At 40.3% G+C, this 43,832-nt stretch carries 33 protein-coding genes and 1 pseudogene (1 of these 34 only partly in view); 17 read left to right on the forward strand and 17 right to left on the reverse strand.

All coding sequences use genetic code 11. The features are described 5' to 3' along the window. Together G3T18_RS02500 and G3T18_RS02505 are read left to right on the forward strand one after the other, a co-directional pair. Positions 1-1,189, forward strand: the end of a protein-coding gene (locus tag G3T18_RS02500) for a glycogen/starch/alpha-glucan phosphorylase (protein ID WP_224408976.1). Its footprint begins 1,295 nt before the window's first position; the window shows 1,189 of its 2,484 coding nt (coding positions 1,296-2,484); the start codon falls outside the window, past its left edge; the stop codon is at positions 1,187-1,189. Between the two features lie 474 nt (positions 1,190-1,663). Then, positions 1,664-2,029, forward strand: coding sequence for a DUF1815 family protein (locus G3T18_RS02505; protein ID WP_224408943.1), 366 nt, complete (start codon positions 1,664-1,666; stop codon positions 2,027-2,029). 492 nt (positions 2,030-2,521) lie between these two features. Here the strand turns inward: G3T18_RS02505 and pdhA are convergent, their stop codons facing one another. Together pdhA and G3T18_RS02515 are read right to left on the reverse strand one after the other, a co-directional pair. Then, positions 2,522-3,556, reverse strand: coding sequence for a pyruvate dehydrogenase (acetyl-transferring) E1 component subunit alpha (gene pdhA, locus G3T18_RS02510; RefSeq protein ID WP_224408944.1), 1,035 nt, complete (start codon positions 3,554-3,556; stop codon positions 2,522-2,524). Between the two features lie 20 nt (positions 3,557-3,576). Next, positions 3,577-3,957 carry a zinc ribbon domain-containing protein gene (locus G3T18_RS02515; RefSeq protein ID WP_224408945.1) on the reverse strand — a complete coding sequence of 127 codons (381 nt, stop codon included), beginning with the start codon at positions 3,955-3,957 and terminating at the stop codon, positions 3,577-3,579. 601 nt (positions 3,958-4,558) lie between these two features. Between G3T18_RS02515 and G3T18_RS02520 the strand changes: the two genes are divergently transcribed. The 7 genes from G3T18_RS02520 (at position 4,559) to G3T18_RS02545 (ending at position 12,668) form a co-directional block, all read left to right on the forward strand. Further along, positions 4,559-6,964, forward strand: a complete 2,406-nt coding sequence (locus G3T18_RS02520) for an IMS domain-containing protein (RefSeq protein WP_224408946.1) — start codon at positions 4,559-4,561, stop codon at positions 6,962-6,964. Between the two features lie 38 nt (positions 6,965-7,002). Further along, positions 7,003-7,128, forward strand: coding sequence for a hypothetical protein (locus G3T18_RS25415; protein ID WP_263480245.1), 126 nt, complete (start codon positions 7,003-7,005; stop codon positions 7,126-7,128). A gap of 663 nt (positions 7,129-7,791) precedes the next feature. Then, positions 7,792-9,597: a DUF4912 domain-containing protein gene (locus G3T18_RS25840; protein WP_224408947.1), complete on the forward strand. Its 1,806-nt coding sequence runs from the start codon at positions 7,792-7,794 to the stop codon at positions 9,595-9,597. 72 nt (positions 9,598-9,669) lie between these two features. Continuing rightward, on the forward strand, positions 9,670-10,233 hold the full coding sequence (locus G3T18_RS02530) for a YbjN domain-containing protein (protein WP_224408948.1): 564 nt from the start codon (positions 9,670-9,672) through the stop codon (positions 10,231-10,233). Between the two features lie 14 nt (positions 10,234-10,247). Then, positions 10,248-10,649 (forward strand): DUF2358 domain-containing protein, encoded by a 402-nt coding sequence (locus tag G3T18_RS02535; protein ID WP_224408949.1) that lies wholly within the window; start codon positions 10,248-10,250, stop codon positions 10,647-10,649. Between the two features lie 30 nt (positions 10,650-10,679). Further along, positions 10,680-11,867: a TRC40/GET3/ArsA family transport-energizing ATPase gene (locus G3T18_RS02540; RefSeq protein ID WP_224408950.1), complete on the forward strand. Its 1,188-nt coding sequence runs from the start codon at positions 10,680-10,682 to the stop codon at positions 11,865-11,867. A gap of 81 nt (positions 11,868-11,948) precedes the next feature. Then, positions 11,949-12,668 (forward strand): Uma2 family endonuclease, encoded by a 720-nt coding sequence (locus tag G3T18_RS02545; protein WP_224408951.1) that lies wholly within the window; start codon positions 11,949-11,951, stop codon positions 12,666-12,668. Between the two features lie 41 nt (positions 12,669-12,709). Here G3T18_RS02545 and G3T18_RS02550 read toward each other — a convergent pair whose 3' ends face one another. From G3T18_RS02550 to dnaA, 4 genes are all read right to left on the reverse strand, one after another. Continuing rightward, on the reverse strand, positions 12,710-16,411 hold the full coding sequence (locus G3T18_RS02550; protein ID WP_224408952.1) for a helicase-related protein: 3,702 nt from the start codon (positions 16,409-16,411) through the stop codon (positions 12,710-12,712). Between the two features lie 81 nt (positions 16,412-16,492). After that, complete coding sequence (locus G3T18_RS02555; RefSeq protein ID WP_224408953.1) at positions 16,493-19,495, reverse strand: hypothetical protein; 3,003 nt, start codon at positions 19,493-19,495, stop codon at positions 16,493-16,495. Positions 19,496-19,671: 176 nt separating this feature from the next. Further along, positions 19,672-20,841, reverse strand: coding sequence for a DNA polymerase III subunit beta (dnaN, locus tag G3T18_RS02560; protein WP_224408954.1), 1,170 nt, complete (start codon positions 20,839-20,841; stop codon positions 19,672-19,674). A gap of 280 nt (positions 20,842-21,121) precedes the next feature. Beyond that, on the reverse strand, positions 21,122-22,489 hold the full coding sequence (gene dnaA, locus G3T18_RS02565) for a chromosomal replication initiator protein DnaA (protein WP_224408955.1): 1,368 nt from the start codon (positions 22,487-22,489) through the stop codon (positions 21,122-21,124). 88 nt (positions 22,490-22,577) lie between these two features. Here dnaA and def point away from each other — a divergent pair, with 88 nt between their 5' ends. After that, a complete protein-coding gene (def, locus tag G3T18_RS02570) occupies positions 22,578-23,099 on the forward strand; it encodes a peptide deformylase (RefSeq protein ID WP_224408956.1) in 522 nt (173 codons plus the stop codon). A 53-nt stretch (positions 23,100-23,152) separates the two neighbouring features. Here def and G3T18_RS02575 read toward each other — a convergent pair whose 3' ends face one another. Genes G3T18_RS02575 through G3T18_RS02585 form a run of 3 tightly spaced genes read right to left on the reverse strand, consistent with a single transcriptional unit; the run spans position 23,153 to position 24,720 of the window. Beyond that, the gene (locus tag G3T18_RS02575; RefSeq protein ID WP_224408957.1) at positions 23,153-23,443 is read right to left on the reverse strand and encodes an RpnC/YadD family protein; all 291 of its coding nucleotides are present in this window, start codon (positions 23,441-23,443) and stop codon (positions 23,153-23,155) included. 40 nt (positions 23,444-23,483) lie between these two features. Further along, positions 23,484-23,753 carry an RpnC/YadD family protein gene (locus G3T18_RS02580; protein WP_224408958.1) on the reverse strand — a complete coding sequence of 90 codons (270 nt, stop codon included), beginning with the start codon at positions 23,751-23,753 and terminating at the stop codon, positions 23,484-23,486. A gap of 40 nt (positions 23,754-23,793) precedes the next feature. After that, the gene (locus G3T18_RS02585; protein WP_224408959.1) at positions 23,794-24,720 is read right to left on the reverse strand and encodes an Rpn family recombination-promoting nuclease/putative transposase; all 927 of its coding nucleotides are present in this window, start codon (positions 24,718-24,720) and stop codon (positions 23,794-23,796) included. A gap of 143 nt (positions 24,721-24,863) precedes the next feature. Here G3T18_RS02585 and G3T18_RS02590 point away from each other — a divergent pair, with 143 nt between their 5' ends. Next, a complete protein-coding gene (locus tag G3T18_RS02590; RefSeq protein ID WP_224408960.1) occupies positions 24,864-25,391 on the forward strand; it encodes a hypothetical protein in 528 nt (175 codons plus the stop codon). Between the two features lie 15 nt (positions 25,392-25,406). On the opposite strand, the gene mutL is transcribed toward G3T18_RS02590, so the two are convergent. The 5 genes from mutL to G3T18_RS02615 all read right to left on the reverse strand — a co-directional run bounded on the left by mutL (position 25,407) and on the right by G3T18_RS02615 (position 34,776). Next, positions 25,407-27,116, reverse strand: coding sequence for a DNA mismatch repair endonuclease MutL (gene mutL / locus G3T18_RS02595; RefSeq protein WP_224408961.1), 1,710 nt, complete (start codon positions 27,114-27,116; stop codon positions 25,407-25,409). A gap of 177 nt (positions 27,117-27,293) precedes the next feature. After that, entirely contained in the window at positions 27,294-28,022 is a 729-nt protein-coding gene (locus G3T18_RS02600; protein ID WP_224408962.1) for an AIM24 family protein, read from the reverse strand. A 162-nt stretch (positions 28,023-28,184) separates the two neighbouring features. After that, positions 28,185-29,888: a diguanylate cyclase gene (locus tag G3T18_RS02605; RefSeq protein ID WP_224408963.1), complete on the reverse strand. Its 1,704-nt coding sequence runs from the start codon at positions 29,886-29,888 to the stop codon at positions 28,185-28,187. Continuing rightward, on the reverse strand, positions 29,881-30,288 hold the full coding sequence (locus G3T18_RS02610) for a response regulator (protein ID WP_224408964.1): 408 nt from the start codon (positions 30,286-30,288) through the stop codon (positions 29,881-29,883). The genes G3T18_RS02605 and G3T18_RS02610 overlap by 8 nt, the downstream gene beginning before the upstream one ends. Before the next feature lie 78 nt (positions 30,289-30,366). Beyond that, positions 30,367-34,776: a PAS domain S-box protein gene (locus G3T18_RS02615; RefSeq protein ID WP_224408965.1), complete on the reverse strand. Its 4,410-nt coding sequence runs from the start codon at positions 34,774-34,776 to the stop codon at positions 30,367-30,369. Between the two features lie 888 nt (positions 34,777-35,664). On the opposite strand from G3T18_RS02615, the gene G3T18_RS02620 reads away from it, so the two are divergent. Then, entirely contained in the window at positions 35,665-36,207 is a 543-nt protein-coding gene (locus tag G3T18_RS02620) for a sporulation/spore germination protein (RefSeq protein ID WP_224408966.1), read from the forward strand. A gap of 32 nt (positions 36,208-36,239) precedes the next feature. Here the strand turns inward: G3T18_RS02620 and G3T18_RS25690 are convergent, their stop codons facing one another. The 3 genes from G3T18_RS25690 to G3T18_RS02645 all read right to left on the reverse strand — a co-directional run bounded on the left by G3T18_RS25690 (position 36,240) and on the right by G3T18_RS02645 (position 41,602). Further along, positions 36,240-39,296: an EAL domain-containing protein gene (locus G3T18_RS25690; RefSeq protein WP_318013919.1), complete on the reverse strand. Its 3,057-nt coding sequence runs from the start codon at positions 39,294-39,296 to the stop codon at positions 36,240-36,242. Between the two features lie 949 nt (positions 39,297-40,245). Beyond that, positions 40,246-41,037 carry an exodeoxyribonuclease III gene (gene xth / locus G3T18_RS02640; protein WP_224408967.1) on the reverse strand — a complete coding sequence of 264 codons (792 nt, stop codon included), beginning with the start codon at positions 41,035-41,037 and terminating at the stop codon, positions 40,246-40,248. Positions 41,038-41,311: 274 nt separating this feature from the next. After that, on the reverse strand, positions 41,312-41,602 hold the full coding sequence (locus G3T18_RS02645) for a Mo-dependent nitrogenase C-terminal domain-containing protein (protein ID WP_224408968.1): 291 nt from the start codon (positions 41,600-41,602) through the stop codon (positions 41,312-41,314). 355 nt (positions 41,603-41,957) lie between these two features. Between G3T18_RS02645 and G3T18_RS02650 the strand changes: the two genes are divergently transcribed. The 5 genes and pseudogenes from G3T18_RS02650 to G3T18_RS02670 form a co-directional block, all read left to right on the forward strand. Continuing rightward, complete coding sequence (locus G3T18_RS02650; protein WP_224408969.1) at positions 41,958-42,416, forward strand: hypothetical protein; 459 nt, start codon at positions 41,958-41,960, stop codon at positions 42,414-42,416. 72 nt (positions 42,417-42,488) lie between these two features. Continuing rightward, the gene (locus G3T18_RS02655; protein ID WP_224408970.1) at positions 42,489-42,698 is read left to right on the forward strand and encodes a 2-oxoisovalerate dehydrogenase; all 210 of its coding nucleotides are present in this window, start codon (positions 42,489-42,491) and stop codon (positions 42,696-42,698) included. Beyond that, positions 42,695-42,937, forward strand: coding sequence for a type II toxin-antitoxin system HicA family toxin (locus tag G3T18_RS02660; RefSeq protein ID WP_224408971.1), 243 nt, complete (start codon positions 42,695-42,697; stop codon positions 42,935-42,937). Before G3T18_RS02655 ends, G3T18_RS02660 begins: the two co-directional genes overlap by 4 nt. Before the next feature lie 235 nt (positions 42,938-43,172). Then, positions 43,173-43,484 carry a hypothetical protein gene (locus G3T18_RS02665; protein WP_224408972.1) on the forward strand — a complete coding sequence of 104 codons (312 nt, stop codon included), beginning with the start codon at positions 43,173-43,175 and terminating at the stop codon, positions 43,482-43,484. 166 nt (positions 43,485-43,650) lie between these two features. Beyond that, positions 43,651-43,832 (forward strand): annotated as a pseudogene (locus tag G3T18_RS02670) (HNH endonuclease); the annotation flags it as partial.

Raw genomic sequence — 43,832 nt, forward strand, 5'->3', positions numbered from 1 at the left:
CGTAGCAGCTTTACATACTGAACTGCTCAAAAAAGATACGCTCCGCGATTTTGCCCAATTGTGGCCCGAAAAGTTCTACAACAAAACTAATGGAGTCACTCCCCGACGCTGGATTTTACAAAGTAACCCCAAGCTAGCTCAACTGGTGACAGAAAAAATTGGCTCTAATTGGGTGAAGCACTTGGATGAATTTAAGCGTCTAGAAGCTTTTGCTGACGATGTTGAATTTCGCTCTCGCTGGCAGGAAATTAAGCTACAAAATAAGCAAACTTTGGCAGACTACATTCTCCATACGATGGGTATTGAAGTAGATGTCAATTCGATCTTTGATGTCCAAGTCAAGCGGATACACGAGTACAAGCGCCAGTTGTTAAACGTCCTGCATATCATCACGCTTTACAATCAGATTAAGCAAAATCCAGCGTTGGAAGTGGTTCCCCGAACGTTTATTTTTGGCGGTAAAGCAGCTCCAGGCTACTTCATGGCAAAATTAAATATCAAACTGATTAATGCTGTTGCTGATGTAGTTAATGACGATCCGGACGTGCATGGTCGTTTGAAAGTCATTTTCTTACCCAACTTTAACGTTTCTCTTGGTCAGAAAATTTACCCCGCCGCCGAACTTTCCGAGCAAATTTCCACTGCTGGTAAAGAAGCTTCGGGTACGGGTAACATGAAGTTTGCTATGAATGGCTCGTTGACGATTGGGACTCTTGACGGAGCGAATATCGAAATCCGCGAACAAGTAGGAGCAGAAAACTTCTTTCTCTTTGGTTTGACTGCCGAAGAAGTTGGGGAGTTGAAACGTCAGGGATATAACCCGATGGACTACTACCAAAATAACTCTGAACTCAAACAGGTTATCGATCGCATTGCTACAGGTTATTTCTCCCACAGTGATTCGGAATTGTTCAAACCATTGCTTGACTCGTTGCTATACGGCGATCGCTTTATGCTTTTGGCTGATTATCAAGCTTACGTTGACTGTCAACAACAAGTTAGTGAAGCTTATAAAGATCGGGAAAATTGGTTGCGAATGTCAATTCTCAATGCTGCACGCATGGGTATTTTCTCTTCCGATCGCCCAATTAAAGAGTATGCTGATGAAATCTGGCAGATTGAGCCTCTCAAAGTTGAACTTGGAGAATACGATCAAGAAACCGCAGGTTTGAAGGTGCAAAAACAATAAGTAATTTTTTCAACTACCCCACCCTGCATTCCGCAGAGGGTGGGGATTGAGAAAACTAATTTCTCCAGACAACTGTCGAATAGATTGTTAATTTCCTTATACAATCTCCTTATATGTCTGTCTATTTTTATTTATCTATTTCGTCTCGATACTGACAAAAGTGCCTTCAGTAATAAAATTTTTTTTTCTTAATTTCGGTGTTAAAATTTTCGCTGTTAGTCTTGTAACCAAAAGGTTCTGAACCCTTTTCGTGCTAGTGTATCTGGCTATTGTGGAGATGGAAAGTTGTTTAAATGTAGTTACTGATACTGGTCAAACTCTAACAGTCAAGCTAAAAAAGTTCATAGTGGTAACACACTGCTTTCTTTCGTTTTCACCGGCACTGGCTATTTACTTAGTCCCAATTTTGCCCAAGAGAATTCTTAAGAAAGTATTAAAAGGTCTAGAATTAGGTGTGGTGTTTGGAGGAAAAAAGTGTTTCTAAGACTCGCACAGCAGCACCGTCAATTTGTCAAGGATTTGGTAATGAATCTTCAAGCTCTAGCAACTGTCTTGGAGAATAGGGGCTATCTGGCTTCTTGCTATACCTGTGGCAGCCAAATGAATAGTGCATCGTTCATGGTTAGTTTAGGCGATAATCATTTAATTCGCTTTTTAGTGTCAGATTATGGTATTACCTGGACTGAAATGCGCGATGACCGAGAATTGATGAAATTGGAAGGGGCTGAAGCAATTAGTCAACTTCAGGATTTAGCGAACCTAGTTAAGTATCATATAGAACCTTCGCCATCAGGTCGAGAACAATCCAAAGCAAGTGTCAGGCAAATGCACGTCTCTTAAGTAGTTTTCTAGAGGAGCGAAACAGAGATTACCAATGCCCAAACTCGCAATCTTACTATCTGCCCTAGACAAGGAAATTATTCTGAGTCTAGGGTTTGCTCTTGGGTAAGACTGTTGCTGTGGCTGTGAGGGAGATTTAGAGAGGGCGATCGCCTTTCTCTTGCCAAATTACTTAACTTATGTATATGAGTATTTACAAAAGTTCTTAAAAAGAAAATAAAGAAAATATTATGAAATCAAACTTTGCTCTCATTTCAAGAGATGATAATTAAAGTTCAAAGGGAGTCAGCCCAGATAAAGACCCTCAATAGATAAAACCAAATCAAATTTAAATAGGGTCAGCCCCAATAAAGACCCTAACCACAATAAACCAAACTTATAACTAACAGAGTGCCAGCCTCTAACCAAAAGAGAACTGGCACTCTCATTTTTCGCATTTGCTTTCAAATCAGAATCCAGGCGAACTTATTCACCAGAAAAATAAATTCTCAACTATTCATCCTCAGCAAAAATAAAGCGACGCAGTTCGCTAGGATCGGGTTCGGGGCTATTTTCAGCAAATTCCACCGCCTCATTAACCAGTTGTTGAACTTTACGCTCAATTTCCTTAAGTTCCGCCGAATCTGCCAAATTTTGTTCAGTTAAGTAAGCAGCAAACTTTTGAATGGGATCGCGAGCTTTCCAAGTTTGTTTTTCTTCTGGAGAGCGTAACTCATCAGGATCGGCGAGAGAGTGACCCCGGAAACGATAAGTAAGAGCTTCAATCAAAGTCGGACCTTCACCAGCACGAGCGCGGGCGATCGCCTCTTGAGCCGCAGCCCGAACCGCGAGGACATCCATCCCATCAACCTCAACCCCAGCCATACCAAAGACGCTAGCCTTTTTATAAATCTCAGGTTGAGAAGTAGCACGTTCGTGAGCCATCCCAATTGCCCACTTATTATTTTCCACCACATACAGAATCGGCAACTTCCACAGCGCCGCCATATTCAAGCATTCAAAAAACTGACCATTATTACTGGCGCCATCGCCAAAAAAGCAAGCAGTCACCTGGTCAGCACTTTCATCTCCCATCACCTCTCTGCGATACTTACTTTGGAAAGCAGCACCAGTAGCCACGGGAATACCTTCTGCCACAAAAGCATAACCTCCGAGTAAACGATGTTCGGCAGAAAACATATGCATCGAACCACCGCGACCTTTGCTGCATCCAGTCGCCTTACCAAACAACTCCGCCATTACCTCTCTCGCTGGAACCCCACAACTAAGAGCATGAACGTGGTCGCGATAGGTACTAGACACAAAATCTTCATCAGGGCGCATCGCCTTAATCACCCCAGTAGAAACAGCCTCCTGACCGTTATAAAGATGGACAAAACCGAACATTTTGCCTCGGTAGTACATTTCAGCACATTTGTCCTCAAAAAACCGCCCCAGAATCATATCCTCATAGAGAACTAAGCCTTCTTCAGAAGATATTTGGGCTGAAGTAGCGTGAAACTCAGGTAAAGTGCGTTCGGAAACCATAGCTTCTGTAGAATCCTTAATCAAATATATTCGTAAACAACCTCGCCAATTAGGGTCGAGGCTTTCAGTAGCCCTGGAGTCATCGTACAAGACAACAACTGCGAACCTCCAGGCTGGTTGAAAGAACAGCCCCAAAGCGCAATTACTAATGAAGCATTAACATCCGCATCCCCTTGATCTTGACATCGAGGATTTGTACACCGGAAAGATTTTCCAGCTCTAATGCCTGAATGCAAGCATTTATGGCACGTTTGACTAGTATAAGCGGGAGGGATAGCAATTACTTCCACTCCTTCTTTGATTCCCTTGTACTCTAAGAACGTCCGCAATTGAGAAAAAGCCCAGGAATTAGACCGTTTGAGATCGCAACTGTTGTTTCTCGTCGGCTTGTAGCTTGACAACTAAGGTTAATACTTGTTTCATGTCATCTAAAACTTCAAAATTATGATTATAGTCTATTTTTGAAAATAAGGGGTTCGATGCCCCTTATTTTCAACTCCTATCCCTCCCCGCCCTTGAAGGGCAAGGCTTCTCGGAGCTTTTTCGGTGTCAGTTTATGCAGCGTAGCAAGGTTCAGCCAAGGAAAGCAAGACTATACGAATAAACGCTTTTGTGGTCTTCAAAGACGAGCTACTCGCGAAAAGCTTGCTAGGGATGGGTAAAATAAAGAGGAAAAGATATAATATCTGATGGTAAAATACAGGCGTTAATTAGCACAGCACAAGGTCAGATAAGAAAATCGGCTTGAGGCAGTAGTGAAAAAATTTTTTCTAACTGATTAAATTAAATGTTAATAGATATAAAAGATAATAACTGGTGTTTGAAGAATCAGCGAGAGTGGGGAAGCTTAAGCTTCTACTACTAAAACTGTAGCTAAGGATTACAGAAGATATCGAGGATTTTCAACCTCTTGCTTCTGTTTAGTCCCGAAAGTTAGCTCTGGGATAGCTAACGAAGAGAAGATAAGTTAATTAAGCTTGCGATGCTCTGGGGAAGCGAACCGTGCGAATTCCGCTCGATTATTACAGAATTATAGGCGTACCAATTCAGGCAAGCGACGAGCAGATCGCTCAGGCGTATCAAGATCGGACTCGCCAACTGCCTCGTCGAGAGTACAGCGATGCGGCGATCGCTGCTCGTAAAGAACTGCTGGAAAAAGCTTTCTCGGTTTTGTCTGACCCAGAAAGTCGCTCGAGATACGATGCTAAGTTTTTTGCGAAAAATTACGAACAGGGGCAAGGGGTTGCTCGCCGAGTTCCTGAAGCGCAGCCACAAGTAGAATTGCCTCTGGTCAAATCTGATGAGGAAGATGATGTTGAGGTCGATCCTCGCACGCCTTGGATCGAAATTAAGTCAGAACAATTTGTCGGCGCTCTCTTGATTCTCCAAGAGTTAGGCGAGTACGAATTAGTCCTGAAGCTGGGACATCGCTATCTCGATGAGCGTAATGCTGCAATTAGTGTTGATAAAGGTTTGTTGGGAGATCCCCAATTAGTACGGGCGGATATTGTTTTAACTCTGGCTCTGGCTTGTTTGGAGTTGGGTAGGGAACAATGGCAGCAAGGTCATTATGAAGATGCTGCTGTTTCGGGACAAACGGGTCAAGAGTTGCTCCTTCATGAGGGTTTGTTTCCTACTGTTCGCGGAGAAATTCAAACGGATCTCTATAAGCTACGACCTTACAGGATTTTGGAGTTACTAGCGCTGGGTGTGAAAAAAACTAGGGCTAGACGTAAGGGTTTGCAGCTTTTGCGAGAAATGTTGGCGGAACGGGGCGGTATCGATGGTACTGGTGAAGATCGCTCGGGTTTGAGTATTGATGATTTTCTCCGTTTTATTCAGCAGCTACGCAGCTATTTAACGGCGGCGGAACAGCAGGAGTTGTTTGAAGCGGAAGCGCGACGACCTTCGGCTGTGGCAACTTATTTGGCTGTTTACTCTTTGTTGGGACGGGGCTTCGCTGAGCGAGATCCAAGGCTGATTTTAAGGGCGAAGGAAATGCTGATGCGTCTGGGAAAACGCCAGGATGTGCATTTGGAACAGGCGGTCTGTGCTTTGCTGTTGGGTCAGACGGAAGAGGCTACTCGCGCTCTGGAATTGAGTCAGGAATACGAACCTTTGGCTTTTATTCGGGAACATTCTCAAGGTGCGCCAGATTTGTTGCCTGGGTTGTGTTTGTATGGGGAACGTTGGCTGCAAACTGAGGTGTTTCCTCATTTTCGAGATTTGGCAAATAAGCAGGTTTCTTTGAAGGATTATTTTGCTGACGAACGGGTGCAGGGTTTCTTGGAGCAATTACCTGTAGAAACGGGTAATGAGAATCAGTGGTCGGTGGATGAGCAAACGAGTGTGGGTGTTGCTGGTACGAGTACAGCAACGAATGGACAAAGTTCTCGTTCGTCAGTAGCAATGGAGGGGCGGCGAGGAATGGAGGTGCGATCGCGTTTTGGCTCGCCGACTGCGGGAACTCAGGGGACAGCAACAACTACAGGTACGGGTTCAACTTTAACGACGCTGACTAACCGAGAACGTGGCGGTGCGCCGACGACAACTCGTGGTTATAGTGCTGGGGTTTCAACTTTGGCGGGTGGTGGAGGAAGTACACAAAGGTCGTCAGAGTTGGTTTCGGAAACTACGGGTGTAGCAGGTACGGCGCGCGGTCGTCGGGCAATTCCGCCCGGTAGTTCTCGCTCTGGAAGTTTGGGAATCGATTCTTCCAACGCGCCAGGATTTACAGAGTCTGCTCCTAATGGTAATGGCTCTGGTTCGCTAGATGCGATCGCTAATAGAGATCGCCGTTCTGGTACTAAATCTTCTTCTCCTCAATTGGCTCGTTTATGGCTAGTTGGTGCAGGGCTGCTTTTGGGGTTGGTGTTGCTGTTGTGGGGTTCTTTTAAGTTAGTACAAAGCCTTTTTAGTCAAAATTCTCCTACTTTGGAAGAACCTCAGCCTGTGGTAACTTTGAGCGAGCCTCCTGTAGAAATTCCGGAATCTGAACTTCCGTTAGTAGCTCCTGAAGGACCTTTAACCGAGGCAACTGCGGAACAAGCGATTCGCACTTGGTTTGCGGCGAAAGCGGCGGCGCTCGGTCCGGAACATCAAGTCGATCGCTTAAACCAAATTTTAGCCGAGCCTTTGCTATCTCAATGGCGCAGAAATGCCCAAAACTTGCAGCGTAGTGATGCTTATCGCTTCTACGGACACGAGCTTCAGATAGAATCGGTTGCAGAAAATCCCGCAAATCCCGACCAAGGAACGGTGGAAGCAGTAGTCAGAGAAGTTGCTAAGTCTTATACCGGAGGTCAACTCAATCCGGGCGATTCTTATGACGAAAATTTGCGAGTTCGTTATGATTTGGTACGTCAAGAAGGTCAGTGGCAAATTAAAGGTACTGAACTGCTGAGATAGAAAAGATTCTGACGATCGCCCGATCGCTAAACTTTATCTTGACAAATAGCCGTTGGTTTGCTTTAAAAAGCAAACCAACGGCTTCAGCGATCGCGTACGGTGCATTTACCAGTTATCAGTTACCAGTTATCAGTTATCAGTTATCAGTTATCAGTTACCAATAGATATTGGAGACAAAAAGCAATTAGGGAATAAACTGTTCACTGGTCACTGTTCCCTGTTCACTGAACCCAGTCCCCAATGTCATCAAATTTTGACATTACGATCCCCACGATCCCAATAAAATCGTTAACTCCCCAGTAATAGTAAGGAAAACCCCTTGACTGAGAAGGGGAAGATTTTGTTACATAAAGTTAAGAAAACGATCCCCGCGATCCCCAGACAAAGGCGAAATTAAGCTTTTGTCGAAGCAACTTAGGGAAAAGTGATGAATACGGATGTCAAGAGCAGCCTATTCACTGACAAATTTCCCAACGCTAGTCTGAGGGAATACAGGGCTTGGTAATACATCCAGTAAGGGTAACACCTTACAAAAAGGCGATCGTAGACAAGTGAAATATTTGTCTAGAAAACCGGCAAAGATCGAAACCTCTAACAAAAATTGAGAGGTAAGGGATTAGGGATGTGCAAGAAACTTCCAAGGCTGGTTGTGAAAGCTAAAAGTAACAGCATTAAGAAGTCAAAACTCAAATTAAATTGAGATGCACGTCTGTTATTGCAAGTCCTGAATAGGGGCAAAAAAAAACCAGTTCCTTGATAGCATTCCCTTGCCTCATCCAAGGCGCAATCAGCCCTTATTCGGAACAAAAATATAGGAGAAATACCCTATGGCAAAAGAACGCCCACCTCTTGAAGAAATGACTTTACGGCAACTGCGTAAAGTTGCCAGCAAATATAACGTTAGTCGTTACAGTCGGATGCGTAAAGCACGCTTGCTGGCTGAACTGAAAAAAATCATTGAAGCAGAGCAAATTTCTGCGGTTCCATCTCGCACCGAGGAGGTAAAGGAAACAGTGGAAGCAACAAAATTTATAGTCGGACAAGAAGATCCCACAGGTGGGACCCTGGCGGATGTGGACAAAGGATTGTCAGATTTACCAGCAGGTTACGGCGAGAGTCGAATTGTGTTAATGCCTCGCGATCCGCAGTGGTGCTACATTTACTGGGATATTCCTAACGAGCAAAAAGAAGAATTGCGTCGTCAGGGAGGACAGCAGTTAGCGTTGCGGCTTTATGACGTTACAGATATTAATTTAGATGCTCAACGCGCTCACAGCGTGCAGGAATATCTCTGTGATGAACTAGCCAGAGAGTGGTATATACCAATTCCCGTCAGCGATCGCGATTATCTTGTCGAAATTGGCTATCGTGCTGTTGACGGTCGTTGGTTAGTTTTGGCTCGTTCTGCGGCTGTACGCGTACCTCCGATTTATCCTTCTGACTGGATTGACGATCGCTTCATCACTGTCGGCTGGGAAGAAGATTTGCGCGGCAAGACTTTCATGGAGTTAGTTCCTCCTACCAAGCGGATACCCGCAGGTTTCGAGGCTGGTACTGGCAAGCAAATTTACGATGACATCTTTGACATGGCGCAAGCTGGGGAAGCCCAGCGTGTTGCGGGTTCTTTATTTGGCTCAATGCAGCAAGTTCCCGGTTCAATCCAGCAAGTTCCCGGTTCAATCCAGCAAGTTCCCGGTTCAATCCAGCACGTTTCCGGTTCAATCCAGCACGTTTCCGGTTCAATCCAGCACGTTTCCGGTTCAATCCAGCATATTCCTGGCTCAGTAGTATCACAACAAGCTGTTAGTTCCTATGTCTTCCCCTCTGGTATGGGAATGTGGGCAGGAGCAGGAGCAGTTCCCACAATGTCCGGAGTGGGCTACTCGATGTCGGGCGCTGGTATGGGCTACTCGATGTCGGGCGCTGGTATGGGCTACTCAATGTCGGGCGCAGAGATGGGCTACACCATGTCTGGAGCAGGTATGGGCTACACCATGTCTGGAGCAGGTATGGGCTACACCATGTCTGGAGCAGGTATGGGCTACACCATGTCGGGCGCTGGTATGGGCTACACCATGTCGGGAGCAGGTATGGGCTACTCGATGTCGGGCGCAGAGATGGGCTACACCATGTCGGGAGCAGGTATGGGCTACACCATGTCGGGAGCAGGTATGGGTTACTCGATGTCTGGCGTAGGTATGGGTTACTCGATGTCTGGCGTAGGTATGGGTTACTCGATGTCTGGCGTAGGTATGGGTTACTCGATGTCTGGCGTAGGTATGGGTTACACCATGTCTGGAGCAGGTTTAACCATGTCTGGAGCAGGCTTTTCTGGTTCTTTACCCCAAGTTCGTCCCCGTAAGTTCTGGTTAGTTGCTGATGCTGAATTAATCGTTTATGGTGCAACTGAGCCAGATGCTACCGTTACCATTGGCGGACGACCGATTAAACTTAATCCAGACGGTACTTTCCGCTTCCAGATGTCTTTCCAAGATGGTTTAATCGATTATCCAATTATGGCTGTTGCGGTTGATGGCGAGCAAATGCGATCGATTCACATGAAGTTTAACCGCGAGACACCATCTCGTCATACCAATACGAAAGAAGAAGCTGTTGAAGAATGGCTTGCTTAAAATAACTGAAAGATAAGATTGCTTCCCCCCGATAGATGAGTCGGGGGTTTGTTGTTTGTATCGTAGGAGATTATGAAAATAGAAGAGATTACCACTACTTTTAACCAGATTTTCCCTGCGAAAGCAGTGAAAACTCCCACAGATGACTCTTGGCAAGTAGAGTTAGACCAAGTAAGGTTATTAGCGATTCTGTCGGAAGATAAGAGTTGGCTGCGACTGTTGTTGCCAATTGTACCCGTACGGGAAGCAAAACCATTTTTGGAACAGTTACTAGAAGCCAATTTTGATTTAACCCAAGAAGTTCGCTATGCCTTTCATCAAGAAGTTTTGTGGGGAGTATATCAGCACAATGTTGCTAGTTTAACACCAGAGGATTTAGAAGCGGCGATCGCGCGTCTCGTCTCTCTCAAAGAAAAAGGACTTGATGAGGTCTTTAATTTACTCGTTGAAAAGCAAATTCTGCAAATTATTAGCGCCGCCAAACTCCAAGGACAAACCCTCCAAGACACAATCCAAAATTTAGAGCGATTTTATCATGAAGGAATGCTAGGCGGCATGGAACAAAATCCCCAAGAAAGAGAACGGTTTCTCCAAGCATGGCGCTATCAATTAGAAAGACTTTGGTCAGAAGTATAATTTCAGCCTCAACAATGGATATTCTGCAAATACTTAAAGAAGATTATCAGCGTTTTCCTGACAACCAAACTTACAGCATTTACGCGGAAAATGTCTATTTTCAAGACCCTCTTAATAAATTTCGTGGCGTAAAGCGCTATCAAAAGATGATTCAGTTCCTCGGTACTTTTTTTCAAGACGTAAAAATGGATCTCCACAACATTTATCGTGAAGGAGATACTATTCACACTGAATGGACATTAAATATGACCTCTCCTCTACCTTGGAAACCTCGTCTAGCAATCCCTGGTAGAAGCGAATTAAAAGTCAAAAACGAGTCTACAGTTATTTCTCACCTCGATTTTTGGCATATCTCCCGCTTCGATGTTCTCAAACAAAATTTCTTTGCCTCTAAAATGAGAAAAGATACTAAGTAATGTAAACCGCTCTCAGATAGGACTTTCCCCATGCGTTTAATTCTCATGACTGGTAAAGGAGGAGTTGGCAAAACCTCTGTTGCTGCTGCTACCGGACTTCGCTGTGCCGAACTCGGTTATAAAACACTTGTACTAAGTACCGATCCCGCTCACTCCCTCGCCGACAGTTTTGACCTAGAATTGGCGCACGAACCGCGCCTGGTGCGTCCCAATCTCTGGGGTGCGGAACTCGATGCACTCATCGAACTAGAAAGCAACTGGGGCGCTGTCAAACGCTATATTACCCAGGTTTTGCAAGCGCGGGGACTGGAAGGCGTACAAGCGGAAGAATTGGCAATCTTACCAGGGATGGATGAAATTTTCGGCTTGGTACGCATGAAACGTCATTACGACGAAGAAGATTTTGAGGTGCTAATTATTGATTCTGCACCAACAGGGACGGCTTTGCGGCTACTAAGTATTCCCGAAGTTGGCGGTTGGTATATGAGAAGATTTTACAAACCTTTACAAGGAATGTCAGTCGCTCTCAGACCACTTGTAGAACCAATTTTTCGCCCGATCGCTGGTTTTTCTCTTCCCGATAAGGAAGTAATGGACGCTCCTTATGAATTTTACCAACAAATTGAGGAGTTAGAAAAGGTTTTAACTGATAATCAGCAAACTTCAGTGCGTTTGGTAACTAATCCCGAAAAAATGGTGATTAAAGAATCTTTACGCGCTCATGCTTATTTGAGTCTCTATAATGTAGCTACAGATTTAGTAGTTGCAAATCGGATTATTCCTGATGAAGTTAACGATCCATTTTTCCAACGTTGGAAGGAGAATCAACAAATTTATCGTCAAGAAATTCACGAAAATTTCCTTCCTTTACCTGTAAAAGAAGTACCGCTTTACTCGGAAGAAATGTGTGGTTTACCTGCATTAGAAAGATTGAAGGAAACTTTGTTTGCTGATGAAGATCCAACTCAGGTTTATTACCAGGAAAATACCATTAGAGTCATTCAGGAACAAAATCAATATAGTTTGGAATTGTATTTACCTGGAATAGCAAAAGACCAAATTCAACTGAATAAAACTGGCGATGAATTGAATATTAGAATTGGCAATCATCGGCGCAATTTAGTTTTACCCCAAGCTTTAGCCGCATTGCAGCCAACAGGTGCAAAAATGGAAGACGATTATTTAAAAATTCGCTTCTCCGATGTGGCAAAAGTTTAAGTAAATAATCAGCAAAAGACTACAAAATTCTCTTAGGAGTTTTGTAGTCACCAGCTAAATGCTAGACTTAAAATAAAAGTTATGACAGCAGTTACTTCAACGCCCCAGTCAAAAATATTTTATCCTAGTGCTGACGGTGAACCAGTGGCGGAAACTTACGATCATCTTTATGCTATTTTGACGACTTTAGAAGTTTTAAGACAATATCTCCAAGGTCGTCGCGCAACGGTATTAGCGAATCAGTTTTTATATTATTCCCAAGGCTTTCCGAGGGCGAAAACTGCGCCTGATGTGATGGTTATTTTCGATGTGGAACCGGGAGGACGAGATAACTATAAAATTTGGGAAGAAGGTCAAGTTCCGGTAGTTATTTTTGAAATGACTTCCAAAGCTACGCAACAGCAAGATCGTGATTTTAAGTTAACTCTTTACGAACAGTTTGGAGTAGCTGAATATTGGTTATTTGACCCGAAAGGAGAGTGGATAACCGAAAAATTGCGCGGTTATCGTTTGCAAGGTGAAAGTTACGAATTAATTACGGATGGCAAAAGTGAACCGTTGCAGTTGCGTTTGACAATTGAAGGTAAATTGATTGGTTTTTATCGTCTTGATACGGGGGAAAAGTTGTTAATTCCGGATGAATTAGTGGCGCGTTTGCAACAGGAAACTGAAGCAAGATCGGCGGCAGAAATTGAGGCGGAACAACAACGAGAACTTGCAGAAGCTGAACGGCAACGTGCAGAAGCTTTAGAAGAAATGTTAACTCGTTATCGGGAACGTTTTGGAGAGTTACCTGATTAAATAATTGCTCGGACGACAAAAGTTGGTTGTGATTTTTGTCGTCAATTTTTTGCTAAAATGAGGTTAATTACGTTTAATTCGCTAGAGCTTAATAAGTAGCGATCGCTAAATATTTTTGACCTCATTTGGGCTAAACTATAGCTACGGAAAATGAGAAAAGGAAATTCTTCGTAGCTGCGTCCGATGGGTAGGGTATTATAGGCAGGATAAAGCGAGTGAACGTAGCGAGAAAGTAAGCTGCGAAATTCGGTTGATTCTTCTTCTTCGGGTTTGCTAGCAAAATAAGCTTTCAGAGTTTCACCACTAATAAATGTAAACAAAGGTAAAGCATAGTATTGGTCTAAATTTTGGCTGTCAATCTCGAACCACTGCGATCGCTCTAGTTCACTCTTGAGCAATTTTACCAATTCTAGCGCACTTCCCTGCATTGCAGTACGCAAATTATCCGGATATTCAGAACTTTTACTAACTGCAAACATTTTCTTGATTAATTCATCTGTAGCATACTTTCTAATTTGCTCTTCTAAACTAATTGCATAAGTTTCTTCTAAGATTTTCTCGGCAATTGGAACCACAAGCAATTCACCCGTCAGATGACCTATTGCGATGTTACCTAAATCTAATAATCGGTCGAGACTACTAGACAACTCAGCAAAATTTTGATTGAATTTTTCTTGTAATTGCAAATAGGAAATCTTCTTATTATTATCCGAATTACCTGCATCACGCAAAACAAACTCAGCCTTACTAAGTAGAGCTTGTAAACTGGTATAAATATGCTGAAGCACAACATTATCTGGTTTACGATGATGCTCGTTTTTCAACTCTCTAATCAAATTAGTCATTTGACCAGAAAATGTATTTCCCGCCGCCGAAACAGACTTACCACCAATTGGGATAATTGTATAATTTTTTCTCCCCAAACGCCCGGCACCGCTTATTCTCGTCATAATTGAAGCTTTCAAAACCAGCAAAATATTCAATAAATTTAAAGTGCTTTCTTGAATTAACAATTGGCGTTCTTGACAGTTGTTTTCAAGATTATTTTCACTATCTTCTGGACAATAAACTGCTCTATCTGATAAATAAAAAATTATTTCTTTGGCTTCTGTGTCTAAAGTTTTCTTGGTAGTTAATTCAGGTTCAACCCAAAATTCTCCTCGCGCACGATATATTACTTGAATTACCTCCATTAGATTTCTTTCAATCTGAAAACGAGGTATTTCAACCAAGATATGTTTAGCTTTAGGAAAGGATAATCCCCGACTAGCTGAAGAAGTCATGAAAACTACTTTTACTTGATTTTTATACTGCTGAATTTGTTGTTTCGCTGCTTCGGAAAGGTTAGCGTGTATTTCTAAATAATCTTCATTTTTTACAAATTGTTCATGCTGTTGGCGAAGCTTTTTAATTAACTCTTCTAATCTTCTTTTATCTTGAATGTAAACTAAAACTTGACTCGAGTCAGCTTGAGATAAAAATTTATTTATATCTTGATTAATATTTCCTTGAACAGTTTTAACTAAATTGTTGTTTTCTTTCCAGTTATTTTCGTTATATTGACAACATTCAACAAAGATTTTATAAGTCAAAGATAAGCTAGTTGCTGGATAAGAATTAGCATTAATAACTCGCGCACCAAGACGGTTAAATTGAAAATGTTGTACTGCAAGAGTAACCGCAGTAGTTTTTGCTAGTCGAAAATAGATTTTATCTGCTTCTGGTGATGCTTCCGCGAGGTGCTGGTTAATTACTTCCGGGTCAACAATAGAAGCATCAGCGACAATTATTTTGGGATTAAAGCCGTAATTAGCTAATTCAAATCGGCTAAAAAATGAGCTAATACCTTTTAAAAAATTTGCCCCGCTATCGTCGCCTGTAATTTCGTCAATCATGAAAAAAACGTGCTTGATTCTTTGAAAAATTTTGCACATTCGCTGGGGAATTACTCGTTTATCGCGATCGTTATAAACTCCGGAAAAAATGCGATCTAAATGTTCGATCGTATTTTTACCATGAGGAGTTATTCTTAGTGATTGGATAGAAACTGTAGCGACAATTTGGTTAGATATTTGCTTATCGATAAGTGTATAAATTCCTTGCGAAAGACTTGACAAAACTCCAGCAGTTCGTTCGCCAGCGTCGCTAAATTTATCGGCGGTTATTCGTTTTAAACGCTTGCTTGTAATATATGCTTTTTGGTGTTGATTAGCATTAATGAAACGGATTGTTTTCGCAGTAAAATTATCTTGGTGCAGATTAGAATGATATTGTACTGTAGGCTGGTTATTGTTTTCTTTGAGAATAATTGAATTAGTGTTAAGACAAAATAAGCGATCGTCGCACAATTTGTTAGTATTGGAAGATTGAAATTTGGCAAGTAAATCGAAGTTAACTTGGTTGCGGGGACTGATATAAACAAAGAGAAAACCTTCGTCTAAATGTAAGCGGAGAAAATTAGCGATCGCAGTAGTTTTGCCAATTCCTGGATTACCTGTTAAAAAAAGATAAGTGTCGTCAGAAACAAGCGCTTTGTCAATTAATTTTGCGTGAGCATCCCTAAGATTTAAACCCGAATCTAAATTTAGTTTAGTTGCTAATTCAGAAGGAAGAATACTGACAGAATTAACAAAATTTTCGATCTTTTCCGTGTGATTAATTTTAGTTATTTCCTCATCTCTACTGTTAAGAGGTTTAGTCGATAATTCCTCAACAAATTTCTTTCCATTTTGAAAACTTTTAGCCGCATTACGCTCAATTAACTTGATAACTTGAGTACGAGCATTTTTTATATCTTGTGCTTTATCTTCATTGCGGTAAATGTGCGAACAAGTCGCCAAAAAGTCGAGATTTTCCGGACGTAGAGAGAGGGAATTCAAAGCGCGATCGCTATAACCAACCACGTTAAATACTACATCATTTTCCTGACTTAAAATGTTAGTTCTGAGCAGAAAATTATAAAAACTATAAGCATAACTTCCAGCTTGAATTAATTTGGCAGTTTCTTTATCTTTACGCTTAAATGCAGTCAGATATCGTTGCAAATCTTGAGAAAATTCTAAGCCAATATCTGTTGTTGTACCAGTGTCAATTCGGAGTTCAGAAAAAACACTTTTTGAGCGTAAATAACTGATTTTTTTCATTAGCATCCGCCGCAAAACTTCAAGATTATCCAAAGGTTCTATATCTTCTGCCGATCGAATTGAAAAAACTGATAAATCTACGCACAAAATACGATATTTTTTCCGGCAACGAATTAATATTAAAGTATCTGCTTTAAGAAATCCCCCTTTTTTTGTGTAGGGAGAAATATACTTATCAATGTTTTTCAAATCGCCAAACTGAGACAAACATTTTCTTAATTCTTGTTTAGTATCTGCGGAACCAGTCCCGAAACTATTATCTCCCGCAAAGCTACATTGATAATAAACAATTTCTAGCTTTTTAAGTTGGCGATCGCTCCATCCAGTTGAGTTAATATACTCACCAAAAAAGTTCCATCCAGAGAGATAACCTTTCTGGATAAAATATTGACTCCATTTTTCCACAATTTGAATATTTTCGGTACTAATCAAAAAATGATCTGCAACAATACGTTTGGCAATTTCTGGTAATTTTAGTTGCTCTAATTCTCGGCGATATAAATTCTTATAATTGTGCGGATACTCATTTTGTTCGATATTAGCTAAAATCCCAATATTAAAACCAACTTCAAATAAACGCCCCAATGATTCAGCAAGCATAATTCTTTTTTTTTCAGAAAATTTGGATTTTTGGTTACTTAATAAACAAACCCAGTTATGAGTTAATCTAAAATCAACTTGTTAATCGAGCATTAAAGCTTTACTAACCTCGGTTAAAAATGCCAGCGAGTTAAACTCAACTGTTTCTGTCATTTGGGGAAATACAGATAAAGCACCAAATGATTCATCACCAATAATATTTTCATAAGGATCGAGTTTCAAGCTAATTTGTGAAGTTTTCTCAAAGCGAGAAAAATGGAACAAAGTAAGATATTTTAGAATGTCATTTTTGAGAGAATTATCATCGATTAATCCTCTCATAATGTCATTATCGTCAATTACATCTGAATGGATTTTCAACAAAGTCGAATAAGAAATTACACCATTATAAAAACGGTCAGTTTTAGGTCCCACTTCAATTCCGTTAAACAAATTAAAAAAGACAATTGCTTGTTGTTTGGTATCTCTTGCTACTTTCATTAACTGTCTAGTATCTTGGAGATAAAGCGATTTGGATTTAAAATTTTTCAGCTTGTGAACATAATATTTATCAAAAAATACTGGGTAAATTTTGATATCGTCTCGCTCTCCTTTTAACTCTTTTATAAGACTGGGAGACATAAAATATAGCCCTTCATCTACATCAGTTTGGGTAATATGTAAACTACTTGTATAGGGGGCTTTAGCTATATACAAAAAGTGGCGATATCCTTGGCGATAAAGATTGCTTATTGTGTCGATTAAAATTGGTGGATTGCGATACAAACGCCGCACGTGATAGTTATCGGAAAAAGTCTTTACTGTTTCGATCCGAATTGTACCATTGTCTAAACTACTGATACTAACTACTTCTCCTGTCATGTTAGAGCAGCGATCGCGTCTTCTGCGACTATCATACCAAGCATCAGTTTCTCGACTCGCAACGACAATTATTGCTAGTTTATCTAATTGAGGTGGTTCGATATTCTCGAAACTAAAATGCTTTGGTAATCGTGAATAAAGAGAATTTAAACCATTACTAATTTTATAAGACTTAATATTATTAATTCGGAAACCTTGGGAACTAGATAAATATTTTTCGCTTAACAGATAAGATATTATTTTGGATAAATTAGCTAAAAACTTTTCTACTGGAAAAGGCTTTTTGTGAGTTCCTTCATGTAGCCGCACCATCGGAAGAAACAGATTCTTTGGAGCTTTTTCTAGTAAAATACTTATGCAAATATAAGCTAGCAATGACCAACTAAAATGATAAATAAAGGCTTCTTCAGACGTTATATTATCAGAAATTAAGTGGGTATTATTGTAAGAAAAGATAATATGTTTATGTTGTTGAAAATGGCGCTCGTAGAGATTCCAACAAGGATTGTTTTTAGTACGAGGAACCCACAAGATCGGCAAAGTTGGAATTTCTTTGATATTATATTGCCAACTAAATTGTTGTGATTCTTGATTTAAGTAATAACGAATGTCTTCTATTTCAATATTTACAGGTAGTTGACAAAGAGCGTCTGTTTCAACACCTGCGTTTTGGATTAAAATGTATTTGAGACATTGTTTGGGGTTACTTACAACAACATCCTCGAAGAAATTACCGTCTAAGTTACTATTGATATTTTCCTTAAGAACGCTTTTTCTAACAACAATTTGCCGCGAGTAGTTACCTGTTGGTAAAATTCTGTCTCTGTGGATAAAGTTCTGTAAAGCTTTTCTCAAAATAGCGATTTTACCTCGAACATTATAGTTTTCTAATTCTTGAATAATTCTTCGCAAAAGTGCTTCTTTTTCTTCTTGATTATCACCTCGCAGAGTCGGTAATATTTTCCTTTCAAAATTATGAATTGGATCGTAGTTTAAATCGTTGCTAGGATGATAACCTTCTTGTTGAGGATTGTCGCAAGCAAAGACGAAGTAATATAGAAATACTCGCTGTAAAACTTTTCTGGCAAATTTTTCTCTGTTGTAGCGATCGCGTAATTCTCTTTGATGTTCCTCACTGTCAGGATTAAGAATATCGAGATTGTAGTCGAATACGCTTTTACCACCCTGGTTTTGTACGGGGTTATTAAATTTAAATTTAAGTCCGAAAATGAATTGAGTTTCGCCTCGTTCTCGATCGGTATTTTCTCCTAAAATACCTGCTATAATTGGTACAATCGGAAGAGAATCTACAGCTTCCGCACGAGCAAAAACGTCTCGATAGTTAACTGTTGCTCCTGCATAATAAACGTCATAATCAGCATAGGCTTTATCTTGATGAGTAATGTAATATTCAATTAAGCGCAAACGTCGTCTCAAAGTTTGCAAGTAAATTAAAGCAGTTGCATCTACAGACCCAATATTGTCTATAATATAGGTTAAATAAGTTATTTTTGCTTCTTTTTTCAGTTTACCTAAAGTTTCTTGGTCTACTATTCGCTGTAGTTTATGAAACTCAGATTCATTATTTTCTACTTCTTCTTCGAGGATTTCGTGAAGTTCTTCTCGTTCTGTTTCGCTACTACAAGTCACTTCATTGTCAATATAGTTTTCAACTCCTGCTTGAAGTTCAGATTGAAAACTATTGATATGTTGAACAGAAATTGTGACTTTATGAAATTTGAGCAAAGATTCCCCACCGAAACGATTTTTATCGATACTTAGTTTTTGTTTTTGTAAGTTAGTAAATTGGCGGTTAAAATTGTATATTAAACCTAATTGTTGAGAATTACCTTGAAATTGTTCTAAATTTGTTATGAGATTTGCGCCAATAAATTCAGCTATATTATCAGTGTTGAGTGTGGTACAAAGGGATTCTCGAAGAATATCTCGAATTTGCTGGATTAATTGAGGAAAACTATTGGCAAAATTTTGGTTAAAGTTAACAGTTGCACTACGCACACCTCTAGTAGAATTTAGAGGATTTTGAATGCTTTGCCTTGACAAATTTGCAGCGATAGTATCAAGTTTGATGAGAAGGCGTTGGCGATCTCCTGAGATTTTAAAGAGGTTTTGCTGCCTTAAATAAGTAATAATTTTCTGTAAAATGTCAGTGTAATCTACAACAGGTAAGTTGTCGTCACTTTCTCTAATTACGTTTGCCATATTTACACCCTAAATAAAATACGCTGGGTATTGCTCAGTGTTTGATTAGATTGTTTTTCAAATAATACCATTTTTGGGTGTAGCTAGTCTCAAAAAGGTAAATCAGCGCTGAAGCGCTGACTACAAAGTTTAGGGGAGTGACGAATTTATAATCAAGCAAGTACAACTGATTATGATTAATCGCGCAACTGAACTGGCATTACTAAATAAGTCATTTTTAAACCACCAAGGGGTGTAAAAATAACTGGTGTGGTAGGTGAGTTAAGTTGCATTGTGATTTCGTTACTAGGAAGAGATTTTAAGCCGTCCAGCAAATACTTAGTGTTGAAACCAATTTCGATATTGTCGCCGGACATTTCCACAGACATTACTTCTTTAGCACTGCCAACATCTTTGGCATCTACACTTAAAGCAAGTTGCTGTTTGTCGCTGTCTAAGCTAAATTTGACGATGTTATTTTTTTGGTCTGCTAAGACAGAAACTAACTCTAAACTACTGACTAACCGGCGACGATCTAAGGTCAGTTGGATGCTAAATTGATTGGGGATTAGTTGTTGGTAATTGGGATACTGTCCTTCTAATTTTCTACTTGTTAAACGTCGATCGCCGAGTTCAAAAACCACTTGACTTTCGTCGATGTTAAGAGCAATCAGATCGGTTTTGTCTTGCAGGGCAAATATTCGCTCTAACTCACGCAATGCTCGTGCGGGAATGGTAATTTCAAAGTCTTCTATTTCACTTAAAGATGATTCGTTTTCTTCTTCTGATTCAGGCTCATTGGTGGTTTGGACAACTGCTAATCTATGCCCGTTTGTTGCGGCAAATTCAAAGTTATCTCCGTCAAAAGTTAGGTGAATACCTGTTAATATCTGCTTGGTTTCATCGCTACTAGCTGCGAATAAAGTTAATTTTAAACCTTCACTTAAAGCTTCGATGGGTAAAGTTAAGGCTTCGCCATCTTCAACTATGGGTAATTCGGGGTACTCGGTTGCATCCATTCCGCGCACTTGGAAGCGCCCAGAAGCGGAAATTATGGTTGCTAAAATTCCCCCTCCTAGGGTTTCTTCTTCGTCAACGATTGTGATTTCTCCTTCTCGCAAGCGGGAAACGATGTCGTTGAGGAGTTTTGCGGGTAGGCTACTTGTCCCTGGTGAGATGACTTGGGCTGGGAATGAAGTGCGAATACCGAGGCTGAGATCGAAGCCTGTTAAACTGACTTGCTGTTTTTCGGCGTCGGCGACAAAGAGGACGTTTGCCAAGATGGGATGGGTGGGGCGAGAGGGGACTGCGCGACTGACGAGGGATAGGTTGGTATTGAGGTCACTTTGGCTGCAAATAAATTTCATGGTTTTTGCTTTCGTTGATTTGGGGGTGCTATTGTACTATTTTTTGGCTGTGGAAAGCTTGTGGAAAAATCGAAGAGTTTTTCCACAGGGTATTTTTGCTTATGGGGGATTGGGAATTGGTGATTGGTGATTGGGGACTGGGAGACAAGGAGGACAAGGGAGACAAGGAGGACAAGGGAGACAAGGAGGACAAGGAAGATAAACTGCTAACTGGTAACTGTTCACTGGTAACTGTTCACTGATAACTGTTCACTGTTCACTGAAAACCCCCTCTTCAAGGCTAAGGGCGATCGCGGCTGGCGAAGTTGATGCGATCGCTTAACTGACGCAAGGTTTGGGATAGGCTGGGATCTTTTTGCTGTAATTGGGCAATTTTATCGCAACTATACATCACGGTGGTGTGATCTTTGCCACCGAATTCTTCGCCAATTCTGGGTAAACTTAAGTCGGTATGTTGGCGCATTAAATACATCCCAATTTGTCGGGCGCTGCTAATTTCTCGTCGCCGAGAATTACTTTTTAAATCTTCTAGTGAAACGTTAAAAGTATCTGCTACTGCTTGCATAATTGCTTCGGGAGAAGCGGCGACTTTTTCTACTGGTGGATTTAAGACGGGGGCGATATTTTCTACGGACATGGCTAAACCAGAAATGGAAATATAGGCTACTGCCCGAATTAAGGCTCCTTCTAGTTCGCGAATGTTAGAAGTATAGTTACTAGCAATATATTCGATTACTTCGTGGGGTAAACGCACGCGATCGGACTCGGCTTTTTTTTGCAAAATTGCCATGCGTGTTTCTAAATCTGGGGTTTGAATATCGGCAATTAAGCCCATTGAAAAGCGAGAACAAAGTCTTTCTTGTAAGCTAGGAATGAGATTTGGTGGGCGATCGGAAGCGATTACGACTTGTTTGCCTGATTCATGTAAAGTGTTAAAAGTGTGAAAAAATTCTTCTTGGGTATATTCTTTGCCTTCGATAAACTGAATGTCATCTACTAAAAGTACGTCAGCCGCGCGATAATGCTCGCGAAAACTTTGCATACTGTCTTTACGAATTGAGGCTATTAAGTCATTAGTAAATTGTTCTGTAGAGACGTAAAAAACGTTAGAATCTGAAGAAATTTCTAAACGATAATGACCGATTGCTTGCATTAAGTGAGTTTTTCCTAAACCAACTCCACCGCAAAGAAATAAAGGATTAAATTCTCGTCCGGGAGACTCAGCTACGGCTAAGGAAGCAGCATGAGCCATGCGGTTATTCGGTCCAACAACAAAGCTAGAAAAATTGTATTTAGGGTTTAATTTTGTGGGCTTAGGTTGATTACTAGATGATTGGGCGTCATGAGTTGGTAACATGGATCGGGAAACCTCAGCCTCGCCAACCGAGACATTTTCTCCTTTAGCTGATTTTAGTTGGATTTCGACTGGATGACCAACGAGCTCTGCAACTACATCGGCGATCGCGTTAAGATAATGTTTCTGTATGTGATTGAGAACAAAGGGATTCGGAGTGCAGACGACGAGACAGTTATCTTGGAATTCTTGGGCGATCGCACTCTTAATCCAAGTTTCAAAGGTAGGTCGGCTTAGTTGTTGCTGTAGGCGCTCTAGGACGTGATTCCAGAGTTGTTTGGGGGATGTTTCCACGGGGTTTGTCTCTACTTTGATTTTTAAGCGACTGAGAGCAGAATAGTATTATCTAGCTAGCCAAAATTTTGTTTCCCAGTATTTAATCATGACTGAAATCAAAGAAATTGCTCAATTAGGTAATCCAATTTTGCGCGATCGCGCGAACTTGGTAAAAAATGTTACAGATAAATCCATCCAAAGTTTAATTGATTCTCTCATGGCTACGGCTGCCTCGGCTAATGGCGTTGGCATTGCTGCACCTCAAATATCTCAATCTTATCGCTTATTTATTGTTGCTTCTCGCCCTAATCCTCGCTATCCCCACGCGCCGGAAATGGAACCTACGCCGACGATCAATCCGATAATTATATCTCACTCTGATGAAATTGTCAAGGATTGGGAAGGATGTTTAAGTATTCCGGGTTTGCGGGGTTTAGTTCCGAGGTATCGAGCGATCGCCGTAGAATATACAGACAGGTATGGTAAAGTCCAGCAAAGGGAATTAACTGATTTTGTGGCTCGGATTTTTCAGCATGAGTTGGATCATTTGGATGGTATCTTGTTTTGCGATCGCCTGGAAAGTACCCGCGATTTATTTACCGAACAAGAGTACCTAAAAAGATTATAAAGGTTTGGATGTTTGAAGTGCGGGCATCCTGCCCGCATTTTGCTGACAAAATCTCAATTTCTTTGGTAAATTTGGCGCAATTCATCAGGAGAATTCACAGTTTTAACTGCTGCTAAAATCTCTTCTAATAATTCTACATTTTCAATTCCAAGAATTTCCGGCATTAAAGCTAACCCATCATTCCCAAATTTCAACTCTAAACCTAGAGAAATTCCTGATATGAGTCCTTCTCTGCGTAACTGTCTTTCTTCGACTCGTCCTTCCTGTCTTCCTTCGACTCGTCCTTCAAGCCTTCCTTCTTGTAAAATTTGTTGATACCAAGGAGATTCTCTTAATACTGCCATATCCCACCTCATGATTTACTCAAAAGTTGCTGACAAAATCTCAATTTTTTTGGTAAACTTGGCGCAATTCATCAGGAGAATTTGCCGTTTTAACTCCTGCTAAAATCTCTTCTAATAATTCTACATTTTCAATTCCAAGAATTTCCGGCATTAAAGCTAAACCATCATTCCAAAATTTCAACTCTAAACCTAGAGAAATTCCTGATATGAGTCCTTCAAGTCGTCCTTCTTCTCTTCCTTCGAGTCGTCCTTCGAGCCTTCCTTCTTGTAAAATTTGTTGATACCAAGGAGATTCTCTTAATACTGCCATATCCCACCTCATGATTTACTCAAAAGTTGCTGACAAAATCTCAATTTCTTTGGTAAATTTGGCGCAATTCATCAGGAGAATTCACAGTTTTAACTGCTGCTAAAATCTCTTCTAATAATTCTACATTTTCAATTCCAAGAATTTCCGGCATTAAAGCTAACCCATCATTCCCAAATTTCAACTCTAAACCTAGAGAAATTCCTGATATGAGTCCTTCCCTGCGTAACTGTCTTTCTTCGACTCGTCCTTCCTGTCTTCCTTCAAGCCGTCCTTCCTGTCTTCCTTCGAGTCGTCCTTCAAGTCGTCCTTCTTGTAAAATTTGTTGATACCAAGGAGATTCTCTTAATACCGCCATATCCCACCTCATGATTTGTTGCACTAACTGAGTATCTAATACAAAGGTAGCAAAAAATGCGAGCAGATTTTCTAACTCGCTGAGTTGTTCGTCAGCACGCAAAACTTGTAAAGCTTCGCGGACAATTGTCTCTTCTCCTCCTCCTCTTAAAACGGGGACAAAGGGAATTAAAGACGTTAATGATTCCTGGAAAACTATTTCTGCGTCAACTTCCCAAAGATTAATCACGCGATAGTCTTGACGAGTTTGCAAACCTCGAAACTGAGATTCGTAGCGGTTGACAATTTCTAAATTACCACGAGGCGGTATGATATTAATTAGTACCGGATAGACGGGCAAATTGTACTTTTCGATGGCTAAAGCAGCATAAGCTAGCATTCGCTTCGGCATTTGAACTTTATAATGCAATTGTAGTTCGTTGAGGAGGATAAATTCGCCATCGCTAGGGCTATAAGCTCGTACTAAAACATCACTTTCGCGGCTAATCCATTGAAATTCGGAACTAAGAATTTCTCTAGCTTGAACGTCGGGAATTTGTGTTACCCATTTTACCCAGGTGTCGGGACTTAAGCTAATTAAACGTTTGCTTCCGATATCGGCTGGTTTAGTCATGAATGAAAGTTATTCAAGTAGATGTAATTTTGGCTTTTGGTGGGTAGAGAGTAGATTGAATTTGCTAGCAATATTTTGACGGTGATTATTGGCGGAAAAATTTACTCTGCTAATATTCAGTATATATCTATCTGGTAAATTTTATGCAAGAAAATTCTGTTATCAAAATTAATTTTGCTGATTTAGCTGTGATTAAAAATGGCAATAGTCAACGTTTACCTTTGTCGGATTTAGATAAGAATAGTCATATTCATGGGGAATTAATAATTAAGATAAAAGATCGCGGTGTGCCGCGTTTGGGTTATTGGGGAAAGAATGATGTTTGTTTCTCGCAATGGATTCAGGAGTTAACGAATATACGTCGAGAGTTTAGAGGCAAAATTGATTCTGTGTATGTTTTTGATGAGGGTGAACAAGGTCAACCTGCTTTTTTGTTTGAAAGAAAAGGAGAGATGATGTATTTGTCAATCGTAGATTCTATACTTTCTGATGGTAAGGGCGAGAAAAATTGGCAGAAGGTAGAGTTTAGTTATCGAGATTTTGTGCGCGAATACGAAGGTTTTTGTCAGCAGTTTTTCGCGGAGATTGAAAAGGCTGCACCACAAGCAGCGCATTTGTGGGTAAATACATTTTTACCGAAGTTGGGATCGCTACTAGCTTCTCTTAATTAAACCCTAATTAGTGAATTAAATTCCGTGACTTTTACCGATTACCCAATGGCGGCGGAAGAAACGGGCGAGGGAGGTTTCTTCTAATGGTAAATAAATTGGTCTTCCGTGGGGACAAGTGCGAGGGTTACGGGTATTTTTCCATTCGTCGAGGAGGGTTTGCATTTCTGGTAAACTGAGGGGTGTACCGTTACGAATTGCGCTGCGACAAGCGGTGGCTACTTGGGCTGTTTGTAAGTCTCCACCTAAGCTTAGTTCGAGGATTGCTTCGCTACAATCTTCGCGCATTTGTAACATGGCTGGGATGCTACGAATTGCCCACAAGCGATCGCCAAATGGTTCGATTTCAATGTTGATTCTCTCTAGTTGTTCGACTTGGGCTGTGGTTAAGTCGTTGAGTACGATTGGGGTTTTTAAGGGTACAATTTGCCAACCGTCTTGCAGTTGTTCGTATAATACTCTTTCGTGGGCAATATGTTGCTCGATTAACCATGCGCCGCTAGAATGTTCGGCGATGATGTAGGTTTTGTTAACCTGACCGACTGCTCGCAATTCGATTAAACTAATATCGTTGGTTTTGTCGATCGCAGATGGTTTTGGCTTGGTTTGTAAGTCGCGGCTAACTTGATATTGTCCTTTGTTTTCTGATGCTTTGATTAAGTTGGTAACTCGTTGGTTGTGGAGAGTTTCGGGAAGGGTTTCTGCATTGATGCGTAAAGCGGAGGCGATCGCGTTACCAATTTCCGATCGCCAAAAGTCAAGGTTTTGTAGGTAAATTTCGGCTTTGGCTGGATGACGGTTCCAGTCAATATTACTCGGATCGGTGGTTAAATGCAAAAAGCAAACTGGATAGCGATCGCGCGGTAAGGTTCTCGCAAATCCTGCTAATATTGTTTGTTCGAGGGGCTGCGATCGCACTAATCTCCCATTAACTGCTACTTTCACCCAGTCGGGTTTGCGTCGATGACAGCGATCGGGTAATCCTATTACTAATTCAAGCTGCGATTCGATCTTGCTAGTCTCTTCAATTACTTCTTGTTGCCACAGTTGTAAATCAGTTTCGCGCACTCGTCGCAAAATTTGCGGTACAATTTGCTGGGCAGTTGTACCGGGACTAAGATTAAACCACGGTCGTCCATTTTGCAGGACTTGCCAAATAATGCGAGGATGACAAAGGGCGATTTGGTGAATTGTTGCCTGTACTGCTTTTAACTGCTGTGTCATCGCTGGTAAACTCTTGCGACGCAACAGCCAATCGCCAAAAATATCCCCAACTGTAACGATTGTACCTGGCGCGATCGCTGCCGTCTCTCTGCTAACAACTTCTCCTTCGCGATCGTAAACTATTCGCCAACCTGCGCTATCTTCCCCTTGGGGACGGCTTAAAATCTCTAAATTTGCTAACTGGGCTAAACCGTGTAAAGCTTCCCCACGGAAACCTAAACTGGTAATCTTCCACAAATCGTCGCTACTGCGGATTTTACTCGTACTGTGTGCCTTTGCACATAATTGTAAATTTGTCAAGTCCATGCCACAGCCATTATCCGCAACTTGCACTCGCCACAAATCCGGTAACAGCGAAACCACAATCCGAGTTGCGCCAGCATCAAGGGAATTCTCCACTAATTCTCGCACCACTGCCGCCAGCGAGTCAATGACTTCGCCCGCCGCAATGCGATTGACAACATCAGCAGGAAGAGATTGAATATCAGTTGAAGATAAAGACAAGCAGCCCACAATTTTAATTTCTACAATTACACTTATAAAATAATTTGGTCAACAAATCTCGTTGCGCTTACTAAAGTTTACCATTCAATCAACACAAATCGAGTTTAAGGATTAGAAATTAGGATTTTTTGCTAATCTCTAATCCCGGAATTAGAACTGAAAGAAAATAACCAAATTTTACCCTAAACGCAATCCTTCATTTTCACATACTAATAATCTTCCTTGTCCTTCATAAATCCAAACATAACCTTCGCCACCGCCTTTACCAAAATGACCTAATTTGCGATAATCTTCAGTAATTCCTTCAGTAAAACCTTTAACTAAATCGTAATCAGCAATTAACGTTTGATCTTTATTCAAATTAATTACTTTAGCTGGAGAATTTGTTCCTAAAACAACTTTACATTCTTGATTTGGTAAGGCTTTGAGCGCTAACCGCCAGATCCCATCATTATCGCCGAGCATTTGCCGAAGTTTCAATCTTTTTGTCCCTAAAACTACACGATCGGAACAAAATTGAAAAACGCGATCGTCAAACTCCCATTGTTCATTTTCTGAGAGTTCAATATCAGTATAATAAAGAAAAGAACCTTTTTGTCTGGGCTCAAGATTAATTGTACCAGTTCCGCGATAAATAGGAGCATTGTACTCGGTTTCGGTAGTCAAAGATACCCATAAATCTTTGAGACGACTATCAGTTTTATAAGTACCATAATCGAGTTGACCGATACAGTAGTATAAAGCACCTTTTTGAATAATTACCCCCGAATTGTTTAGCTTAATTTCCAGTTGTTGCACGAAAGGAATATTTTTCGTGGGATGATAATACTTGTTGGTTTCTTTGTTGATATTATTTTGTAGATACCACAAATCTGTAGGTTCAATAATTTTAACTAAGTATTCCATTTTTGACTCTTAAGTTAGCTAGTTTTTTGACTTCGATCGCTTCTATTTTAGGGGAAATTTTGAAAATAGTTACATTTTGCTTTTCACTGGTTTTGAGTTTAGTAAAGATAGTTAAATTTAGATAAATAATTGAGGAAAATAAATAGATTTATGGTATCATAATTATGAAATTGAATTACTTGCTAAAATAACGCGATCGCGTCCTTGGCGTTTAGCTTCATAAAGTGCGCGATCGGCAGCCTCATTAAGTTGAGTTGCATCTTGTTGTTGAGGATAAATAGCAATCCCACAGCTAAATGTTACCGAAAATTCTGCACCATCAGCTTGTTGACGAACTTGGGAAAATTTAATCCGGATTTCATCGAGAACTCGCACTGCGACTTCACCGTCGGTATCGGGGAGAATGACAGCAAATTCTTCACCACCATAACGTCCAGTAATATCACTTGGACGCAAACGTTGTTTGAGCAAACGAGAGAGACTTTTCAAGACGCGATCGCCAGTCAAATGTCCGTAAGTATCATTAATTGATTTAAAGCGATCGATATCAAGCATGGCAAAAGCTAACTTAGCATTCAAGCGAGACGCACGTTTAACCTCCCCCACCAAACGCTCTTTCAGGGTAGTATGATTAAGCAAACCCGTGAGACTATCGCAAGTCATAAAAGAGCGAACCAAACGCGATCGCTCAACTCTCGGCATTACCGAAGCAATTAAATGGTGTGGTTCAATCGGTTTAGTCAGAAAATCATCTCCTCCCAAACCAATCGCCGTTAATTGCTTATTAAAATCAGTTTCTCTCGACAAAAACACAATGGGAATACCCACATAAGCAGGTTGTTGACGAATCACCGCCGCTAATTCTAAACCATTACAACCGGGCATATACATATCCATTAAAATTAAATCCGGTCGAAAATCATTCAAGTGGGTCATAATTGCCAAAGGATCGGTAACTATTTCTGTTTCCATCCCCACTTGTTGCAAAGTAATGCCATAATAAGCTGCCAAAGGCGCATCATCTTCAACAATTAAAACTCGATAAGCTTCTGTAGCTTCAACAGACGTAAGTTTATCGAGAGCATCAATCAATTCAGCAATTTTAATTGGCTTAGGAAAATAAGCTTTTCCTCCCGCTCTCACCGCTTGTAAACGAGCCATCAAATCACTGCGAGACGAAATAAATAAAACAGGCAAAGGATGAGAGCGTCCCTGCTGAATATCTTGGACAATTTTCGTCCCAGCCAACTCATTTTCTGGAAAAACAATATCCATAATTACGGCTGCGGGACTAGCCACAGACAAAGCTTTTTTTAGTTCAGATAAACGCTGAAATGTATTTACTTGATAGCCAAAACAACTAATTTGCAAAGCTAAATCTTGACAAAGAACCGGATCGTCTTCTACTAAAAAAAGCAAGCGATTATTTGAGTCAGGAGTTGCGCAAAATTCTGGAGTACAAATATTTTCCAGTGAATAGATTTGCGGGAAAGTATTTTGCTCGGGTAAAACCGATTGCGCCGCCTCTTGCAACGCCGCGATCGCCACTTCAATTTGTGCTTTTTCCTCAGTTGTCGGTAAATCGTTGCTTTCCAGAATCGCCATAAATAACAACTCCAGTCTTCGTGCAGCTTCACCAATTTTAGGAAAACCAAAACTAGCACTGGAACCAGCTAAACGATGGGTTAAATAGTGTAAACTTGAAATACGATCGCGAGCTATTTGGCAATAATTTTCATCTTTATTACTTGCAATAAAACGATTCCAAGTAGCTTCGATCGGCTCGATTCGCTCTGGCAATTGCTGGCGATAAACCGAGCGTAAAACATCAAGTCGGGATTGAAAATTATTGAGCGCTTCAGTCATAATATTTTAACCAAATTTCCTTCACAGTGGCTGACAAATTCATGGGATCGAAAGGCTTGGCAATGACATCTAAAACACCAAGTTTTTTATAATAAGCTACTTCGTGAGTTTGGACTTTAGCTGTTAAAAAAATCACAGGCGTATCTTGAATTGCGGTAATCGAGCGCAGTGCTTGTAGCGTCGCAATTCCATCCATTCCCGGCATCATTACATCCAGTAAAATTAAATCTGGAGTAAATTCCGGTGCTGTTGTTACTGCTTCCTTACCCGAAGAGCAAATTTCTACATTAAATCCCCCAACTGCTTTTAATCCCAAACTAGCCACCGTTTGGATATCAGGATCGTCTTCTACCAAGAGAATTTTATTTAGAGGTGGTGCTGTCATTATTTGTGCATTCATTGTTCGTAAATTAATACTTAGAAAAAACTACTATCGTTCCCATATTTTTTTTCAGATCCGCTCGGCTTTTTTATTCGGTCATTTGATGTTAATTAAGGAATTAATTGTTTTAATTAGTTGCTGATTGGAAGTACGAGATTTGACCAGTGCGGCAGCAACACCTTCCGCAGCTTCCATGCTTACTTCTTTCCCAGAGAAAACTAAAGCAGGAATTGGTTTGCGAGGATTAGAGTTAAGAGTACCTAAAAGTTCTAAACCGGAACCATCAGGTAAACTGACATCAAGAATCACTAAATCAAAAGTTGTTTCGGTTAACTTTTGTTTGGCTTCCTGGAGATTGGCGGCTGTCTCGAGATTGGCTATTTCTTGCAAGATAGCAGAAATTACCTGAGTTAAATCCGGATCGTCTTCAACATGAAGAATTTGGGGTTTGCGATCGGCTTGCATTAAAACTGCTTGTTTGATTGCGGCAATCAAACGGTCTTGGTCGATTGGTTTATCCAGCCAATCAATAACAGCAAAACTGCCGCCATTTAATTCTTTTTGTCCTTGTTGTGCGGTTGCCGAGACAACAATAATTGGTAAAGATTTGGTAGTTTCTTGCTGCCGAAGTTCGCGAATTAAAGAAATACCACTGCGATCGGGTAGTGCCAAGTCTACTGTCATGGCAACATAGTTATTTTTGGCTAATAAATCTTGAGCTTGAGAGGCACTATAGGCGAGATCGGCAAGTAAACCTTCTTGCTTAAACATTAAACTCAAGAGCATGGCAATATCGCGATCGTCTTCACAAATGAGGATTTTGCGGCTTTGGGGAGAATGAGTGCGAATTAGCTGTGCTGGAGTTGTTTCCCGCCATTCTGGTAACTCAAAGTAAAAAGTTGTTCCCACATTAGTTTCAGTTTCAAAATTAATTTTTCCTCCTAAGCGCTCGACAATTGCTTTACAAATACTCAAACCTAACCCAGTTCCGGGTTGACGACGACTGCTGGAAGAATCTGCTTGGACAAATTTTTGAAAAATCTGGGGACGAAATTCTTCAGGAATCCCTTTACCGTTGTCGATAACTGAAACACGGATATAAAAGTTATTTGTTGATAGTGAGGCTTTAGCGATAGTTGCAAGTTCAAGGGGCGCATTTTTGTCTTCAGTTAATTTTACGGGCGATCGCTCCTCTGAAGCTGGGTAACGTTCGACTTTAACGGTGACAGTACCATTTTCGGGAGAGAACTTGGCAGCATTAGAAAGTAAATTAGCGAGTACCTGAAGTAGGCGATCGCGGTCTACATTGACTTTAACTTCTGCTAACTCGGTTTCTAGCTCAAATTTAATGCCATATTGTTCTCCGTAAGCCTGATTATCTTCTAATGACTGTTCGACCAAAGGAATTAAATTCAATGGTTTTAGATAAAAATCCATTTTGCCAGATTCAATTTTTTCAATGTCCAAAATATCGTTAATTAATAAAATCAACCGTTCGCTGTTTTTATAAGCGATATCTAGCAGGGATTTTGCTTGAGCAGGTAATTCGCCGGCAACACCACCAAGAATTAAACTTAAAGAACCTCGTACTGAAGTTAAAGGAGTTCTCAACTCGTGGCTGACAATGGAAACAAATTCATTTTTTAGTCGTTCGATTTTCTTGCGTTCGGTAATATCTCGTTCGATTGCTAAAACTTCATCCTCACCGTTAACGACAATGCGCGTTTCGTAGTTAGAATTTTTCTCATTAATTGTTAATTCATATTCAAATACTTGAGTTTCGTTAGTTTCTAAAGCTTGGTGAATGTATTTTAAGTGTCGATCGGCTAAATCACTGGGCAAAATTTCCCTAATGTTTTTGCCAATTTGTTGATGAGGTGTAGCTATCAGATTTTTATCTTTATCTGCTTTTACATCCAGATAAGTTCCATCTTGATGAATGCGACAAATTAAATCAGGAATAGCATTAAGGAGAGCGCGAGTTTTAGCTTCACTTTCACGCAATACTTCACTTTGACGTAAAGCTACTTCTGCTTGCTTGCGCTCGGTCATATCAAAAATTACTCCATCTAGATAATTAACAGTACCATCTTCAGTAAAAATTGCTTGACCTTGTTCGTAAACCCAACGGATTGACTTGTCAGCGCAAATCAAGCGATATTCAAACTGAAAAGGTTGTTTATTAGCTATTGCTTTGCTTACTTGCTGTTCAACTTTAGCTCGATCTTCTGGGTGAATTATCTCAGCAAAACTGCGTACTTGGTTCTGAATAAAATCACTAGTGGGATAGCCGCTCAGATCGGCGATCGCGTCGCTGATATATTCCATCGTCCAATCGCGATCGCCAGCACAGCGATACACTACTCCCGGAATATTCGCTACCAAGGTACGGAAGCGAGTTTCGCTTTTTTGCAGAGAATGAATCAACTGATTTTGGACAATCTCTGAACGTTTGCGATCGCTAATATCTCGAAAATACCAAATCCTCCCATATCGATCGCCAGAAGGCGATCGCACTGGTGAAGAATAACAGTCAAAAAAACGTCCGTCTTGTAAACGAATTTCTTCGCACCAACATTGTAATGGATAAGTAGATAAACTTTTTACATTCGCCAGGAATTCTTGGGGGTTTTTCAGTTTCGATCTTAAGTAACCAAGCAATTTTTTCTCTTCACCAGCAATGATTACTTCATTGGGAATTTTCCACATTTCTATAAAACGCTGATTGTAAGTGGCAATTTGGCGATTTTCGTTAATAACTAAGATTCCATCTAAGGCGGCTTCTTGTTGCGCTTTTAATAAAGTATTACTCCGTCTTACTGTTTCTTCAGCAGCTTTTCTTTCGCAAAGTTCTGTTTTTAATTGCTCGAATAAATCTGCTTGCTGAATTGCTATTCCGAGTTGCACGCTGAGTTGTTCGAGTAATTTTACTTCTCCCTCTTGCCATTTTCTTGTTGCTCGACAGTGGTGAGCAATTAGTAAACCCCACAAGTGATTCGAGCTGCTAGTTTGCTGACTTTTTTCTATTCTTTGGAAAATCGGAACAATTAAATTAGCTTTTACTTGCAAACTTGCTAATAGTTGCACGTGACAAGGTGTTAAGTCAGCGTTGTGAATATCATCAATAATGCGACTTTTTCCTTGACGATAAGTCGGAGCATATTTTTCTTGAAAGCAGCGATCTTCAAACTGTCGATCCTTCAGCGATCGCCAATTTTTACTTACTGATTCAACTACTACTTTACCACTTAAATCTGGATTGAAACGATAAATTACTACCCGATCGGTTTCCAGAGTATTTCTAACTTCTTCTACGGTTGTAGTCAGAACCGAGTCTAAATTTAAATGCTGGCGAATTCGCTCTTGCATTTTCGTCAATAACTGTTCTCTCTCCAGCATTTCCCGGAGATTATTTTCTGTTTCTATTCGGTCAGTTACATCATTTTGAATTCCAATAAAATTGATTAATTCATTTTGTTCGTTATATACTGGAGAAATGCGTAATTCGTTCCAAAAACTCGTACCATCTTGACGATAGTTTTTCAGAATTACACAACAATCTTTACTTTTTTTTATCGCTGCTCGAACTTTTTCTATTTGTTGAAGATCGGTATCGCTGCCTTGAAGAAATTTACAGTTTTTGCTAATAACTTCACTGGAAATATATCCCGTTAATTGCTCGAAATAGGGATTAACATAGATTAAGGGATTATTTTCTTGGGTGGCATCGCTAATAACAATTCCATTTGTAGAAGCAGCGATGGCTCGTTCTAATAATTTTAGGTACTCTTGGGATTGTTTTTGTTCTGTAATGTTACGGGTTATTTTGGCAAAACCGCTTAACTTTCCTTGCTCATTTTGTAAAGGAGCGATCGCGATCTGCGCCCAAAATTTTGAGCCGTCTTTTCGCAGTCGCCAACTTTCGGTTTCTAGTCTTCCCTCGGAAACTGCTTTTGCTAAATTTGCTTCAGGTTCGCCTTTGGAGATCGCTTCTGGTTCGTAAAAACAAGCGAAATTTTGTCCCAAAATCTCCGATCTTAGATAACCATAAATTTCTTTTGCTCCTGCATTCCAAGAACTGATAAATCCTCGCTCGTCGAGCATAATTATGGCATAATCTTTGACATTGGTGACTAACAAACGTAATTGTTCTTTTTCGGGTTGAGTACAGACTTCTCGAAATAAAATTAAGCCACCAATTTCGTCGGTTTTTGTTCGCCAAGGACTAACTTTCCACTTAATTAGTTTGCCAATCTCGTCACTCAACTCTGACCAAGTTTCGTGACTTCCTGTGATACTTTTTTGAAGTTTGGCTCTGGTGCGATCGCTAACTTCTCTACCTAACTCATAAAATGATTTTCCCTTGAGATCTTCTGCTATACCTAAATCTTCACTCCATTGACGAGAAGCTATTAAATAATTCATCTGGCGATCGCACATCGCTACTGCTACCGGAGTTTGTTCGACAAATAATTCGAGTAATTCTTGACTTTTTGACTCTTTCATGATAATAATATTCGGTTGATAAAAATTGACTGAAAATAAAAGTAAGATCCTTTGTCGGCAAGATATTCTTTAGTAATCGAGCCGGGAGTAGTAGGTGTTTTCAGGTAAAAACGGACAGAGAAAGAGACTTGAGTTCTTACACCTAATATAAACTTTTCTCTGGGAAGACGTTAGAGCGCTTTATCCCTCTGGAGAGGGATGAGGCAAATTTTCAAGTTTTTTTGTCGCTAAAACCGAGGATACTTGCAGATTCGCTGACAAATGTGAGGCAAGATCCACTTTCAGTTTCCTCCTCCAGAAAGAGGCAGTACAACCCCTGTATTAATCAATATTAGTTAGTTTGGCAATTAAACTTAGGAAACTGTTTCAAGTAAATTTGAGTACGATCCTGGCGCACTTTTTTCGCATAACTCTCATAGGTTCGAGCGTTCTTAGTCTGGTTTGAAGCCGCCGCCGCTTTTGTCACACCTGACGATCTTGACAAATATGTTCGCATCAGTGCCAACCCAGAAGCACATATTGAATGGTTAGCTAAAGATTTAGAACTAGGATTTGAGAAGATCATTTTGCATAATGTCAACCGCGAGCAAGAAAAGTTTATTGAGGTATTTGGGGATCGAGTTTTGCCAAAACTTAGTGGTGATTAGAGATTAGCGATTGGCGATCGCTGCTTAATTCCATTAAAATGCCATCGGTGAGCGAAGCGATCGCGATTTTCCTATTTCTAGCCAAAATTTATCCGGGACAACCCCAGAGAGCCAAGAATATTAATTATTGTGGAACTAACTTATCGTCTCCACACTTGCGATCCTACCTGGTTGAGCGAGTTCATTTTCTTAACAGTTAAATTCAAGCTCTTAATTCAGGGTTTTGAACCATAGCATCCCTATGAAAAAAATTTCTAAACCACTAACTTCTCTTTTGGCTGGAATCTTACTCATCGGCTTAAGTAGCTGTAATCTAGCTTCTACAGAAAAAAACTCTCTTGGAGAAAGATTGCCTGAATCTCCTCAGAGCGAAACTTCTACTCCTAATCCGAAGAGCAATCAAAGTCAATCTCTCAAAGCTAACCAACCGAATACAGTTACAGTTAACGTCTACCATGCCGATAGTCAGTGCCAAACGCTCGTACCGGAAACAGTAGCTGTTCCCGATGATAACTCCATAGAAGCAGCGATCGCCAAAGTCCTCGAATATAAAAACACTACTGATTTTGAACTAGCGGGATATCGCATCAATGTCAATTCCCAAAACGGTGTCGCTACTTTAGATTTGCGGGTTGCACCTGACTCACCCCGACAGTTTGTTTCTCTCTCTAGTTGTGAAAAATTTGCCTTATTTGGTAGTCTCCAAAAAACGCTTACCGATAATACACAATGGGACATTAAAGAAGTAATTTTCACCGAAAAAGGCGAAGAAATTTTGCTCTAGTTTCTCGTGCGATCCCGGCATCTAATCTTCATTCATCTCTCCGCTAAATCGAATATTTTAGCGGGAGTTTTTTGCATAATCCGAATCAATTCTCCAGCAACTTTACTATCTACAGGCTTACTAAAGAAGTATCCCTGCGCTGATTCACACCCTAACTCTTGCAATTTTTCTAGCTGTAGTTTCGTTTCTACACCTTCGGCGACTACATCCATACCGAGATTGTGAGCTAACATCACGATTGTGCGGACAATTTCTGTACCACTGTCAGCAGTTCCCAATCGACTTAAAAAAGAGCGATCGATTTTTAAAGTATCGATAGGAAACTCATGTAAGCGACTTAAAGAAGAATAACCTGTCCCAAAATCATCAATACACAATTTAATTCCCTTAGCTTTAAGCTGCTTGACTGCGGAATCAGAGTTAGCTACTGTTTCTAGGAAGCAACTTTCAGTAATTTCTAATTTTAAACAGTGGGGTTTAATTTTAGTGTGGCGACAAATTTGTGCCAAAGTCTCGCAAAAATTAATTTGTTTAAACTGAACGCCAGAGAGGTTCACACTCATAACTAAATTATCTGCTTCTCCCGATTGCTGCCATTCACCTAGCTGCTGACAAGCTTCTTGGAGAACCCACCAACCTAGCGAGTCAATTAAGCCCATTTCTTCTGTTACGGGGATGAACTCACTGGGAAAAATTAAACCACGAATCGGATGATTCCAACGCACTAAGGCTTCAAATCCAATTATTTGCCTTGTTGCTAGTTCAATAATTGGTTGATAATCAAGGAAAAATTCTTCTCTTTCCAGCGCCCGACGCAAATCATTTTCCAACTGCATTCGAGCCATGACGCCAATTTGCATAGCTGGATTAAAAACTTCGTAAGGTAATTGCCTAAGTTTTGCCTGATACATAGCTACGTCTGCATCGCGAAGCAAATCTTCTGGTTGCTGGTAATTAAAACTGCTAAAACTGATGCCAATGCTAGCTCCGGTAAAAACTTCATAGTTATGTAATTGAAAAGGTTGTTTGAGTCGCTCTTCAATTAGTTGGGCTATTTGAATTGCTTGGGAAAAATCTTCAATTCCTTCGAGTAAAATTGCAAATTCATCTCCTCCCAGACGAGCTACTTTTTTCGTTATCGGTAAGGAAGTTTGCAACCAAGCCGCAAAACTTTTCAGTAATTCATCGCCTACGGGGTGTCCCAAACTATCGTTAACTACTTTAAAGCGATCGAGATCGATAAAAAGTAAGGCGTAAAGATAATTTCGATTTAAATGAGCTAACTCGATCGCGTATTTGAGCCGTTTCATAAACCAGTCGCGGTTGTGCAAACCTGTGAGACTGTCGTGAGTGGCTTCGTGGATGAGTTTTTCTTCGGCAAGGCGGCGGGCAGTAATATCTTCTACTGTACCTTCGTAATAAATTATTTCTCCGTTTTTGTTTTTGACGGCGCGAGCATTTTCACTAATCCAAATCGTGCTACCATCTTTGCGATAAACTTCTGATTCAAATGCGGATACACGCCCGTATTTTTCCATTAATTTGGCAAAATAAGTGCGGCGGTGGGGATCGACATACAGTTGACCGCCAATGTTAGTTAAAATTTGGATCAGTTCTGCTGGGGAATCGTAGCCGTAGATATTGGCTAGGGCAGGATTAGCACTTAAATAACGTCCGTCGGGTAAGGTTTGAAAAATGCCTTGAGTGATGTTTTCAAAGATACTGCGATATTTGGCTTCTGCTTCTTTGAGTGCTGTTTCTGCTTGTTTGCGTTCGATCGCGATCCGAGTTAAGTTAGTTGTGTCTTCGAGTAACTGCCAGTCTGAGGGTGTAGGCGTACGTGGTTGGCGATAGTAAATAGCAAATGTGCCGAAGATTTTACCTTGGCTAGAAGATATTGGTGTAGACCAACAAGCTCGTAGTCCATGACTTAAGGCTAGAGAGCGGTAATTTTCCCAGAGGGGATCGCTGGCAATATCTGTAACTATAACTGGTTTTTGATAATAGGCGGCTGTACCGCAGGAACCAGCATGGGGAGAGATTTCTATTTGGGAGAGAGCTTGAATATAACTTTGAGGTAAACTAGGAGCGGCTAGAATCTGTAAATGTTTTCCTTGGGCATCAACAACTAAAATTGAACCTAATAAACCGTCTGAGTTGGCTTCGATGCTTTTGACTAAGATATTTAAAGTATCTTCTAGAGATGCGTCGCTGGCAATGGTTTCTAGGACTTGTTTCTGACTTGCTAAAAGATCTTCTGCTTGTTTGCGATCGCTGATATCTCTGGATACAGCCACTATTTCGCATACTTGTCCCTTCTGGCGATCTACGCTTCCTGCTTTAGTAAAGCGATCGTTGATTCTTTTGATGCTTGTTTCTAACCAAATGTATTTGCCATTTTTGTGCTGAATGCGATAAGTAATTGTCTGGTTGGTGGTAAGGTCTTCTAAGGTGCTGTTATATTGTTGAATTACTTCTAAGTCTTGCGGATGAAACAATTCGTAGGGAGAACGACCGATTAATTCTGATGGTTCGTATCCTAGGAGAGTTTTACAAGCGGGAGATACATAAGTAAAAACTCCATCTCTTCGATGTCGAGAAATCAGATCGGTGGCGTTTTCTGCTAGCAGTCGATATCTCTCTTCGCTTTCTCGTAATGCTTGTTCTGCTTCCTTACTTTTCGTAATGTCGGTGATAAATCCCTCTACGTCAATTAGTTCTCCGGAGGGGCTAAAAATACCTCTACCTGTTTCCCAAAACCATTTTTTCTCTCCGCTTTTGGTTCTGATCCGATATTCTACTTCATAAGGTTCTTGAGCCGCGATCGCTGTTTCGATCTTCTCTAATACGTTTGACAAATCTTTTGCATAAATAATATCGTTATATTCCATTTCCCCTTTGTTGGTTAGTTCTTCGGCTCGATAACCCGTTAAAGCAAATACTCCTTTACTAAGATATTTCATTGACCACTTGCCATCATTGATGCAAGAGAATACTATCCCAGGCAATAAGTCAATAAAAATACTTAGTCTACTTTTGCTTTCTCCCTTTTTTAGTTTTGCTTGTTCGCTGGCAATAGTTTCCTGCACGAGCGCAATAACCTCCTCTGCGACCCGGGGAACAATTTGAGTTTCGTCTTCCCACTTTTTCTCTTCAGTAACAATTTATACTGATTTTTTTCTTTTTCTGATTTTAGCCTTATCTATTCCTGGAGATAGTTAATAATTTTACCCTCAAAAATCAGCTTAACAACAATTTTCCTCGCTTTAGTTGCTTGGTTTATTTATCTTGGCATATTTCTATCTTCAAAAAAATATTTATGGCGCTTTCTTGACAATTTTCCCTTCTTTAATTTAACTTTTTATCTGTTATATAACATCTTTTTTCTCAGCGTCTACTTATTTTTAAGAGTATTTTGTTTATTTCTGTAAAGAATGGTAACATTAAATTAACTTTTTGGGCAAGCAAAGTCTTCAAACTCAAGCAAAGATTGAGCTTAAGCTTGAATAGGGAAAATTAACTATTGTCAAAATTACTCTCTTGAGATTTGACCAAGAATAATGGGTTTCAAGCCCCGTCCTTATAGGACGGCTTTGATGCTATTCTAAGAAAGTAGCCTGGTACAGACAGGATTCGTCGGTACTGTCTTAAGTTGACGACGTAAAGCGATACCAGTACATGAGGCGCGAACAACCTCTTAAAAAACGCACCGGACTCGACAGAGTACCGAAAACCAGTGGTTAAGAAATTTGCTTTTTCGAGTATCGTGGGGCGCACGAGAATTTACGCTTGGGGAGATATATCCCACTGGAACTAATTGCCGCTCTTGATAAAATTGCTTTTTTGTTAATTTGTCAAGGGAGGGGTCGAATCGGCGAGACTGATTCCTTTTAGTTGTAAGGAGTGTCGTTGAACCAAGAATCCCCGCGCCTTTAGGCAGGGGAGCGTCAAACGACTGAGACAACCTACACCCCCAAAAGACTATCGGGTAGGAATCGAAACGATCGCGATTCTGAGGGTAAAATTTGATCTGGGGATTTAGTCTAGTTCGAGAATTACCGGAGCGTGATCGCTAGGTTTGACTTGCTTTCTCGGCGTCACATCAATTGTACAAGACTTTGCTCGATCGTAAAGATTCATTGTGAGATAGTGATGGTCAATGCGCCAACCTCTGTTACCCTGGAAGGCGCGAGTGCGATAGTCCCACCAACTATAATGTCCCCCTTCACTGGTAAACTTACGAAAGGCATCAGCTAAACCAATTTCTAAAACGGCTTGTAATGCTTGTCTTTCCGCAGGAGAGGACATGATCTGCTTTTCTTTTCCTTCAGGGTTATGAATATCTCGATCTTCTAAGGCAATATTAATATCTCCGCAGACACATAAATTGCCTGGGGGTTTAGCTTGTAAAATTTGCAGATATTCCCGCAAAAGTTTTAACCAATTGAGTTTATAGGTGTATTTCTCGCTACCGACAGCCGAACCGTTGGGAACGTAAAGATTAACTAAACGTATTCCGGCAACTACGCCGCTAATGACCCTTTTTTGTGCGTCAAACTCGCCGACTTGCTCTCCGCCTAAAATCGGCGTAAAACCAATTATGACATCTTCTAGGGGTGTTTTACTGAAGATAGCCACGCCGTTATAAGCTTTTTGTCCGGAAATATAAAGATGATAGCCTAACTCCTCAAAAGTTTTTCGGGGAAAATCTTGGTCGATTACTTTGGTTTCTTGTAAGCAAAGAACATCAACTGGATTCGCCTCTAACCAGTTTACTACCTGCGGCGATCGCGTGCGGATTGAGTTGACATTCCAAGTGGCTATTTTCATTCTTGATTACTAATTTAGGTAGTTACTATTGGGGAAATGGCTGTTTGTGCAGTCAGTTTCAACCCAGTTCTTAGCATACCCTGATTTTAGTTCTCTCTTTCCCATTGCTCTAGCTAACTGACTGCTGAACCCAATTTAACTAACTTTTAATGCTTACCAAATGTCCAACTTGGTGATGAGTATAGTCAACAAACTCAACTGCGATCGCAACTATTAATTTTCCCAACTATCTTGAATCAAATTGTTGCCAAAATGTCTTTTTTGTGCTTCTTTCTCAACAATAGCAACGAATATCTTCGCCACATTCGTCAGCTAAATAACAGAGTGCGCGGAATCTTAAACCAACTACTTCTTCGTAAAGTGGATTTAATTTGCACAACGGCGGAATGTGAGCAATTTTACGCCCAAATAAATAAATATCTCTCTCGAAAGGACATTGTACTGGTATAGTTCGACAAAGTAAATGTGCTATCCATTGATTCTTAATTTTTACTTGATTTAACCATTGACGAAGTGGATATAACCAGTCAATTGATTGGTTTCTTCCGAAAATTAGTGTATTCATCTTTTGGAGGTTGTTATTGGTTATGTCAAACACGATCGGCTTTCAATTAACTTCTATAATTTGAGTCTAACCATAAATAAAAGAAATCGCCAGGGTTTATAAATATAAAAAATTTTTATCAATTATAAATTTGACTTAACTCCCGTCTCCTGGAGGGAAAAAAGTGAATCTCGCCCCAATTTGTTTATTTTCTGATTGGAGGAAATAATTTACCTCTTAAGGAGGAATACATCGGCTAATTTTTCTCCCTAAGAGTGATGAAGAGACGAGCTTATTTATTTAAATTGAGAGGTAGTATAGCAACTTAATCTACTAAGTTTAGCTGAATCTATAACGATAATAAAAAGAGGTTATTATGAAGAGCGCAACTCGAATTACTTTAGCAACCACCTTAGCATCAATTACGGCTATAGGCGCAGGATTCGGTTTTGCCAAAACCACAACTGCATCGCCGACATTCAGTCAAAATTCGTTGATAATCAGTGATTGTAGTCGCTCTGGTTGCACTTCCTATCGAGCCAACTACGAAGACGCGATCGCGCAAGGTATAATCGAAAGACCATCGCTAGTAGCTGATGAAAATGAAGCGGTAAATCTCGCTAGACAAGCTTTAGATCGAGATAATAAAGAAGAAGCTGCTCGTCGTCTTGCTCAAGCTTTAGTAATTATCTCTGAAGCAGAAAGTCAAGAACAAGCATTAGCCGCAGAAAGAGCATTAGATGCGGAACTTTTAGAAGAAAGAGGACAAACTTTACGGGAAACTCTACCCTTATTCGGAGAAATTTTCCCACTCATAGAAAATCCTTACAGCTAACCAAAATCTTGAATCTAATCCTGTAAACTACAAGATAAGTGTAGTTTGACAAGAAGCTGAGGAGAAAACACCATGACAGAAATTATTTTTTTAGTCGAGGACGATCCTGAAGGTGGCTATGTAGCCAGAGCAATCGGTGAATCTATCTTTACTCAGTCTGATAGCATTCAAGAACTACGAGAAATGGTTAAAGATGCTGTTCATTGTCATTATCCTGATGAAGCAACTCGTCCAAAACTAATCCGTTTACATATCGTTCATGATGAGGTTATTGCTTCATGAAGTTGCCGAGAGATTTATCTGGTGATGAACTCGCAAAAGCTCTGCAAAAATTAGGATATGCGGTTGACCACCAAACAGGTAGTCATCTAAGATTAACAACTCAAGAGAACGGAGAGCATCATGTTACTATTCCTAACCACAAACCGATTAAAGTAGGTACGCTTAGTGCAATCTTAAGAGATATTGAAAACCACTTTAAGATAACTCGTGAGGAACTTTTAGAGCAACTTTTCTCTTAATTAATTAGTTATTTCAATTTCCTTCAAGCAATCTGGGATAGATTCAAAAACAGCTTAAACAGCGATCGCATTCAGCTTCAAGTAACTTTATAAAATTTGCTCTTTAGCGATCGCTCTTTCAAAAATAGAGAAGATTACCTGGAAAATCAGCTAGAATTAACCAAAATCTCTTGAAGTATCTCAAGGCTAAATCATGCAGATAAAAGTCGAAGTTCCAGATGAATTGGCGATACGATTGAGTTCGTTCGAAGATCAGTTACCACAAATTTTAGAACTGGGTTTGCGGGAATGGAGTGCAGATGCTCAATCTGGATTTTCTGGATTGGCAGATGTTGTCGAATTTTTGGTAAATCTTCCCACTCCAGAGGAAATTTTGGCTTTAAAACCCTCTGAAGCATTACAAAAGCAGATCGAAAATTTGCTGGAAAAAAATAGGACAGTTGGGTTGACACCTGAAGAGGAAAGATCGTGGCAACAATATGAATATGTTGAGCATTTGGTGCGGGTAGCTAAAGCTAAAGCATTACTGAAACTTAAGGGATCGTAAAGCATGAGCAAGGCTTATGTTTCTGCTGCACTCAGACGCTTAGTTTGCGATCGCGCTCATTTTGCTTGTGAGTATTGTTTAATGCGGTGAAATTTCAGTTTTTGTTCCCCATGAGATCGATCGTATCATTGCGGAAAAGCACGGTGGACAAACAGAGGAAAATAATTTGGCGTTAGCTTGTACAATCTGCAACAAGTATAAAGGGAGCGATCTGGCTTCAATCGATCCCATAAATGGAGAAATGGTGAGATTGTATCATCCTCGTCGCGATCGCTGGCTTGACCATTTTAAATTAGAAAAAGGCGAAATTATACCATTAACTGCTATTGGAAGAGTAACAGTGAAATT

The organism is Oscillatoria salina IIICB1 (genome assembly GCF_020144665.1).
In the GTDB taxonomy this organism is placed as follows: domain Bacteria; phylum Cyanobacteriota; class Cyanobacteriia; order Cyanobacteriales; family SIO1D9; genus IIICB1.

Bases quoted from the DNA above. Each gene is read 5' to 3' on its own strand.
- def (WP_224408956.1), top strand. From the start codon at position 22,578: ATGACTGAAATCAAAGAAATTGCTCAATTAGGTAATCCAATTTTGCGC.
- G3T18_RS02590 (WP_224408960.1), top strand. From the start codon at position 24,864: ATGCAAGAAAATTCTGTTATCAAAATTAATTTTGCTGATTTAGCTGTG.
- G3T18_RS25840 (WP_224408947.1), top strand. From the start codon at position 7,792: ATGGCAAAAGAACGCCCACCTCTTGAAGAAATGACTTTACGGCAACTG.
- G3T18_RS02660 (WP_224408971.1), top strand. From the start codon at position 42,695: ATGAAGTTGCCGAGAGATTTATCTGGTGATGAACTCGCAAAAGCTCTG.
- G3T18_RS02620 (WP_224408966.1), top strand. From the start codon at position 35,665: ATGAAAAAAATTTCTAAACCACTAACTTCTCTTTTGGCTGGAATCTTA.
- G3T18_RS02615 (WP_224408965.1), bottom strand. From the start codon at position 34,776: ATGAAAGAGTCAAAAAGTCAAGAATTACTCGAATTATTTGTCGAACAA.
- G3T18_RS02645 (WP_224408968.1), bottom strand. From the start codon at position 41,602: ATGAATACACTAATTTTCGGAAGAAACCAATCAATTGACTGGTTATAT.
- pdhA (WP_224408944.1), bottom strand. From the start codon at position 3,556: ATGGTTTCCGAACGCACTTTACCTGAGTTTCACGCTACTTCAGCCCAA.
- xth (WP_224408967.1), bottom strand. From the start codon at position 41,037: ATGAAAATAGCCACTTGGAATGTCAACTCAATCCGCACGCGATCGCCG.
- G3T18_RS02655 (WP_224408970.1), top strand. From the start codon at position 42,489: ATGACAGAAATTATTTTTTTAGTCGAGGACGATCCTGAAGGTGGCTAT.
- G3T18_RS02540 (WP_224408950.1), top strand. From the start codon at position 10,680: ATGCGTTTAATTCTCATGACTGGTAAAGGAGGAGTTGGCAAAACCTCT.
- G3T18_RS02575 (WP_224408957.1), bottom strand. From the start codon at position 23,443: ATGGCAGTATTAAGAGAATCTCCTTGGTATCAACAAATTTTACAAGAA.
- dnaN (WP_224408954.1), bottom strand. From the start codon at position 20,841: ATGAAATTTATTTGCAGCCAAAGTGACCTCAATACCAACCTATCCCTC.
- G3T18_RS02580 (WP_224408958.1), bottom strand. From the start codon at position 23,753: ATGGCAGTATTAAGAGAATCTCCTTGGTATCAACAAATTTTACAAGAA.
- G3T18_RS02585 (WP_224408959.1), bottom strand. From the start codon at position 24,720: ATGACTAAACCAGCCGATATCGGAAGCAAACGTTTAATTAGCTTAAGT.
- G3T18_RS02550 (WP_224408952.1), bottom strand. From the start codon at position 16,411: ATGCTTGCTGAATCATTGGGGCGTTTATTTGAAGTTGGTTTTAATATT.
- G3T18_RS02530 (WP_224408948.1), top strand. From the start codon at position 9,670: ATGAAAATAGAAGAGATTACCACTACTTTTAACCAGATTTTCCCTGCG.
- G3T18_RS02555 (WP_224408953.1), bottom strand. From the start codon at position 19,495: ATGGCAAACGTAATTAGAGAAAGTGACGACAACTTACCTGTTGTAGAT.
- G3T18_RS02600 (WP_224408962.1), bottom strand. From the start codon at position 28,022: ATGGAATACTTAGTTAAAATTATTGAACCTACAGATTTGTGGTATCTA.
- G3T18_RS02650 (WP_224408969.1), top strand. From the start codon at position 41,958: ATGAAGAGCGCAACTCGAATTACTTTAGCAACCACCTTAGCATCAATT.
- G3T18_RS02605 (WP_224408963.1), bottom strand. From the start codon at position 29,888: ATGACTGAAGCGCTCAATAATTTTCAATCCCGACTTGATGTTTTACGC.
- G3T18_RS02535 (WP_224408949.1), top strand. From the start codon at position 10,248: ATGGATATTCTGCAAATACTTAAAGAAGATTATCAGCGTTTTCCTGAC.
- G3T18_RS02545 (WP_224408951.1), top strand. From the start codon at position 11,949: ATGACAGCAGTTACTTCAACGCCCCAGTCAAAAATATTTTATCCTAGT.
- G3T18_RS02610 (WP_224408964.1), bottom strand. From the start codon at position 30,288: ATGAATGCACAAATAATGACAGCACCACCTCTAAATAAAATTCTCTTG.